Here is a 57,435-nt window from a genome sequence, read left to right on the forward strand (position 1 = left end):
CGCAGCTCGAAGAGCTCGCCGGGGCGGGCGCCCGTGATCAGGGCGGGGACGACCCGGGAATCGGAGCAGGTGATGAACAGCACCTGCGGGGACTGGCCTTCGGCGAGTCTGGCGAACTCCTCAGGGCGCTGTCCGAAGGTACGGGCGTTGTCGATGAGGGGCTGCATATGCGTGAGTTCCTCCTGGCGCGCCGGCACGGGCGCGTCGGACTTGAACGACGTTTTGTGTGGGGGGAGTTACAGAGAGGGAACGCCGGTCAGCAGCGGAAGACCTGAAGCGCTGCCGGGGTGTGGGCTCTTGAGGTTCTGGCGGCACGGCCGTACGGCGCGCCGGGTGCGTCCGGCGCCTCGGCACCGGCCGCACGGCCGGCTATCAGCGCGGGCTGCTGGCCCCGGCCGCAGGCCGAGCCGCGCTGCCGGTCGCGGAGGTGCGGGGTGCTCATGGGCGCGCCCGAGCGGTTGGGGGCGCGGACCGAGTGCTTCTCCTCGTGCGCCGGCGGTACGGAGGACGGAATTCCGGACTCGGCGTTGGCCTGCGCCTGACGGACCGTGTGCGCGGGTGCGAAGGTTCCCGTCGGGGCGAAGAGCTGGAGCGCGAGCAGGATCACGGCGAGGAGGGTGAAGCGGGTCCGGGTCGTCGTACCTCGGAACATGCGCCCCCCTTCCGTCGCGTCGCGCTTCTAGTACAGACCAAGTCATGGTCAATGAATGGTCAAGAAGCACTTTAACCCTGCAAAGGCCTTTGCAGGGTTAACAGCGCGTTACGAACGCAAGAGAGAGTGAAAAGTGCCGGTCGCGTGGCGCGATCCCGCTCTTGACTATGAGTCGACGAGACCCTTCGCGTCGCGGGCCAGTGCGGTGAGCCGGGAGATCGCGCGGAAGTACTTCTTGCGGTAGCCGCCGTTCAGCATCTCCTCGCTGAACAGCTTGTCGAAGGGCAGGCCCGAGGCCAGAACGGGAACCTCGCGGTCGTAGAGCCGGTCCGCCAGCACCACGAGCCGCAGCGCGGTCGACTGGTCCGGCACCGGCCGGACGTCGGTCAGGCACACCGCCCGCAGTTCGTCGGTCAGCGCGCCGTACCGGCTCGGGTGCACCTTGGCGAGGTGCTCCAGCAGGTGCGGGAAGTCGTCGAGCGAGGCGCCCGCGGTGGCGTAGGCCGCCTTCGTCACCTCTTCGTCGGTGAACGGCTTCGGCGCCTCGGGCAGACCGCGGTGGCGGTAGTCCTCGCCGTCGATGCGCAGGGCGCGGAAGTGGGCGGACAGGCCCTGGATCTCGCGCAGGAAGTCGGCGGCGGCGAACCGGCCCTCGCCCAGCTTGCCCGGCAGCGTGTTGGAGGTGGCGGCCAGCGCCACGCCCGCCTCGACCAGCTTGCCGAGCAGCGTCGACACGAGGACCGTGTCGCCCGGGTCGTCCAGTTCGAACTCGTCGATGCACAGCAGGCGGTGGTCGGAGAGCGTCCGCACGGTCTGCTGGAAGCCGAGGGCACCGACCAGGTTCGTCAGCTCCACGAACGTGCCGAACGCCTTGAGGGAGGGCTCGGCGGGGGTGGCGTGCCACAGGGAGGCGAGCAGATGGGTCTTGCCGACGCCGTAGCCGCCGTCCAGGTAGACCCCGCGCGGGCCGGCCGGCACCTTGGGCGCCTTGGCCCTGCCGAAGCCGAAGAAGCCGCGCCGGCCGGCGCCGGAGGCGTGCGCGCCGCCGAGCCCGGCCGCGAAGCCCTCGAGTATCTGCACGGCATCGGTCTGGCTGGGCTGGTTCGGGTCCAGTATGTACGTCGAGAAGCGGACCGAGTCGAAGCGCGGTGGCGGCACCATCTCGGCGACCAGCCGGTCCGCGGGGACGTGCGGCTCGCGGGCGCACAGGGAGAGGGGGCCCGCGTCGGTCAGAGGGCTGGATCCGGGGGCGGTGGTGGAGGACGACACGGTTATCCATGCTAAGCGCCGTGTCACACTGCACGACATGCGACGCCTGTTCCCTGTGACCGACGAAACAGCAGCCCGGGCCTTCGGAGGGACGAGCGAGGGCGAGGGGGTGAGACGGGTGGCCGGGGCCGGTGCGGGCGAGGTGCCCGGAGCGCACGCCGGCAGCGCGCTCGTCGACCGTGAGTGGAGCCTCGCCGAGCTGGCCGCCGCCTACGCCTACCCGGAGCCCGTGCCGGGGGCCCCGCGGCCGTGGCTGCGGGCCAACATGGTCTCCTCGCTCGACGGTGCCGCTCAGCACGAGGGGCGTTCCCAGCCCATCTCCAGCGCCGCCGACATGCGCATCTTCGGCACGCTGCGGGCTCTCGCGGACGTGATCGTGGTGGGCGCGGAAACGGTACGGCAGGAGGGGTACCGCCCGGCACGCGCGCGTGCCGAGTTCGCCGACGCCCGCAAGGCCGCCGGACAGGGCCCGGCGCCGGTGATCGCGGTCGTCAGCGCGAGCCTGGAGCTGGACTTCTCGCTCCCGCTGTTCACCTCGCCCCTGGTGCCCACGCTGATCCTGACCGGGGCCGCGGTCGCCCCCGACCGGGTCGCCGCCGCCGAGAAGGCCGGCGCCAGGGTGCTGGTCGCCGGTGAGGGCACGGGCGTCGAGCCCGCGCGCGCCGTCGGTGCCCTGGCCGGCCTCGGTCACACCCGGCTGCTCACCGAGGGCGGTCCCCGGCTGCTCGGCCAGCTGATCGCCGACGAGGTGCTGGACGAGCTGTGCCTGACCCTCTCGCCCATGCTCACCGCGGGCGACGCGCAGCGCATCGCCGGGGGGCCGTCGGTCGCCGTGCCGCACCGGTTCGCACTCGCGTCCCTCCTTGAGGAGGCCGGATTCCTGTTCGGTCGTTACCGTCGGTCCTGAATCGGCGGAATATACCGTTCCGTTTAACTTCCGGCGGGCAGACTTAGTCCGGCACAACCCGTGCGATCACGGGGCAGGATGGTTTCCGCAGGGGCCTTGCCGGGGCCCACGGAGGAGAAGAGGCGTTCGGTGTTCACAAGCGTTCTGATGATCGAGAAGGCCTTGACGTCCGCCGACGTGGAGTTCGTCACCACCTTGCACGGAGACGAGGCGGTCGCGTTCCACGTGCTCCTCCAGCCGCGCGGCGACCAGGCGGACCGCCTGCTGCGCGCCATCGACGACATCGCGCTCGGCGAACTGGACGAGGCGGTGCGGGAGGGCGAGACCCCCGAGGGGGAGGACGCCAGGAGTGTCGGACAGCGGGCGCTGGACGTTTCCGTACAGGCCCTGCGGGCGGCCGGGAGCGACGCGGAGGGCCGGCTGGTCGAGGACCACCCGCTGGACGCGCTGAAGTCCCTCGTCGCCGACGTCGACGCCGACGAGGTGATCGTCCTGACCGACCCCCACTACGTGGAGGAGTTCTTCCACCGGGACTGGGCCTCCCGGGCCCGGCACAAGGTGGGGGTACCGGTGCTGAAGCTGTTCTCGCACAGCACGGCGTAGTGACCTGGGCTGTCAGAGAGAGCACGGGGCTCGGCATAGGCTAGGCCTGCTTCAGCCCGCACCGTGATCCTGGGAGAACCACATGGCACCCGGCCTTCCTACCGCCATGGACCGACCGCACTTCATCGGCATCGGCGGCGCCGGGATGTCGGGGATCGCCAAGATCCTCGCGCAGCGCGGGGCCGAGGTCGCCGGCAGTGACGCCAAGGAGTCGGCGACCGCCGAGGCCCTGCGGGCGCTCGGGATCACCGTGCACATCGGGCACGCCGCGGAGCACCTCGCCGACGGCGCGAGCTGTGTCGTGGTGTCGTCGGCGATCCGCCAGGACAACCCCGAGCTGGCCCGCGCGGCCGGGCTGGGTATCCCGGTGGTGCACCGCTCCGACGCGCTCGCCGCCCTGATGGAGGGGCTGCGCCCGATCGCCGTGGCCGGTACCCACGGGAAGACGACGACCACCTCGATGCTGGCCGTCTCCCTCACCGAGCTCGGTCTGAAGCCGTCGTACGCCATCGGCGGCGACCTCGACGCACCGGGCTCCAACGCGCTGCACGGCGAGGGTGACATCTTCGTCGCCGAGGCCGACGAATCCGACCGCAGCTTCCACAAGTACGCGCCCGAGGTCGCCATCGTCCTCAACGTCGAGCTGGACCACCACGCCAACTACGCCTCGATGGACGAGATCTACGAGTCCTTCGAGACCTTCGCCGCGAAGATCGTCCCCGGCGGCACGCTGGTGATCTCCGCCGACCACGAGGGCGCGCGGGAGCTGACGCGGCGGCTGGCCGGGACGGTGAAGACGGTGACCTACGGCGAGGCCGAGGACGCCGACGTGCGGGTGACCGCCGTCGTACCGCAGGGGCTGAAGAGCCGGGTCACCGCGCTGCTGGACGGGCAGGAGCTGACCTTCACGGTCTCCGTGCCGGGGCGGCACTACGCCCTCAACGCCGTCGCCGCGCTCACCGCCGGCGCCGCGCTCGGCATCCCGGCCGCCGAGCTGGCGCCCGCGCTGGCCGCCTACACCGGGGTCAAGCGGCGCCTGCAGCTCAAGGGCGAGGCCGCCGGGACGCAGGTGATCGACTCCTACGCCCACCACCCCACCGAGATGACCGCCGACCTGGAGGCCATGCGCGCCGCCGCCGGCGACTCCCGCATCCTCGTCGTCTTCCAGCCGCACCTGTTCTCCCGCACGCAGGAGCTGGGCAAGGAGATGGGCCAGGCCCTCGCCCTCGCCGACGCGTCGGTCGTGCTGGACATCTACCCGGCCCGCGAGGACCCGATCCCGGGCGTGACCAGCGAGCTGATCATCGAGGCCGCGCGCGCCGCCGGTGCCGACGTCACCGCCGTGCACGACAAGGTCGAGAGCCCCGCGGTGATCGCGGGAATGGCGAAGCCCGGCGATCTGGTTCTCACCATGGGCGCGGGCGACGTGACCGACCTGGGCCCGCTGATCCTGGACCGCCTGTCGCAGTAAAGGAGCTGAGGCTCATGTCGTACGACGTCGAGAAGCCGGACGAGCAGTGGCGCGCGGAGTTGAACCCGGCCGAGTACGCCGTGCTGCGGAAGGCCGCCACCGAGCCGGCCTTCACCGGTGAGTACACGGACACCAAGACCGAGGGTGTCTACTCCTGTCGCGCCTGCGGTGCCGAGCTGTTCACCTCGGACACGAAGTTCGCGTCGCACTGCGGCTGGCCGTCCTTCTACGACCCGAAGGACACCGACGCGGTGGAACTGGTCGACGACCGCTCCCACGGAATGGTCCGCACCGAGGTGCGCTGTGCCCGCTGCGGCTCCCACCTCGGGCACGTCTTCGAGGGCGAGGGGTATCCGACCCCGACCGACCAGCGGTACTGCATCAACTCCATCTCCCTGCGGCTGACGCCCGCCGAGGACTGACCTGCCCGGCGGCTGCGCCAGGGTTTCGATCAATCGGCGCCCTGAATCTTGAAAAAGACGTGCCCGATGGGGCGCGTCCGGTCGAAGATGAACGCCGTCGGGCAGGGGAGCGGGAGAGGCGGCGGAGCGTGGGTACGGACGGCCACCACGATCCGGGCACCGGCCTGCCCGCTCCGCGGCGCCCGGGCCGGCCGGGGACCGCTCCCGTGGGGCGGCGGGGCGCCGCTGTCCGCAGGGCGGTGCGCGGGTCCTGGGGGAGGGTCGGTGGCCGGTGCGCGCGCTCGCCGATCGATGGCCCGGTCCACTGCCTCGGCTCGACGGTTCCCGTCCAGCGCGTCTGCCGCGACGCACCGCCGCGCCCTGTCCCGGAGCCCCGGTTCGTCCTCCGGACCGTCACGCGGGTGGCGCCCCCGAGCGCTTCGTCCCGCCCGTGGCGACCGCCGCGCAGGGGCACCGGGCGCACGGGGCCGTCGAGGGCGGTGGCACGGACGAGGCTGGTGCCCGAGTCGCTCCGGTTTGAGATTCTGTGAGGGTGTTGGGTGTGGCGCGCTGGATCCAGTCCCGTCGCAGGCCCCAGCCCGCCGGCGGCGACCGCCACCGCGAAGACGGTGGCGGTCGCGAGGGAGCCGCGCCGTCCGCGCCGTCCGCGCCGTCCGCGCAGGCTGCGCAGGCCGCGGAGGGTGTGGCGGTCGGCGACGGCGTGGAGACCGGTGTGCGGCTGGGCATGTTGCGGGAGGCGCTCGCAGGGGTCGGTACGACCTCCGACGAGGCCACGACCTGCGCCGAGCTGACCCGGGTCGCCGTACGGCTGGCCGGCGGCACGGCCGCCGTGATGCGCCGGACCGGTCAGACCGTCTCCGGGTACGAGGCGGTCACCGGGGACGCCGACGCGCTGCCCGAGGCCGGCTGGGCCGCCGCGGTGGCCCGTGAGGCGGGCGTACCGGCGCTCGCCGCGCAGCCGGAGCCATGGCTGGAACACGCGGGCGGCACCGGGACCGCGATCGCCCTGTGCGCGCCGCTGACCAGCGGAGAGGACGCGTACGGCGTCCTGGTGTGGGCGCGTCCCGGGCCGCCGCCCCTGCGTCCTGCGGAGGCCGAGCTGCTCAGCCTGCTCGCCGAGCGCGCCGCCTCCCACATCCGCCACGCGCGCGACTACGCGAGCGTCAACCGCACCGCCGGCGACGTGCAACGCGCCCTGCTCTCCGAGCCCGGCCGCCCGCACCCCAACCTCGACATCGCCATCCGCTATCTGCCGGCCGGCGGCGGCGTCCTGGTCGGCGGCGACTGGTGCGAGACCGTACGGCTGCACTTCGGGCGGACCCTGCTGGTCGTCGGTGACGTCATGGGACACGGCCTGGAGGCCGCCGTCGACATGAACGCCTACCGCTCCTCCCTGCGCTACATCGCCGCCGCCGATCTGCCTCCGCACCGGGTGCTGCGGCAGATGGACGACATCGCCTCCCGGGAGGCGGAGCTGCGGCCCGCCACATGTCTGCTCGCCCGGGTCGACCCGGGGCGCCGGCAGATCACGCTGGCCAGCGCCGGGCATCTGCCGCCCGTGCTCATCACCTCCGGCGGCGAGGCCTCGATCGTGTCCGTCCCGGTCGGACCACCGCTGGGGACCGGGCTCGGCGGGTACGAGTCCACCACCCAGCAGCTGGAACCGGGGCAGACGCTCGTGCTGTTCACCGACGGGCTGGTGGAACGCCGGGGTGAGGACATCGACCGCTCGCTGGCCCGGCTGTCCGCCGTCCGTTTCCCTGCCGGCGCCGGGCTCGACGACGTTCTGGACACCATCCTCGGCCGACTGGACGCACGGCACGCGGAGGACGACGTCGCCGCGCTCGCCGCGCGGCCTCACAGCCGACAGGGGGGTTCGGCCGACGCGGTCTCGCCGTAGGGGTGCGGGCCGTCCGGCGGGTCCCGGTCCGTCGTGGTGTCGCGCGCCGGTGGCCCGACCGGTCACGCGCCGCCAAATCGCTGAAACACTCGCGGTCTAGACTCTTCCCGCAACGGCCTGCGCATCGACGACCGTGGCCGGAAGCGGGCGGAAATCCGCCAAACCCGGAGGGCACTCGGCGTTTTGATACGGATAGATTCAGTCACGAAGCGGTATCCGGACGGCACGGTCGCGGTCGACCGGCTGTCGCTGGAGATTCCGGACCGCGCGATCACCGTCCTCGTGGGGCCCTCCGGCTGCGGCAAGACGACGACCCTGCGGATGATCAACCGGATGGTGGACCCCACCGAGGGCAGCATCCTCCTCGACGGCACGGACATACGGCAGCAGCCGGTCAACACCCTGCGCCGTTCGATGGGTTACGTCATCCAGAACGCCGGCCTCTTCCAGCACCGCACCATCCTCGACAACATCGCCACCGTGCCCCGCCTCCTCGGCCGGACCAAACACAAGGCCCGGGAACGGGCGGCCGAGCTGATGGAGCGGGTGGGGCTCGACACCTCGCTCGCCAAGCGGTACCCGTACCAGCTCTCCGGCGGCCAGCAGCAACGCGTCGGAGTCGCCCGGGCGCTCGCCGCCGATCCGCCGGTGCTGCTGATGGACGAGCCGTTCTCCGCCGTCGACCCCGTGGTACGCAAGGGGCTCCAGGACGAACTGCTGCGTATCCAGGAGGAGTTGGGCAAGACCATCGTCTTCGTCACGCACGACATCGACGAGGCGATCAAACTCGGCACGATGGTCGCGGTGCTGCGCACCGGCGGGCGGCTCGCCCAGTTCGCACCGCCCGCCGAACTGCTCAGCGCGCCCGCCGACTCCTTCGTGGAGGACTTCCTCGGCGCCGACCGCGGCATCCGCCGCCTGTCCTTCTTCCCGTCCACCGGCCTGGAGTTGCAGACGTCGCCGGTCGTCGCGCTCGACGCCGACGCCGCACAGCTCGCCTCCCTCGCCGACGCCCCCTACCTCCTCGTCACCGACCCCGACGGCAGGCCGCTGGGCTGGAGCGAGCCGGACCGGCTCACCGCCGGTGCCATCGACCCGGAGCAGCTCATCGACCAGGGACGCCCGTTCGTGCCCGGCACCGACTCGCTGCGCACCGCGCTCGACGGGGCGGTGCTCTCCCCGACCGGCTGGGCCGTCGCGGTGGACGGCGACGGACGCGCCGTCGGCGTCGTGTCCCAGCAGGTCATCGGCGAGGCCATCCGCGCCGCGCACAGCCGGGTGGCACACCAGGCAGGGGTGAAGGCCGCACGATGAACGGCTTCTTCGACCTCCCGAGCGACCTCCAGCACAGCTACCTCGGCCTCGTCGGCCTGCATCTGCGCGAGGCGCTGATCCCGGTGCTGGCCGGCCTGATCGTCTCGCTGCCCGTCGCCCAGCTGTGCGTGCGCTTCCGCTGGATCTACCCGCCCGTCCTCGGCGTCACCACCGTCCTCTACGCCATCCCGTCCCTGGCCTTCTTCGTCGTGCTCATCGACTACTTCGGGCAGAGCGAGACGACGGTGATGATCCCGCTGGCGCTCTACAGTCTGGTGGTGCTTGTCCCCGCGATCGTGGACGGCGTCCGCTCGGTACCGCAGGAGACCCTGGCCGCCGCCGAGGCCATGGGCCTGGGACCGGTACGCCGCTACTTCCAGGTGCAGTTGCCCATCGCCGTACCCGCGATCATCGCGGGCCTCAGGGTGGCGACCGTGTCGAGCATCTCCCTCGTCAGCGTCGGCATGCTCATCGGCAACCAGGGCGCCCTCGGCAACATGCTCTACGACGCCCAGACCTACCACCGGCCCGCCCTGGCCGTGAACTCCGTCCTGACCATCGCCGTGCTCGGCATCCTCGCCGACGCCGTGCTGGTCCTGGTCCGCAACCTGCTCACCCCCTGGATGCCGCGGAAGGGAACCGCCCGGTGAACGTCCTCGACTTCGCCCGCGCCTTCTTCGGTGACAGCGCCCACTGGCACGGCTACGACGGCATTCCCACCCGGTTCGCCGAGCACCTCAGGTTCTCGCTGGAAGCCCTGCTGATCGCCGCCGCGATCGGACTGCCCGGCGGGCTGCTCACCGGACACTACGGACGCGGCGGCAACGCCCTCGCCCTGATCGCCACGGCGGGCCGGGCCCTGCCCAGCTTCGGTCTCCTGGTCCTGATGTTCCTTTGGATCGGCTTCGGTCTGCTGCCGGTGATGATCCCGCTGGTCGTGCTCGCCGTACCGCCGATCCTGGTCACCACCTACGAGGCGATCCGTTCCGTCGACCCCTCGCCGGTGGACGCCGCCCGGGGCATGGGCATGTCCGAGGCGCGGGTGCTGTTCCAGGTGGAGTTGCCGGTCGCGCTGCCGCTGATCCTCAGCGGCCTGCGCACGGCGGCCATCCAGATCGTCTCCACCGCCACCATCGCCGCGTACGTCAGCCTCGGCGGCCTCGGCCGGTACATCATCGACGGCCTCTACCAGAAGAACTACGAGAAGGTCGTCGGCGGCGCCACGCTGGTCGCCGGACTCGCCCTGGCCACCCTCGTGGTGTTCTGGGCCGTGTCCCGGCTCACGGTGTCACCAGGGGTGCGCCGGAGCGGCTGACGCCCACGGCCCGGTGCGGGCGGGCCGGCGTCAGACCGTCACCCTGCGCACAACCGGCCGCGGATCGAGGCCGATCGGTGATCCGTGGCCCTTGACTGACCGTGAACCGGCTGGATTGGATCGGTGCGTGACTTCCACCAACCGCATCAGCAGGTCCATCCGGAGGAACCGAGGCGCGGCGGTGGTCGCCCTCGCGGCGGCGACGGCTCTGCTGGCGGGCTGTTCCTCCCACGGCACGTCCGGCAACCCCCTGTCGGACGACAGCAAGGCGAGTGGCGACACCGTGGTCGTCGGCTCCAACAACTTCCCCGAGAGCACCCTGCTCGCCGACATCTACGGCGAAGCCCTCAAGGCCAAGGGCGTCAAGGTCTCGTACAAGCCGAACATCGGCAGCCGCGAGACCACCTACGGCCTGATCAAGAACGGCTCCATCTCGGTGCTGCCCGAGTACAACGGCGCGCTGCTGGCCTACCTCGACGCCAAGGCGAAGCCGAAGACGGCCGAGGCCACCACGACGGCCATCGAGGCCAAGCTGGGCTCCAGGCTGACCCTGCTTCAGCCCGCGGCGGCACAGTCCAAGGACTCGGTCACGGTCAACGCGGCCACCGCGAAGAAGTACGGCCTCACCGGGAAGTCGTCCATCGCCGACCTGAAGGGCGTCGCGAAGGATCTGGTGATCGGCGCCTCGCCGGAGTTCCAGACCCGGCAGCAGGGCCTCGTGGGCCTGAAGTCCGTCTACGGGCTCGAGTTCAAGTCGTTCCGGGCACTGGACGCGGGCGGCCCGCTCACCCAGGCGGCGCTGAAGAAGGACGCCGTACAGGCCGCGGACCTCTTCACCACCGACCCGACCGTCTCCAAGGAGAAGTTCGTCGTCCTGCAGGACCCGAAGAACCTCTTCGGCTTCGAGAACGTCCAGCCGCTCGTCCGCAAGAACGCCCTGCCCAAGAAGGGCGTCGACGCGCTCGACGCGGTCTCGGCCAAACTCGACACCGCGACCCTGCTGGACCTCGACACCCAGGTGCAGGCCCAGAACAAGGACCCGCTGGACGTGGCCAGGGCCTGGCTGCGGTCCGCCGGCCTCACCTGACGCCCGGTCCTTCGTCTGCCTGTGGGATTTCCTCAGGAACGGTGGCGCTGATGGAAGAAATCCGCAAGCGCGCCGCTCCTGGTGGAGCCCGCCTCCCCTGACCTCTCACGCTGGCCCGGGGCCGGTTGCCGGTCCCGTAGCGAGCGTGAGAGGAACTCCATGATCACGGAACGCGTGGCCGCCGCCACTCCCTGCCGCAGGCGCTGGCCCGGCCTGGCCGCCCTGCTGCTCGGCGAGGCGATGAACCTGCTGGACGCCACCGTCGTACAGGTGGCTGCACCGGCCGTCCATGCCGACCTGGGCGGGCCGGTCTCGGACGTGCAGTGGTTCGGCGCCGCCTACACCCTGCCGTTCGCCGTGCTGCTGATCACCGGCGGGCGGCTCGGGGACATCGCCGGCCGGCGCCGGATGTTCGTCCTCGGCGTCACGCTGTTCACTGCGGCGTCCGTCGCCTGCGCCCTGGCGCCGTCGCCGGGGCTGCTCATCGCCTTCCGGGCCGTGCAGGGCGCCGCGGCGGCGCTGATCATTCCGCAGACCATCGGCCTGATCAAGGCGATGTTCTCCGGGGAGGAGACGGCGAAGGCGCTGGGCAGCATCGGACCGGTGATGGGCCTCGCCGCCGTCTGCGGCCCCGTCGTCGGCGGTGTGCTGACGCACGCCGACCTGTTCGGCTCGTCCTGGCGGTCCGCGTTCCTCGTGAACGTGCCGGTGGCCGCGGTGGTGCTGGGCCTCGCCCGGAACCTGCCGGAGAACCGCGCCCCGCACCGCCCGGCCCTCGACTGGCCCGGCACCGCCCTGGCGGCGCTCGGCACGGGACTCCTGGTGTACCCGCTGATCGGCGGCGACCTCCGCCAACTCGCCCTGCGCGACTGGCTGTCGCTCGGCACCGGACTGCTCGTGCTCACCGGTTTCGCCCGGCACCAACGGCGCGCGGCCCGTCCCCTGGTGGAGCCCAGCCTGTTCACCCACCGCGGCTTCCCGGCCGCTCTCGTCACCTCCACCGCCTTCTTCGCGGTGACCAACGGGCTGACCGTCGTGGTCGTCCTCCAGCTCCAAATGGACGCCGGCACAGGTGTCCTGGCGTCCGGGCTGAGCCTGCTGCCGTGGTCCGCGGGACTCGCCCTCGCCTCCTGGTGGGCGGGCTCGCGGCTGGTACGGCGGTACGGACACCGGGTCATGCCGTACGGGCTCGGGGTGCTGCTGGCCGGACTGCTCGCCGCCGTGGCCGCGTACCGGACGACCGCGCCGGGGCACTACCCGGTCGCGCTGCTGCCCGCCCTCGCCCTCGTCGGCCTCGGCGCCGGCCTGTTCACACCCGCCTTCTTCACCCTCGCCCTGCGACCCCTGCGCCCGCACGAGGTCGGCTCGGCGGCCGGGCTGCTCAACGCGGTGCAGCAGCTGGGGGCGACGCTGGGGGTGGCGGTGCTGGGAAGTGTGTACCTGGCCGGGAAGGGCCTTGGCGCATCACAGGCGGCTTGCTGGGCGGCGGTGGTCCTGCTGGCCGTGGCCTGGGCGGCGAGCGGCAGGGTCGGGACGGAGGAGGGGGCCACAGCTACGGTGCGACGCTGACGCGGCCGGCTGCAGCTCCCCAGGAGCGCGGGGACCGCGCGGCCTCCCTCCCCCCCCACGCACCCGCAGCCGCGTACGGTCTCACCCGGCAGGACCTCCGCGTCGTAGCCGAGCCAGATCCGTCAGTACGGGACTCGCCGCCTTGAGCGTGCGCAGCACCGGGCTGGTTTCCAGCGCGTCGATCTCCGGCAGCGCCCCCAGCCGGCGGGTGAGGTAGCGGTGCAGGTCGGCCGGGTCGCGGCACAGGGCCTGGGCGACCAGGTTGGTGCGGCCGGTCGTCGCGGCCACGAAGGCCAGTTCGTCATGGCCGGCCAGCGCGACGGCGACCTTCTCCTGGTCCGCCGGCCGCACCGACAGCCACAGCAGGGCCCGGGTCCGCACCCCGAAGAGTCCGGCGTCCACCTCCACGTCGAAGAACAGCGCGCCCGCCGCGCGCAGTTCGGCCAGCCGCCGGGCCACGGTCGCGGGCGACCATCCGGTCACCCGGGCCAGCTCCCCCGGCCCGGCCCGGCCGTCCCGCTCCAGCGCGGCCAGCAACGCGCCGTCCTGCGGCCCCGGCTGCCGTACGGCCTCCGCGCTCTCCCGGTGCTCCAAGGCCGCCTGCTGCCGCTCGTCCAGGGCCCGGGCGCTGCGCCGCCAGTTGGCGGGGCCGCCCAGGTAGGTGTGCAGCAGACAGTGCGCGGAGACGGCGGTGATGCCGCCGGTGCGCGGGACGTCGTGCAGCAGGAGGGAGCCGGGGGAGGCGTCCTCGGCCGGGGCGTGGATCACCGCCGTGATCTCCGTGCCCCCTGAAGTCAGCTTCACCCAGGACGTGTCCGGCCGCCGCACCAGGGCCGTGGCGATGTCCTGCGCCGAGCGTGCCGTCGCCGTCAGCCGGACCAGCCACTGCGTGCGGCCCGCCCGGTCCGGGTCGGCGAGGCCCACCACGCGCAGCCCGGCCTCCGTGCGCAGCCGGCGGTAGCGGCGGGCCACGGTCTGCGCCGAGACCCCGAGCACCTCGGCGATGGTGCTGAACGGCGCCCGGCCGTCCAGGTGCAGGGCGTGGATGAGGGCACGGTCGAGATCGTCGAGCATGCCCCCATCCTGCCCTCGGCGACAACGCCCGTACGGCTCAGAGGTCGAACTCGTGCGGCGGCAGGTCCAGCGTGTAGCACGCCTCGCGCACCACGGCCTGCTCCGTCTTGTCGAAGTCGCCGTCCGCGCCGCCGATCACGATGCCGATCTGGATCACGGCCCGCGCCTCGGCCGGCTTCTTCTTCGCCTTGGCGATCTCCTGCAGCACGCTCACCTTGCCGAAGGCGAAGTCGGTCGTCAGCTTGCTCAGGTTCTCCTCGAAGCGGCGCCTGAGGTCGTCCGCCGGGAAGTTCTGCAGCACCTCGTTCGTCGCGATGAGCTGGGCCACCCGCTGCCGCTCCGAGGGATCCACCGTCCCGTCGGCGGCGGCCACGAGCGCGCACATCGCCATGCTCGCGTCGCGGAACGCGCCGCTCTTCAGGTCGTTCTTCTTCGCCACCAACTGGGTCTGCATCTGCGACGCGGACTCCTTGACGCGGTCCCACAGGGCCATGCGCACTCCTCATGTCAACAGCCGGGCGCCGCCACGGCACACCGGCGCAACTTCTACAACACCGTAGAAACTCACGAGGCGGCCGGGAAGTTCCTGCCGACCTAGACTGAGTCCCCGCACACGGACCGAACACGGGACGACACCGAGGAAGCAGAGGAAGGCGACAGTGGCGACAGCGCCCGGCACCGGCCACCAGGACCCCTCCGCCGAGGTGCTCACCGAGGCGGCCGCCGCCTTCGGACTGCTCGCCTCACCGGCCCGGCTGCACATCGTGTGGGCGCTGATCCAGGGCGAGAGCGACGTCACCGGGCTCGCCGAGCGGGTCGGCGGTGCGCTGCCCGCCGTCAGTCAGCACCTGACCAAGCTGAAGCTCGCCGGACTCGTCCGCTCCCGTCGCGAGGGCCGCCGCCAGGTGTACTTCGTGGACGCCGCCGGACAGGCGGCCGTCGTCGACGTCGTACGCCTGCTCGTCGGCCGGCTCACCGAACGGGACGCGGCCGCCGCGGTCCCGGCCCGCCGCCTCCGCGGCCTCTGACCCGGTGTCCGGAACGTCCCTCCAGGTGCTGCGGCGCCTGGACACCGGCCCGCGCGGACTCACCGACGCCGAGGCCGCGGCCCGGCTCGCCGCCCACGGCGACAACACCCCGCCCCGCCCGCACACCCCGTCGTGGCCCCGGCGCTGTCTGCGCGGCCTGCGCGAGCCGTTCACCGCCGTCCTGCTCACCCTGGGCCTGGTCTCGGCGTTCGTCGCCTCCCGGGGCACCGCCGCGGTGATCCTCGCCCTGGCCGCCGTCAGCTGCGCACTGCGCGCGGCGGGCGAGCGCCGCGCCGACCGCTCGCTCACCTCCTTGCGCGAACTGGTCGTCGGCACGGCCACCGTGCTGCGCCGCACCGACGACACCGCCGCACCGCGCGCCCACGAGGTACCGGTGACCGACCTGGTCCCCGGCGACGTCGTACGGCTCGGCCCCGGCGACCTCGTCCCCGCCGACGTACGACTGCTCCGTGCCCGAGGGCTGACCGTGCGCCAGGACGCGCTCACCGGCGAGTCCGCGCCCGTGCCCAAGGCCGCCGCCGACCTGCCGGAGCCGCACAGCGAGTCCACGCAGTGCTTCCAGGGCAGCGCGGTCGTCGCGGGCAGCGCGACCGCGGTCGTCGTGGCGACCGGGGCACGTACCCGGTTCGGCGCCGCCCAGCGGGCGCCCGAGCCGCGCGAGCCCAGCGCCTTCGACCGGTCCGTGCGCGGCATCGCCTGGGTGCTGGTCCGGTTCATGCTGCTCACCCCGCCGCTGGTGCTCATGGCGGGCGCGGCGCTGTGCGGCCGGGGCCTGCAGACGCTGCCGTTCGCCGTCTCGGTGGCCGTGGGACTGACCCCCGAGATGCTCCCGGTGATCGTCACCACGTGCCTCGCGCGAAGTGCCGCCCTGCTGGCCCGGACCCGCCGGGTCGTCGTACGACGGCTGCCCGCGCTGCACGACCTCGGCGCGATCGACGTGCTGTGCGTGGACAAGACCGGCACCCTCACCCAGGACCGGCCCGTCGCCGCCCGCTCCCTCGGACCCGACGGCCGAGACGACCCGGAGGTGCTGCGCTGGGCGGCCGTCGGTGCCTGGTGGACCCTGCAACTCGCCGAACTGCCCGCCCCGGACGCCCTCGACGAGGCCCTGCTCGACGTCGCGGGAGCCGTGGGCGAGGAGTACGACGGACTCGCCGCCCTGCCGGCCGCGCCCGGCCGGCGCCTCGCGACCGCCGTCCTCGCCGCCCGCCCCGGCCACCACCTGCTGATCACCACGGGAGCCGCCGAGGACGTCCTGGAACGCTGCGACCTGCCGGTCGGCGAGCGGCAGCGGCTGCTGGCGCTGGCCGCACGCGAGGCGCAGACCGGACAGCGCGTACTGGCCGTCGCCACCGCCGAACGGCCCGCCCGCACCCGCCCGTACACGCCCGCCGACGAGCGCGGGCTCACCTTCCGCGGCCTGGTCACCTTCCACGACGAACCCACCCCCGGCGCCGCCGACTCCCTGCGCGCCCTCACCGCCCTCGGCATCCGGATCCACGTCCTCACCGGCGACCATCCCGCCACGGCGGCCCGCGTCTGCCGGGAACTGGGTCTGGAGGTCGGCGAGGTACACAGCGCCAGGGGCGGCGGGGGAGTGCTTCGCGTCGACGAGGTGCGGGGCGGTCCTGGCGGGGCTTCGGGCGGCGTACGCGAAGTCCGGGACGGCGCCGGCCGGTTCGCGGTCGAGGAAGCCGGGGGGTTCCCGGCCGGGGCCACCACGGTTGTGGCCCGCTGTACTCCCGAGGACAAGGCCCGGGCCGTCGCGGGGCTGCGTGCTGCCGGACACACCGTCGGCTTTCTCGGGGACGGCGTCAACGACGTACCCGCGCTGCTCGCCGCCGACGTCGGCATCGCGCCGCGCGGAGCCGTCGCGGTGGCCCGGGAGAGCGCCGACGTCGTGCTCGCCGAGAAGGACCTCACCGCCATCGGACACGCCGTCACGGCCGGCCGGCACAGCAGCGCCAACATCGCCGCCTATCTGCGCGTGACCCTCTCCTCCAACCTCGGCAACGTCCTCGCCATGCTCGCCGCCGGACTGACCCTGCCCTTCCTGCCGATGCTCCCGGTCCAGGTGCTCGCGCAGAACCTGTGTTTCGACACCGCCCAGCTCGCCTTCGCCCACGACCGCCCCGCCCCGCACGAGCTGCGCCGGCCCACCGTGCTGCGGCCACCCGCCTTCCTGCGGTTCATCACCGGCTTCGGCGTGCTCAACGCCGTCGCCGACCTCGCCACCTTCGGCGTCCTCGCCCTCGCCCTGAACGGCCCCGACGCCCTGGACGACCAAGCCGTGTTCCACTCCGCCTGGTTCACCGAGAACCTGCTCACCCAGGCACTGGTGATGCTCCTCCTGCGGGACGGCCGGCGCCTCGCCTGCGGCGGCCGGCCCGGTCCGGTCGGCCGGGCCGCCGCGCTCCTCGCCGCCGTCGGACTCGCCGTACCGCCCAGTCCGCTGGGCGCCGCGCTCGGCATGACCGCCCTGCCCGCCGCGTACCACCTGCTGCTCGCCGCCGTTCTCGGCCTGTACGCCCTGGCGCTCACCGCGGCGAGGATCCGCCACGCGCGGCGCCGGCGGTGAGTTCCGGTCCCCGAAGAAGGGGCTGATCACCGCCGTCGTGCTCCCCCCGCTTCGGGGCAAGTCCATGCGCAGGGCGACGAAGGACGAGAACGGCGCGCCGGGCTCCGCCGGCACGCCCAGTTGGCCGGCGGAGTCCTTGATGCGGTGCTGGCCGGCCGGCGGATACAGCCTCGTGCCTCTCACGGCGCCCGGCCGAAGGCTGAACCGGCCGAACGCCGCCGCACGGCCAGGTGACCCCGCCTGAGCCCCTTCGCACCGACAGGGGGCCGTGCCCTCCGCCCCCTCCGTTCCGTCAGACCGCCGTACTCTCCGCCGCCTCCGCCACCGCGCCCGCCCTCGCCTGCTTCTGCTTTCGGCGTGTGCGGCGGCTGACGCGCGGCTGCTGGTCGGGGAGCCAGCCGAAGGTGAGGCAGCTGCCGGTGATGCCGAGCAGGAGGCCGACGAAGAAGCCGCCGAGGTTGGAGGTGACCCAGGTGCCGAGGGAGACCAGGACGCCGGTGAGGGAGTAGAACAGCCGCTGCGCGGGGTTGAAGAGGATCAGCAGACCCAGGAGCGCCATCAGCGTCGGCAGCAGGTAGCCGGCCAGCCCCTGCACGCCGATGTGCATCACGACCTTCAGCGAGGCCTTCTCGGTGAACAGGATCTCCCCGCCGGCCAGGGCGAGCAGCAGCCCGCCCCAGAACGGCCGACGGGCCCGCCAGCCACGGAAGGCCGCCCGCGCTCCCTGACGTGGACGGTCGGTCACCCGGATCAGCAACCCGAGCCGCTGAAGCGCAGATTGAGACCGGGAAGCTTGAACACCCCGGCGGTCGTCGCGTAGTTCGTCTGCCGCAGTTTCCCGATGTGCACGGTGTCGGCCTGCTGGCTGAAGACGCCGATCGGCCCCTTCGCGTTCGCCTTGTTCAGCGTGCTGGCGTCGTTGCCGATCTCGATGTTCTTGAACGCCGCGTTGCCGGACAGTTCGGTGGAGTCGGTGGTGAGGTCGCGCGCGACCACCTTGTCCGCACCGCCTCCCGCCGTGATCAGCAGATTGGTGCCGCCTAGGTCGACGCTCTGGCACAGCTTGGTGAGCGTGGCCTTTTTGATCGCGGAGGTCACCACCAGCACCTGGCCGCCGCTGTCCCCGGCGTTCGGGCTGCCGTCGGCCATGTTGTCGAGGCCGCCGAACTGCTCGAAACCGGTTCCGTCGAGTTCCGTCGCGGTGACCGTGAACGGCATTCCGGAGATCGCGAACTGCACGCCCAGCGCCCCCTGTGCGGTGAGCACCGCGAGACCGGCGGCGACGAGCGTGGCGGGTACCGCCATCACCGCGGCCCGGCGGGCCCGGACCCGGCCCCGTCTCTCGGCGCCTGCGGCGGTCCCGGCCTGTTGGGCTTCGGATGGTGAACCGTTTCCCGGGTTCTCGGGTGTGTTGCCGGCGGACGGGACGTCCGGGGACGAGGCCATGTCTGCTCCCATGGGCATGGATCAATGCGGGCTGGGCTTCAGCGGCGCGGTGTCCTGGCGCGGACAGCGACTGCCGCGTACGCCTCCTCGCACCCCGGCGGAGCAAGGGCTTTCTCGTTACGCGGCGGTAGCCTGCGAGGAAGTTACCGCCGGTTACTTTTAGGGGTCAAGGGAGTTGTGAAAAAAGGGTGTCGGATGTGCGCGGGACGGCGACCGCACGCCACAACTGCCCCTGGGCATCTTGACGTTGACGACCGATCAGGTCTACAAATTCCCCTGTTTCAAGGATCCGTGGCGCCGGATCCGGCGAGCGGTACCGGCCGTGTCCCCGGCCGTCTCAGCCGACCGCTCACCCCAGCCCGGGGAAACCGCTCACATCGGTGCGGCTGCGCACGACCATTCCTCCCTGGTCGTGCCCGGCCGTTCCCGGCTGCCGCCGGCTGTCTGCCGCCGGACCGGCCGAAGGCCTTCCCCCGGGCCTTCGGCCGGTGCCCGGGGCCTTGCGCCGGTGCCCGGGGCCCTTGGGCCGTTGTCCGGGCTGCCGCCGTCGCCGGTCCGTCGCGTACGGAGAAGGCGCCACGGCCCTGCGCCGGCGGCACCCCGCACACCACCCGCGCCACCCTGACCGCGCAGATCTCACGGCGCCACCGCCACCCCCCACCCACCTCACCCGGACCCCACCCAGGAAAGAGGCACCCGCATGCGCACCCGATCCCTCCTCGCCCTTGCCGGCACCGCCACCGCGCTCGCCCTCGCGGTGGCCGCCCCCGCCTCCGCCGACGGCAGCGCCGTCCTCACCACCGGCAGCGCGGGCGGCACCGCCGTGGCGACCGGCGACACCCTCACCGCGCCCCTGGCCTCCGGCACGTCCGCCACGCTCTACTCCAGTGCGACCGGCACCAGCGGCGTCACATGCACGTCCTCCCAGTTCACCGCCACGGTCACCGGCAACCCGACCGCCCCGGGCACAGCCACCGAGTCCGTCACCGGGCACACCTTCGACCCCAGCTCCTGCACCAGCAACGTCACCGGTGTCACCGGCGTGAGCAGCATCACCGTCGACCACCTGCCCTACACGGCGACCGTCGCCTCCGACGGCACCCTCACCGTGTCGCCGCCCAGTGGCTCCACCATCCAGACCACGGTCAAGCTGCGCACCCTGCTGGGCACCATCACCTGCGTCTACCAGGCGCCCGGTCTGACCGGGAAGACCGACAACACCGACAGCGGCATCGGGTTCGTCAACCAGCAGTTCACCAAGTCCTCCGGTTCGTCGCTGTGTTTCGCGAACGGCTACTTCACCGCCAAGTACGCGCCCGTGACGGACGGCGGCGCCCGGGTCTACGTCAACTGAGCTGCCCGTACGCGGAGTTCAGCGGCGTCGTAGCCGCACTGCGAGCGCGGCGCCCCCGGTGAGCACCAGCACCGCGGCGGCGCCGCCCGTCAGTACGGGCGCCGAGGGGCCGGAGCCCGCCCGCGAGCCCTCCGCCACCGGTGTGCCGGCGACGGAGGGAGCCGGACGCGCCGTCGCCGCCTTCGCGGCCCCTGCCCCCTTCGCCCGCTTCTCTGTGAACACCACGTCGGAACACGAGTAGTACGTGTCCGGCGTGCTGCTGTTCTGCCAGACGGTGTACAGGATCTGATGCCCTGTCCGGTCGGCGGGCAGCGTCGCATCGATGTGATACGCCCCGTTCCGCAGCGGCGGATCGGTGACCCGGATGAAGGGCCGCTCCGGCAGATCGGACCACGCAAGCGGTTTCCGCGGGTTGTATCCGGGCTTGGTGAGGTACAGCCGGAACGTCCCCGTGTGTGCGATCGTCGAGGCGTACGTCATCTTCAGCCTGCCGCCGGGCGTCAGCCGGGTCGCCGGCCAGTCGGGCCGGGCCAGGTCCAGGCCCCGGTACGCCGGCAGGTTCCCGCTGCACAGTCTGCCGTCCGGAATCACCTGCCGGTCGCGGCCGTTCACCCCGGCCACGCGCAGGTTGTCCCACGCCGTGAACGGAGCGCCGTTCGCCGTGACCGCGGCCCGGCAGGCCGCCGAGCGGGTGGCGTCGCCGCCCTCGGGGGAACAGGCGTAGACCCGGCTGACCGGGTCCGTGGGGGCTCCATGCGCCTGGGCAGACCCCGCCGCCCACGACAGGAGCAGGAGCGGGGCCGCGGCGGCGGCCGCCACGACGCTCAGGCGGGCGGTCGTCCGGGTCGTCCGAGTCATCCGGGACCTCTCCTCGGCGGCGCGGGAACGGGGGTCTGCGGCGTCCAGTACGGCGGAGCCGGTCCGTGCGTTCAGCCGGACCGGCGCATCAACCGTTCAGCCGGACCGGCGCAGCGACGATCGCGAACCGGCGCATCGGTGATCCGCGAACCGGCGCATCGGTGAGCCAGGGGCGTGAAAGCACCGACCGGTTGGGATGTTTCGCGCCTGCTTCCAGACCCCGTTGAGGAGCCGGCCGTCGGCCTCGTATCGTGGCGATCATGGGTCCGGCACCCGCCGCCCCGCGGCTGCCGAGGACAGTCGGGCAACGAAGGGAAGGAACCGCTCTGGTCTCGTCCGCTCACGGACCGCCGAGGAACCGTCCGCTGCCCGATCCGCCGGTGACACGTGTCGCGCCCATGGCCCACGCCCCGGACTTCCGCTGCACATGGGTGAGTTATCGTGTGCAAGGGGTTAAAACAAACCGCATGTCCCGTTCGTTCGAGTCGCGAGGAGGGGTCCCAGGATGGCGAGGCAGTTACGCGCCGAGCAGACCCGGGCAACGATCATCACGGCCGCTGCCGATCTGTTCGACCGGCACGGCTACGAGTCCACCAGTCTGAGCGACATCGTCGCACACGCGAAGGTCACCAAGGGCGCCCTGTACTTCCACTTCGCCGCCAAGGAGGACCTCGCGCACGCCATACTCGAACTCAACGCCAGGGCCGCGTGGAAGCTCGTCGCCGAGGTCGAGCGTCGCGGCTACTCCTCGCTGGAGGCTCTGATGCGCGCCACGTTCGGGGTCGCCCGGCTCGCCGTGGAGGACCCGGTGCCGCGCGCCGCGCTCCGCCTCGCGACCGCCGACGTCGCCGTACGGCCGCCGCTGCGGCACCCGTTCACGGAGTGGCTGGACTTCGCGACCCGGAAGTTCACCGCGGCCGTCAGAGAGGCCGATGTGCACAGCGATCTCGACGTCGGTATCGTCGCCCACTCGCTCGTCGCCTTCTTCGTCGGCACCCGGGTCGCCGGCCGCTCGCTCGAACCGGTAGGACGGCTTCCGCGCCGGGTCGCCGAGATGTGGCACCTCCTGATCCGGGGCCTGGTCCCGGTGCACCGCCGCCCCCGTTACGTCACCCTCGCCACGCAGCTGGAGCGGGAGATCAGAACCGCCTGACGCCCGCGATACGGTGACGGACATGCCCGACACCCCGTTCGCACCCGTGATCCTCGGCAACGAACCCGGCTCGTTCCCGCACAGCGTGCTGGCCGAACGCCACCCCGCGATCATCCGGCAGGTACGGGACGCCTTCCCGTACGGCCCCGGGCAGCACCGGGCGCTGGACGAGCTGCTGAAGAGCTGCGCCCAGGGGACCGTCGAGCCGCTGACCGCCGATGCCCCGGACCGGGACCGGTGGCAGGAGTGGGGCCTGGCCGGCTGCGCCGGACGCTCCTGGTACGACGTGCCGTGGCTGTGGTCCGAGAGCTACTTCTACCGGCGGCTGCTCGACGCCGTCGGCTGGTTCGGTCCCGGCGCCTGGCAGGGCATCGACCCCTTCCGCCCGTTCAAACGCGCCGAACTCGACGCACCGGAGACCGACGAGGAACTGGCCGCGCTGGATGTCCTGCCCGGCCTGCCCGAGCAGGAGCGGGCGCGCGCCCTGCTGCACGGCTCGCTGTGGGGCAACCGCGCCGACCTGGGCTTCCGGCTCTCCGCCGAGGGCTCCGAGGCCCGGGATCCGGCTCCCGCGCTGGTCGCCGACGACAGCGCGGCCCTGTGGTCACTGCTGCCGCCCGGCGGCACGGCCACGCTCGCCCTGGTCGCCGACAACGCGGGCCGCGAACTCGTCCCGGACCTGCTGCTGATCGCCCATCTCCTGGCCGAGGGCCGGGCGGCGCGGGCGGTCCTGCACGTCAAGCCGCACCCGTACTACGTCTCCGACGCCACGACCGCCGACGTCGTCGACGCGCTGCACCGGCTGCGCAGCGCCTCCGGCGCGGCCGTCGAGTACGCGCGCGTGCTGTGGTCGGCGATGGCCGACGGCCGCCTCACCGTACGCGCCCACCCCTTCTCCTGCGCCCCGCTGCCGTATGCGGAGATGCCGGACGACCTGCGCGCCGAGTTCGCCGCGGCCACGCTGACCGTCTTCAAGGGGGATCTCAACTACCGGCGTCTGGTGGGCGACCGGCTGTGGCCGCCGACCACGCCCTTCCAGGAGACCACCGCCTACTTCCCCGGTCCGGTCGCCGCGCTGCGCACCCTGAAGTCCGATGTGATCACCGGTCTGTCCGCGGCGACCGAGGCCGCGCTGGTGGCGACCGAGGGCCGGCGCTGGCGCACCAGCGGCACGCACGCGCTGATCCAGGTCGACGTCAAGTGACCTGCAGTGGCAATGACGTGATGCCGTTGATGAAGTTGGACACGAGCCGTCCGGCCGGTCCGGCGAGCCGCGGCTCGGGAAGTGCGCTCAGCACCTCCTCGTAGAGCAGCCGTAGCTGAAGCCGCGCGAAGTGGGCGCCCAGGCACACGTGCGGGCCGTCGCCGAAGGACACGTGCGGGTTGGGGGAGCGGGCCGGGTCGAGCCGGGCGGGATCGGTGAAGACCCGCTCGTCCCGGTTGGCCGAAGCGTGGAAGACCACGACCTTGTCACCGGCCCGGATCCGTCGCCCCGCCAGCTCGGTGTCCCGCACGGCGGTCCGGCGGAAGGTCAGCACGGGTGGATGCCAGCGCAGCAGCTCCTCGACCGCGTGCGGAAGTTCCGTCTTGCCCGTCCGCAGCGACTGGTACGCCTCCGGGTGCTCCGCCAGCGCCAGCAGCCCGCCGGGGGCCGCGCCGCGCACGGTGTCGTTGCCGGCGACGGTGAGCAGGAAGAAGAACATCTCCAGCTCGGCGTCGGTGAGTCCGGCGTCGGCCGCGAGGGTGGTCATGACGTCGTCCGCGGGGTGACGCCGTTTGTGTGCGGCCAGGTGACGTGCATAGGCGAACATGTCCTTCAGCATCGCCGGGGAGCGTGGATTGACCGGCTTGCCCGCCTCGTCCAGCACCGGGGGACCGGCCTCGTCCGGGTCCTGGTAGCCGATGACCCGCTGCGTCCAGTGCAGCAGCAGCCGCCGGTCGCTCTCCGGGACGCCCAGCAGATCCGCCAGGTTGAGCAGGGCGTACTCGTCGGTGACGGAGGCCACCAGATCCACCCTGCCGTCCCCTTCCCGCGCCTGCCGAAGCGCCCCGGCGAGCAGGGTGCGCGCCCGCTCCCGGGCGAGCGCCGCGAACCGGTCGACCCGGCCCGGTGTGAACGCCCGGCTCACCAGTCGCCGCAAGCGCCCATGCCACGGGGGATCCTGATTGAGCATCATGCCGCGGATGAACGGCAGGTCCTCCGGGTCCGGGTCGCGGATCTGGGTCGCGCCGAGGTGGGAGGAGTACGTCGCGGCATCCTTCAGCACCCGGACGACGTCCGCGTGCCGGGTCACCGCCCAGAACCCCGGCCCGGCCGGCCAGCCCAGCACCTCCGGCTCCTCCTGCCAGGCGACCGGATGGTGGTCGCGCAGTACGCGGTAGTCGTCATGGGGCACACCGGCGGCGTACCGGCGCGGGTCGAACACATCGGGAACGAACGGCACCTCACCCACCCTCACGCCGCCCCGCCCGGTACCTCGGCACCAGCCCCCCCGGCTGCCGCCTGCTCCCAGCCCCCGTGCCCCTTCCCTCCCGCGTGCCCTTCCCCGCCCGTATGCCCTTCGCCGACCTGGCGCCCCTCGCCGTCCGCGACCCCCACCGGCCCGCCGCCGTCCGCCCGCAGGAAGTCCTCCACCGTGCGCACGAGTTCCAGTGGGCACTCGTCCATCGCGTAGTGCCCGGCGGACGGCAGTGTCACGAGTTCGGCGCGTGGGTACCAGGACATCCAGGTCTGCCGCATCACCTCGGGCGACAGGGCCGGGTCGAGCGCGCCGGCCACGGCCAGGGCGGGAACCCCGCTGCCCGCGACGCCGGCGTGGAAGTCCTGGCCCGCCCACGAGTCCAGCCAGGCCCGGAACGCCTTAGCATCGCTGCGCTCCAGCGAGCGGGCGACCATCCGGTCCAGCCAGACGGCAGGGCGCCGGCCCCCGGTGGTGACGTCGATGATCGCGCGCCGGTTCTCCGGCCGGTGCGCGGCGTCCGTGAAGAGCGCGGCCTGCTCGCCGGCCAGCGGCAGGCCCGAGGCGGGCACCGGGGAGACGCCGACGATCCGCCGCAGCCGGTGCGGGGTGAGCCCGAGCAGCCGCTGTGCCACCGCCCCGCCCATGGAGTGCCCGACCACCGAGAACCGCTCCCAGCCCAGCCGGTCGGCCAGCTCCACCAGGTCGGCGGCCGCCTCGGCCGTCGTGTACGAGCCGGCGGCGTCCCGGGCCTCGCCGTAGCCGCGCAGGTCGACGAGCGCGTAGGTGAAGGCGGCACGGTCGAGATCCGGCAGGACGGCCGCGTAGGCGGACCGGTCGGCGAACCAGCCGTGCACGGCGAACACCTTGTGGGCGCCGTCGCCGTGCACCTCATGGGGCAGCACGAAAGAGGTCATGCGCCTACCGTGGCCTGAGCACGGGGACACGGCAAGGAGGCCGGCCAGGGGGCGTTCCGCGGGCGGTTCACGCGATGGTGTGATCATGTCCCGCGCGGGGGATGGGCGTTGAGGGCCACGGGTAGGGCCCCGGCCATGACGCAGCCGTTCGTACTCCCGCACTTCTACATGCCGTATCCCGCGCGGCTCAACCCGCACCTCGACGAGGCGCGTGCCCACTCCACCGAGTGGGCACGCGGGATGGGCATGCTGGAAGGCTCCGGGATCTGGGAGCAGGCAGACCTGGAGGCGCACGACTACGGGCTGCTGTGTTCCTACACCCACCCCGACTGCGACGGACCGGCCCTCTCGCTGATCACCGACTGGTACGTGTGGGTGTTCTTCTTCGACGACCACTTCCTCGACATGTACAAGCGCACCCAGGACCGCGCGGCCGGCAAGGCCCACCTGGACCGCCTGCCGCTGTTCATGCCGCTCGACCTGGCAACCCCAGTGCCGGAGCCGGAGAATCCCGTCGAGGCGGGCCTGAAGGACCTGTGGGCGCGCACGGTGCCGAAGATGTCCGTGGACTGGCGCCGCCGCTTCTCCGTGGCCACCGAGCACCTGCTCAACGAGTCGATGTGGGAGCTGTCGAACATCAGCGAGGGGCGGATCGCCAACCCCGTCGAGTACATCGAGATGCGCCGCAAGGTGGGCGGCGCCCCGTGGTCGGCCGGACTCGTGGAGTACGCGACCGCCGAGGTGCCGGCCGCCGTCGCCGGCACCCGGCCGCTGCGCGTCCTGATGGAGACCTTCTCCGACGGCGTCCACCTGCGCAACGACCTCTTCTCCTACCAGCGCGAGGTCGAGGAGGAGGGCGAGAACAGCAACGGCGTGCTCGTCCTGCAGACCTTCTTCGGCTGTACGACCCAGGAGGCCGCCGAGACCGTCAACGACATCCTCACCTCGCGCCTGCACCAGTTCGAGCACACCGCGTTCACCGAAGTCCCGGCCGTCGCCCTGGAGAAGGGCCTCACCCCGGCGGAGACCGCCGCGGTCGCCGCCTACGCCAAGGGACTTCAGGACTGGCAGTCGGGCGGCCACGAATGGCACATGCGCTCCAGCCGCTACATGAACAAGGGCGCCCGCCCCGACTCGCCCTGGCAGCTGCCGAGCGGCCCCGGCACCTCGGCCGCCGACGTCGGCGCGCTTCTCGCCTCGGCCGCGCAGGAACGCCTGCGCGCCTACACCCACGTTCCGTTCCAGAAGGTCGGCCCGTCCCTCCTGCCCGAGTTCCCCATGCCGTACCGGCTCGAACTGAGCCCCCACCTGGACGGCGCCCGGCGCAACCTCGTCGCCTGGTCGCACGGCATGGGCATCCTGGAGGAGGGCGTCTGGGACGAGGACAAACTCGCCGCCTTCGACCTCGCGCTGTGCTCCGCGGGCCTGGACCCGGACGCCTCCCCCGAGGCGCTCGACCTCAGCGCCCAGTGGCTCGCATGGGGGACGTACGGTGACGACTACTACCCGCTGGTCCACGGCCACCGCCGAGACCTCGCCGCCGCCCGGTTGACCACGGCCCGGCTCTCACAGTGCATGCCCGTGGCGGGCGAGCCGGCCCTCGTCCCGGCCGACGCGATGGAGCGGGGACTGATCGACCTGTGGGCGCGGACGACGGCCGGCATGACCGCCGACCAGCGGCGCACCCTGAAGGCGGCCGTGGACACGATGACCGAGAGCTGGGTGTGGGAGCTGTCCAACCAGCTGCAGAACCGCATCCCCGACCCGGTCGACTACCTGGAGATGCGGCGCGCCACCTTCGGCTCCGACCTCACCCTGAGCCTGTGCCGGATGGGCCAGGGGCCCGCCGTACCGCCGGAGGTGTACCGCAGCGGGCCGGTGCGCTCACTGGAGAACGCCGCCATCGACTACGCCTGTCTCCTCAACGACATCTTCTCGTACCAGAAGGAGATCGAGTACGAGGGCGAGATCCACAACTGTGTCCTGGTGGTGCAGAACTTCTTCGGCGTCGACTACCCGACCGCGCTCGGTGTCGTCCATGACCTGACCACCCAGCGCATGCGGCAGTTCGAACACGTCATCGCGCACGAACTGCCCCTGCTCTACGACGACTTCGCGCTGTCGGGGCAGGCTCGCGCCGCCATGGACGGTTACGTCCGCGACCTGCAGAACTGGCTCGCCGGGATCCTGAACTGGCACCGCGAGGTCGACCGCTACAAGGCCGAGTGGCTGGGCCGCCGTTCGCACGGTTTCCTGCCCGACCGCGCCCCCGCCGTGCCGGCCCTGTCGCTCGTACCGACCCTGTCGCTGGGCCCGGCCCCGTCGCTCGGCTGACGATCGCGGAATCCTCGCGTACGGAAGCGGGCATTCTGGGAACTTCGGTGAGTCCTCGTGAGTCTTGTGGAGCAAGGGGAACAACAGACCACGAACACACGGGGGTGTTCGACCTTGACCGAGATCGTCGACAGGCTCACCGAGGAGGCGGTGGGCGAGCAGGTTCCGGCGGTGGACGAACTGACGCCGTACATGGTGCCCTTGACCGTCCCGCCGGTCCTGCGTCGCGCCGTGGACGACGTCCTGCGCGAGACCGAGATCGCGGTGCTCCCGACCTGGGTGCGCCTCCACCCGCAACTGCCGCCGACCCTGATGTGGGGGTACGACGGGCATGTGCCGGGCCCGACCACCGAGGTGCGGCGCGGACAGCGCGTCCGCATCGCCTGGACCGACCGTGTACCGAAGGACGGCGAGTATCCGGTCACCTCCGTCGAGGTGCCCGCCCGCGCGCCCGGCACCCCGCCCGCCTCCACCGCGCCGGGCCGCGAGGGCGTCGAGCCGAACAAGGACGTCGCGGCCCCGCCCGCCTGGACCGTGACCCTTGAACGGTGGCGCCCACGGCGGTCACGGTGAGGACCACACGGGCTGAGGACCGAGGGGCCGCGGTGTGAGGGCCGCGGGGTCGCCACTCGGCGGTTCCGGGCTGACGGGACTGTCCGGGGTCGACGGTCCGCGGGGCCCTGGGCCTACGGTCCGTGGGGCCGCAAGGTGCCGGTGCGGAGCTGACGGGACGGCCCGGACCGGCGGCCCCGGCAGGCCGGCGTGCGACGGTCGGGGAGCCGGGGGGCCGCGGCGGCTACGCCGGTCGGGCGAGTCCGGACGCCGCGTGCTCGACCGCGGCTTGCGCCAGGGCCCGGACCATCGGGTGCGGGCGCGAGCCGTCCCCGGCCAGCTCCGGCTGGAACAGGGACGCCAGGAAGAAGGGATGACCCGGGAGTTCGGCGACCCGCACCTGGCCGTCCTCGTCGTGTCCGGAGAACCGCAGCCCGTGGGCGCGCAGCGTGTCGAGGTGGCGGGAGGGGCCATAGGCGCAGAAGTACCGCTCGACCGTGCGCGAAGAACCGATCACGGACTCCGCCAGCGAGCCCGGTTCGATCGTCACCGCCGCCTCGTGGCCCAGCAGCGAGCAGGCCAGCGGCTCGATGAGCAGGTCCGTGGCGTCGGGGTCGTTCTCGGCGTGCGCGACCCCGGTCAGACCGCAGACGTCGCGGGCGAACTCCAGCAGCGTGTGCTGGAAGCCGCCGCACGTGCCGAGAAACGGAATGCCCTCCTCACGGGCGGTGCGCACGGCCGCGAGGACCCCCGCCTCGCTGCGGTACGGGCTGCCCGGCAGCACCCACACGGCGTCGAACCCCCGGACCGCGCCCTCGGCCTCGGCGTCCTCGGAGGAAATCCAGTACGCGTCCAGGACCAGCCGGTCGCGTGCGGCCAGGGCGTCCAGCAGCAGCGGCACGCGCGTGTGGGAAACGACATGGGGGGAGCGGTCGCCGACGAGGGCGATGGTGGCGGTGTTCGTCATGGCTCTCATCCTCAGCTCCCCCATTACTTCACGTCCAACGATGATTACTGGACCATCGATAAGCAAAGCTGATGAGACCCTGGGTCGCATGGACCCGCATCTGCTGCGCACCTACGTCACCGTGGCCCGCCTCGCGTCCTTCTCGGAGGCCGCCCGCGAGCTGGGCTACACCCAGTCCGCCGTCTCCCAGCACATCGCCGCGCTCGAACAGGACCTGGGCGCGCCCCTGCTGACCCGGCGGCCCGTCGTGCCCACCGCGGCCGGGGAGCGGCTGCTGGAACACGCGGGCCCGTTGCTGCTGCGCCTGGACGCGGCCCGTGCCGACGTCGTCCGCATGGCCGCGGCGCCCCAGCAGGGGCTGACCCTCGCCACCACCCCGACCGCGCTCGGCGCCGGTGTCCTCGCCGCCCTGCCACCGGCCGGTGTCACCCTGCGCGTCCTCACCCGCGCGGAGATCCCGGCCGCCGTCGCCACCGGCACCGCCGACCTCGGCCTGGTCGACGGGCTGGCCGCACCGAGCGATCCGCTGCGGCTGCCGGACGTGGCACCGCTGACCACCCACGGCATCGCCGAGGAACCCGTGAGCGTCCTGCTGCCCGCCGGGCACCCCCTCGCCGCCCGGTCTGGCCTGCGCCTCGCCGACCTCGCCGACGCCCGCTGGCTCGACGCGCCCGACGCGGCCCTCCCGCTGGACCACCTGCGCGCCGCGACCGGCGGCGGCGCCTTCCGCCCCGCCCTGCGCTACGAGGGCACCGACCTGCGCACCCTCACCGCCCTCGCCGCCGCCGGACACGGCCTCACCCTGCTGCCCCGCCGGGCCGCCACCGCCGTACCCGGCACGGTCGCCGTCCCGCTCACCGCGCCCCGGGTGGCCCACCGCACCGAACTCGTCCACGGCGGAAGTCCCCGGGGAGCGGCGGCCGAGGTGGTGCGGAAGCTGGTGCGAGCGGCGTGAGGACCGAGGGATTCCCAGGGGTTATGGCTACCCTCCGCCACCCTTCGGCCAGTCTCACTCGTTCGTGTCTCGTCGCGGCCCCCCGCCCCGGGTAGAGCACCAGCCGGAGGCGAGCGAACCATGGATCAGACTGCGTTGCGTCCCAAGCCGATGCCCGGTCAGGACCCGCGGCAGGGCGGCGGCGACCCCGTCCCGGCCCACCGCCCGCACGCCGCCCGCCGGCGTGGACGGCGGCTGCGGACCGTGCTGTTCGGCCTGTGCACCGGCACCGTGCTGGTGCTGTCCGGCGTCGGCATCGGCACGGTCGGCGCCACGGTGATCGGCATGAGCAGGCTCGCGGAGCTGCAGCGCCAGGCCCCGCCGGCCAGGCCGCCGGCCCGGGCCACCCCCGCCGCCACCCCGACCCCCGCTCCGGCCGCCACCCCCGGGGCGACCCTGGGCGTCGAGGCCGTCGACGCCGAGAAGGCCGGCGCACTGGTCGTGGGGGTGCACGTGCCCGGCCCCGGCTATGCGGCCGGCCTGGTCCGCGGGGACGTCCTGCTGCAGTTCGGCTCCGCCCGCGTGGACACCGCCGCCGACCTCGCCCGGGCCGTCGCCCGCGCCCGGCCCGGCAAGCCGGTGCTCCTCACCGTGCGTCACGCCGGCGGCGGCTACCAGCAGTTGACGGTCCTGCCGGGCCTGGTGATCTGAGCGGGGCCGACACGAGCCCCGCCTCACGCTCTCTCGGTCACCCCGGGAATCTCGCTGGTCACCATCCGCACCGCGCGCCATGATGGCCCCATGCCGAGTCCCTTTTGCGCCCAGCGTGCCCCGCGTGGAGCACCGGCGATCGGCTCGCGTGACCCTGTCCGGCCGGGCAGGATGCTGCCCGGGACGCCCTCGCCCGTTTCCTCACCCGCGCCCGGAGGCCCGGATGACCGGTAGTACGCCCGCGCCCTTCACCGCCGCCGACTACAGGGCCCGCATGGAGCGCGCCGCGCGCTGCGCGGCCGACGCCGGCCTCGCGGGGCTGCTCGTGGCACCGGGACCGGACATGGTCTGGCTCACCGGCTACACACCCACCGCCGTCACCGAACGGCTCACCGCGCTGGTCCTCGCCCCCGGCCGGGACCCCGTGCTCGTCGTGCCGACCCTGGAGGCACCGGACGCCGAGCACGCGGCCGGCGCGTCCGCGCTCACCCTGCGCGACTGGACCGACGGCAAGGACCCCTACGCCGTCACCGCCGCGCTCCTCGACGACCACGGCCGGTTCGGCATCAGCGACAACACCTGGGCCATGCACCTGCTGGGCCTGCAGCGGGCCCTGCCCGGCACCTCCTACGCCTCTCTCACCGACGCCCTCCCGATGCTGCGCGCCGTCAAGGACGCCGCGGAACTGGAACTCCTCGCCGCCGCCGGAGCGGCTGCCGACGCAACGTTCGAGGAGATCCGCAACGTTCCCTTCGCCGGCCGCCGCGAGTCCGACGTCGGCCACGACCTCGCCGCGCTGCTGCGCCGCTTCGGTCATGAACAGGTCGACTTCACCATCGTCGGCTCCGGCCCCAACGGCGCCAACCCGCACCACGAGGTCGGCGACCGCGTGATCCGGCACGGCGACATGGTCGTCCTGGACTTCGGCGGCCTGAAGGACGGCTACGGCTCCGACACCACCCGCACGGTCCATGTGGGCGAGCCCACCGAGGAGGAGCGCCGGGTGCACGATGTCGTCCGCGAGGCCCAGGAGGCGGGCTGCCGGGCCGTCCGTCCGGGCGCCGCCTGCCAGGAGGTCGACCGTGCGGCCCGCGCGGTGATCACCGACGCGGGGTACGGCGCGTACTTCATCCACCGCACCGGGCACGGCATCGGCGTCACCACGCACGAGCCGCCGTACATGATCGAGGGCGAGGCGCAGCCCCTCGTGCCCGGCATGTGCTTCTCCGTGGAGCCCGGCATCTACCTGCCCGGCCGTTTCGGGGTGCGCATCGAGGACATCGTCACGGTGACCGAGGACGGCGGGCGCCGCCTCAACAACACCACGCGTGACATGGTCATAGTGGACTGAGGGACCACGGAGCGACCCAGGGGACCGACCCTCGACGACATCCAGGAACGGCGACGCGCGACCCATGACCCAGGCACCGACACCCACCGCGGACACCGTCCGCAGACTGGTCCGTTCGCTGCTCAAGGAGGGCGGCAACGGCACCGGGGGACCCGATGTGCGGCCCGTGACGGAGGGCCGCGCGCACACGTGGTGGGTCGGCACCCGCCATGTACTGCGCCTCGCGCCCGACCGCGAGTCCTCCGCCGGCCGCCGCCGGGAACTGCGCCTGCGCGACCTGGTCCGCCCGCACGTGCCCGTCGCCGTCCCCACCAGCGTCGCGCACGGCGACTGGGCGCCCGGCCTCGCCTACACCCTGGACACCAAGGTGCCCGGCGGTACGGCCGACGAGCACGACGTCTCCGCCGTCGGCGAGGCCGACCTCGCCGGGCTGCTCACCGGGCTGCGCGCGGTGCCCGTACGGCAGGCCGAGGCGCTCGGCGTGTCGCGCACCGCCCCGCGCTCCCTGGAGGCGCTGCGCCGCATGGCCGTGCACGCCGCCGAACGGCTCGCCGCCGCCGACGAGTTCGACGCCGCCCGGCTCCATCAGCTGACCCCGCCCGGCGCGGCCCAGCTCGCCGCTCAGCCCGCCACCGCCGTCCTCACCCACCACGGCCTGACCGGCGAGCACGTGGTGGTCAGCGCCGACGGGCGGGTCCGCGGCATCCTGGACTGGACCCAGGCGGCCTGGGGTGATCCCGCCGAGGACATCGCCGGGCTCGCCGTCGCCGTCGGCTCCCCGGCGGCCGTCCGGGCCGCCACCCTGGCCGGCTACGGTGCCCGCCCCTGCCTGCGCGGCCTGTGGCTCGCCCGCTGCGACACGGTCATCCGACTCGCCGACCATCTGGAAGGCCGTGCGGTGGGTTCCCTGCCCCTGCTTCAAACGCAGCTGCGGCGGGCCTGGGAGCCGATCCTTCTGGAGCGGTTGTCGGACTTCAAGGAGGAGGAAGAGCCGGAGCCGTAGCGCGCCCCCGAAGGGGCACGGGGACCGCGCGACCGGCCACGACGCGGCCGCAGCCGCCCACGGCCTCACGTGGCCCGGCGGGCGGGCTTCTCAGGGCTGCGACAGGACCACGCACGATTCCCCGGGGAGCTGGAGCAACCCGTCCGGTCCCGGCACCCGCACCGGCTCCCAGGCCGCCAGGACCGCAGCGGGGCGGGTGCCCAGGGGGATGGCCGCCGGCTCCTTGCCGAGGTTCACCGCCACGCGGACGTCACCGCGCCGGAAGGCCAGCCAGCGGGCCTGCTCGTCGTACGCCACCTTCGTGTCTGCCAGGTCGGGGTCGGTGAGGTCGGGCTGGTCGCGACGCAGCGCGATCAGCTGCCGGTACCAGGCGAGCACGCGCGCGTGGGGCTCGCGTTCCGGCTCCGACCAGTCGAGGCAGGACCGCTCCCGGGTCGCCGGGTCCTGCGGATCCGGTACGTCCTCTTCGGCCCAGCCGTGCGCCGCGAACTCCCGCCGCCGGCCCCGCCGTACCGCCTCGGCCAGCTCCGGATCGGTGTGGTCGGTGAAGAACTGCCAGGGCGTGCCCGCCGCCCACTCCTCGCCCATGAACAGCATCGGCGTGAACGGCGAGGTCAGCGTCAGCGTCGCCGCGCAGGCCAGCAAGCCGGGGGACAGGCGGGCGGAGAGCCGGTCGCCCTGGGCGCGGTTGCCGACCTGGTCGTGGGTCTGGCTGTAACCGAGCAGCCGGTGCCCGGCCACCCGCGCACGGTCCAGCGGGCGGCCGTGGTGCCGGCCCCGGAACGACGAGTACGTGCCGTCGTGGAAGTAGCCGCCGGCGAGTGTCTTGGCGAGTGCGGCGAACGGGGCACGGGCGAAGTCCGCGTAGTAGCCCTGGCACTCGCCGGTCAGCAGGGTGTGCAGGGCGTGGTGGAAGTCGTCGTTCCACTGCGCGTGCAGTCCGAGACCGTGCTCCGCGCGCGGGGTGATGAACCGCGGGTTGTTCAGGTCCGACTCGGCGATCAGGAACAGCGGCCGGCCCACTTCCTCGGCGAGACCGTCCACGGCCGCCGACAGCTCCTCCAGGAAGTGGCACGCGCGCGTGTCGTACAACGCGTGCACCGCGTCCAGGCGCAGCCCGTCGATCCGGTAGTCCCGCAGCCACGCCAGCGCGCTGCCCACGAGGAACGCGCGCACCTCGTCCGAGCCCGGCGCGTCCAGGTTCACCGCCGAGCCCCACGGCGTGTGGTGCGTGTCGGTGAAGTACGGTCCGAAGGCGGGCAGATGGTTGCCCGACGGGCCCAAGTGGTTGTGCACGACGTCCAGGACGACACCGAGACCGAGTGCGTGCGCCCGGTCGACGAAGCGTTTCAGTGCCTCGGGACCGCCGTACGGCTCGTGCACCGCCCACAGCGACACCCCCTCGTAACCCCAGCCGTGCCGCCCCGGGAAGGGACACAACGGCATCAACTCGACGTGCGTGACGCCCAGTTCCACCAGGTGCTCCAGCCGGGCCGCCGCCGCGTCCAGCGTGCCCTCGGGGGTGTACGTGCCCACGTGCAGCTCGTACAGCACGGCATCCGGCAGCCCGCGCCCCGCCCACCGCGTACGCCACGTGTAGCGCCCGTGGTCCACGACCGCGCTCAGCCCGTCCGGGCCGTCCGGCTGGCGGCGCGAGCGCGGATCGGGCCGCACGGGACCGTCGTCCAGCGCGAACCCGTACCGGGTCCCGTCCCCGGCCTCCGCCTCCCCCGTCCACCAGCCCGCGCGGTCGGGATCACGCGTCAACGCGCGCGTACCCCCCTCCCGATGGAGCGTCACTCGGTCTGCCTGCGGTGCCCACACCTCGAACTGCACGGACGGTTCCCCTTCGTCTGTGATGTCTCGCCTGCTCACCGTGATGTCCCGCGTCCCCATCGTGCCCGCCCGGACGATCAATCCGCTTTTGAATTCACCCTTTCCCGGTGGGTGTCGCGGAAGTACGCGCGGATCGGCGGCGATTCCCCGTTTTCTGGACACCCGGGGTTCCCTGCCCGACAATCACCTGCGTGACGTCGTCCTTCGAGTTCTCCACCTACCCCGCGCGGCCGTCCGACGAGGAGCGCGACAAGGCGCTGCGGGTGCTGCGTGACGGCGTCGCCCTGGGCCGGCTCTCGCACGACACGTTCGTACGCCGCATGGAGCTGGCGCTGGCCGCCCGCCGGGCCGACGAACTGGCCGCCCTCGTCGCCGACCTGCCCCGCGAGAACCGTTTCTCCCGCGCGGTCCTCGGCACCGTGGAGGCCGTCTCCGGGTTCACCGTACGGCTGCGCCGCGCCTGGCAGGCCGAGCGGCTGCCCAAGCTGCTGCTGCCGCGCCCCGCGCACGCCCACCCGCTGCGCATCGGCCGCGACCCCGCGAGCGGACTGCGCCTGAACCACGAGACCGTCTCGCGCGTGCACGCCGAACTCAGCCACCAGGCGGGCCTGTGGGTCCTCAGAGACCTCGGCTCCACCAACGGCACCACCGTCAACGGCCGCCGGGTGATCGGCTCGGTCGTCGTCCGCGAGGGCGACCAGGTCGCCTTCGGCCGGATGGCGTTCCGGCTCGCCACGAGCTGAGCGGCGACGGCCGGCCCTGCGCCGGCGGGGCGCACGCTCACGCGCGCGTGCCCTCCCGATCGGGTGAGCCGGGGTGCGGAACGCGCGCCGGCGTGCCGATGCAAGGTGCATGACGTACATCACCAGAGTCACAGCGACGGCCGGCGCCCTGCTGACGGCCGCCGGACTGCTCGCCGCGGCCCCGGCCCAGGCGGCACCCCGCAGCACGTTCCCCCTCACCGACAACTGGCTCTATCTCACCGTCGCCCGCGGTGAGACCGTCCAGTCCGGCGACAAGCACGGCACACTGCTGCTGTGCGACCCGCTGCCCCTCGGGTACGCACGCGCGGCCGAGGCCTGTGCCGAACTCGCGGCCGTCGAGGGTGACATCGCCCGCATCCCGAAGAAGAAGGTCTTCTGCCCGATGATCTACGCTCCCGTGACCGTGCACGCGCACGGGCAGTGGAACGGACGTCCGGTCGACTACCAGGAGACCTACTCCAGCAAGTGCGTCATGGAGGCACGGACGGGAGCGGTGTTCGCCGTGGAGCACTGAGCCGGGCCGGCGGGAGGCACGACACGGGCGGCGCGGGCGGCCTCACAGCACCCGCTCACGGGCCTGCTGTGCCGCCACGAGCACCGTCCGGGACTGGTGCTCCACCTGGTGCTCCAACGGCACCCAGCGGGCCCGGAAACGCGCCGCGAAGGCATCGCACCAGACGGTGACGAGCTGTTCCAGCCGCGGCGCCGCCCGGTCGTCCGTCTCCCGCAGCACCCGCAGCAGCATCGCCGCCGCCCGCAGCGGCAGCCGCCGCCCGAAGGCGTCCACGCTGCCGACGTACGCCATCGTCGTACCGGCCGGCGGGGTGTGGATCCAGTCCTCGGCCAGGCCGGGGATCAGCTCCAGCGCCCAGCGCGCCGCCCGCAGCAGCGGGCCGTCCACTCCCTCGAGGCGGGGCAGCGCGTCGCCGAGCACGCGCTCCACCTCCAGCGAGTCCCGCAGCAGCCGCTGCGCCAGACGCCGTATCGCCGCCGCCGGAGCCGGGTGCGGCGCCGGATCGTCCACCAGGTCGCTCGCCCACATCGGCACCTCCACCACGGCCGTCAGACCGCCGTACCGGTGCGCGTGGTACCAGGTACTGTGCCGTGCGTCGTCCGGCATGCTCGGGTAGGCGACGCCCGTGTCCGGGCCGGGCATGACATGCACCCCGGGGCCGGAGGCCGGCCATCCGGCGGCGTCCGAGGCGCCCGTCTCCACCGGGATGTGCAGTTGCGCCGCCGACTTGGCGAACGGCTCGGCGAGCCCCGGTACGTCCCTGGTCAGCTGCACCCAGCTGCCGCCCAGATCGGTGCCGTGCAAGGTCACCTGGAGGTAGGGCCGCAGCTCGTCGATCACCCCGGTCAGCGCCCGGGTCTCGGGCGGCAGCCGGTCCGGCGGCAGCACGGACGGCGACCACTCCGGCTGCTCGGCGCCCGTCGGCCGGTAGAAGCCGAGGTGGTAGTCGAGCAGGCTGCGCGGCGCCGGTGTCACATGCAGGCTCGCGCCGTCCGGGTCCGCGCACAGCAGGAAGTGCCAGGACGTCTCCGCCCGCAGCTCCCGCTCGGCCAGCACTCTTTCGGCAAGCACCCGCAGGGTGGAGCCCCCGGTCGGCTCGTTGGCGTGGGCGCCGGCGACCACCAGCACCGCCCGCCGGGCATGCCCCACCGACAGCAGGTGCAGGGGTCTTCCCGCGCGCGAGACGCCCACCTGCCTGAGCGAGCACAGCCCGGGTTCCCGAGCGGCCAACGCCTGTGCGGAGGCGATCAGTTCGGGAACGCTGGGATAGCGCAGCTCCGGCAGAAGACTCACCCCCGACTTGTTCCGCCCGGCTTCGCCCTCCAAGTCCCGCACGCGAAGGATGACCTGTCAAGCATGCGGCGGGGAAGGCTACCGGGGGCGCCCGGACTCAGGCCGGGGGCGCGGCGCGGGCGGCGCGTGCCGTGCGCTCACTGCTGGTGCAGGCCGCGCCCCGCGAGCGTCAGGAACGCCTCGCCCACCGCCTCCGACAGCGTCGGGTGCGCGTGCACGTGCCGGGCCACGTCCGAGGGCTCGGCGTCCCAGCCGACGATCAGCTGGCTCTCGGCGATCATCTCCGACACGTTCGGGCCGACCAGGTGCACGCCCAGCACCTGTCCGCCGCCGGCCTCGGCGACGACCTTCACCATGCCGCCCCGGCCGTGCACCATGCCCTTGGCGACGGCGGTCAGCGGCATCGTGTTGACGTCCACCTCGCGCCCACGCGCGCGTGCCTCGTTCTCGCTCAGCCCCACCGAGGCGGTCTGCGGCGAGGAGTACGTCACCCGGGGGACGGCGGCGTAGTCCACCGGGGCCGACGGCAGCCCCGCCAGCGTCTCGGCCACCAGCAGGGCCTCCGCGAACGAGGCGTGGGCGAGGCCGAGGGAGGGCGGCGGGAGCAGGTCCCCGACGACATGGATGCCCGGCACGGCCGTCTCCAGCCGGTTCCAGTCCGCCGGTACGACGAACCCCCGCCCGTCCGTCGCCAGGCCGGCCGCGTCCAGGCCCAGCCCCTCGGTGACCGGTGCCCGCCCGACGGCCACCAGCAGCCGCTCCGCCTCCACCGTGCGCATCTCGCCCCGCGCGGTGCGCACGCGCGCGCGTACGCCGCTCTCCAGCACCTCCGGGTCCAGCAGCCGGGCGCCCGCCCGCACATCTATCCCGCGCTTCTTCAGACCGCGCGTCAGATGCCGGCTCACATCGGCGTCCTCCAGCGGCACGATCCGCTCCGCGGCCTCCACCAGGGTGACCTCCGCGCCCATGGACCGGTGGAAGGAGGCGTACTCCACGCCGATCGCGCCGCCACCCAGCACCAGGACGGACGCCGGCAGCCCCGGCGCGAACAACGCGTCGTCACTGGTCACCACGCGCCGCCCGTCCGGCACGAGCCCCGGGAGCGTGCGCGGTCGCGAGCCGGTCGCGAGCACGATCCCACGGCGCGCGGTGAAGTCGTGCACACCGGGCGCGGATTGCGGCTGCGCGCCGTGTGCGCCTCCGTCCCGCACGCCCCCCACACGCACCGTGCGCGCCCCTGTCAGCCGCGCGCTGCCCTGCACCACCCGCACGCCGGCGTGCGCCAGATGCGCCTCGACCCCCTTGTGGTTGCGCGCCACGATGTCGTCCCGCGTGGCCACCAGCGCGGCCCAGTCGACCGAGTCCAGCGTGGCCTTCACGCCCCACCGCTCGCGCGCCTCGGCGATGCCGTCGACCAGCTCGGCGGCGTGCAGCATCGCCTTGCTCGGTATGCAGCCCCGGTGCAGACAGGTTCCGCCGACCTTGTCGCGTTCGACGAGGACGACGTCCAGTCCGAGGGCGGCGGCGCGCAGGGCGGTGGCGTACCCGCCCGTTCCGCCGCCGACGACGAGGACATCCGCTGTGTTCGTGGCCCGTGTGCTCATGTCCCCACCCTCCGCCCGCCCCTTGCCATGAGTCCAAGGCAATGTTGTTGTGGGAGCCATGCAGGGTTCTTATGGATCGGGAAGGGCGGCGCGGAGTTGAGCCTGCGGCAGATGGAGTACTTCGTGACGGTCGTCCACGAGGCGTCCTTCACCCGCGCGGCGGAGGCCCTGCACGTCACACAGCCCGCGCTCTCGCACCAGATCAAGGCCCTGGAGAAGTCGGTCGGCGGCGCCCTGCTGGAGCGCATGGCCCGCGGCGTGCGCCTCACCCCCATGGGACGGGCGTTCCTGCCGCACGCCGAACTCGCCGTCCGCAGCGCCGCACAGGCCCGCCGCGCGGCACGTGCCACCGCCGGCGCCGAGGGCGGTGAACTGCACATCGCCACCCTGCACTCCCTCGCCGTGGGCGTTCTGCCCGACGTCTTCGCCCGCTGGCGCACGGCCCGCCCCCGGGTCCTGCTGCGCCTGCACGAGTACGCCACCGCCGAGGCCCTCGAGGAGGCCGTGCAGCGGGGCACCGCCGACCTCGCGTTCGGGCCGGAGCCCGCCGACCCGCCCGGCACCGTCGTACCGGTCGGCGAGGAGGAACTCGTCCTGGTGGTCCCGTTCGACGACCGGCTCGCCGGCCGTACGACGGTGACGCTGCCGGAACTCGCCGACCGCGCGTGGATCCGCTGCGCCATGGAGCCCGTCGTGCACGGCGCGCGCTTCCTCGACTGGGCGTGCGGGCAGGCCGGGTTCGGGCCGCGGACCGCCGTGTGGACCGAGCACACCTCGACAGCCGTGCGCATGGCCGCGGCCGGCGTCGGGGTGTGCGCCGCGCCCGCCCACATCGTGCGCGGGGCCGTCGGTGAGGACTGCACGGTCCTCAGCCCCGACCCTGCCTGGAAGCGTCCGCTGGCGGTCTACGCGCGCGTGCCGCCCACCGGAGCCGCCGAGGCCTTCGTGGACCTCCTGCGCACTTCCTGGGCCGCTCTCGGAGACCTGCCGGAACAGCCGTACGAGGACTGCCGGCTGCCCGCCGCGCCGGTCCGCTGAGCCGCCTCATCCCTCCGCGACCCGCTCCAGCAGCACCACCGGCAGCCGGTCGAAAAGGTCCGCCACGCGCGCGTGCCCCGTGAACTCCCGCCCCTCGGCCAGCACGTCCGCCCACCGACCGGGAGGCAACGTCAGCCGGGTGTCCCGCCAGCCGCCCGCCTCCGCGAGCCGCAGCGACAGCCGGGTGACCGCCGTGACCGCCTCGCCGGAGCGTGCGAACGCCACACAGTGCTCGGCCGCCGCACCCTCGGCGGTCAGCGGTTCGTAGGACGCGGCCCGGCCGAAGGCGTCGGGACGCCGGGCGCGCAGCCGCAGGGCCGCCGCCGTCAGCGCGTCCTTCTCGCCGGGCGTCCGGGGCGGGAACGGCACCGGGCGCCGGTTGTCCGGGTCCACCAGCGCCCGGTACTCGCCCTCGGTGCCCTGGTACACGTCCGGCACTCCCGGCATCGTCAGATGGACCAGGGCGGTGCCGAGCACATTGGCCCGGACATGCGGGTCCAGCGCCTTGCGGAGCGCGGCCACGCGCTCGCCGGGCGCCCCGCACGGCCCGGCGGCGACGAACGCGGCCACCGCCTCCTCGTACGGCGGCTCCTGCTCCGTCCAGCTGGTGTACATGCCGGCCTCGCGCACATGCTTCAGCAGCGCCCGCCGCACCCGCTCCTCCTCGGCGGCCCCCAGTCCGAACACCGTCTGCCAGGCCGCCCAGGCCAGCTGCCCGTCCGGTACGCTCACGCCCTCTTCGGGCTGGTTCAACTCCGCCAGCAGCTCCGCCCACCGGCCGGGGCACTCGGTGAGCACGGCCAGCGCGGCGCGCACGTCCGCACTGCGCTTGGTGTCGTGCGTGGAGAGCACCGTGCCGGTGACCGGCCAGTCCCGCTGCACGCGCGCGCAGTACGCGTGGAAGTCCTCGGGGGACACCCCCGGCCGGCCCGGATCGCCGCCCACCTCGGTCGCCGACAGCAGGGGCACATAGCGGTAGAACGCCGTGTCCTCGACCGACTTGGCGCGCAGCGCCGACGCGGTCTGCGCGAACCGGGTACGGAACTCCACCCGGTCGGAGTGGTCCGGCGCCGACGGGTCTCCGGGCGGCTCGACGAGCAGCCGGCGCACGATCCCGACGGCCTCCGCCTCCTCGGGCACCACGAAGGCGAGCCGGGCCTCCTCGGCGGCCTCCTCGGTGACGACGGCGGCCGCGTCCCCGGAGGCGTACGGCCGGTACACCCGCATCCGGACCAGCAGCTCCTCCACGGCCGTGCGCAGCGCCCAGGAAGCCCGGTCCCGCAGCGCGAGGTCGGGCGAGGAGGCGCACAGCCGGGTGGCGACCCGCGTGAGCCGGTCGGTCTCGGCGGCCAGCTCGTGCGTGAGCACCTTGTAGGCCGCCCGCCGTACCGTCGCCTCCCAGTTGCCGCCCCGGTCCGTCTGCGGGGCCGCGAAGGCCCGGTAGCGGCCGAGCAGTTCGTACGCCCCCGTCTGGTCCGTGAACAGGCCGTCGACCTGGCGCAGGGCGTCGTACCCGGTGGTGCCCGCGACGGGCCAGGACGCCGGCAGCCGCTCGCCGTCGGCGAGGATCTTCTCGACCACCGTCCAGCGCCCGCCGGTCGCCTCGTGCAGCCGCGCGAGGTAGCCGTCGGGGTCGGCGAGGCCGTCGGGATGGTCGACGCGCAGCCCGTCGATCACTCCCTCGCGCAGCAGCTGGAGGACCTTGGCGTGGGTGGCGTCGAACACCTCCGGATCCTCCACACGCAGCCCGATCAGCTCCGAGATGCTGAAGAACCGCCGGTAGTTCAGCTCGGTGCGGGCCAGCCGCCACCACACCGGGCGGTACCACTGGGCGTCCAGCAGCTCCGGCAGCGGCAGCTCACCGGTGCCCGCGCGCAGCGGGAAGGCGTGCTCGTGGTAGCGCAGCACGTCGCCTTCGACGACGAGATGCTCCAGCTGGGAGCCGACCGGACCGCCGAGCACGGGCAGCAGCACCCGGCCGCCCTGCGCCTGCCAGTCGATGTCGAACCAGCGCGCGTACGGCGAGCCGGGGCCCTCGCGCAGTACCTCCCACAGGGCGTGGTTGTGGCGGGGCGCCATGGCCATGTGGTTCGGCACGATGTCGGCCACCAGGCCGAGCCCGTGCTCCCGCGCGGTGCGCGCCAGCGACCGCAGGCCCTCCTCGCCGCCCAGTTCCTCGCGCACGCGCGCGTGGTCCACCACGTCATACCCGTGCGGGGATCCGGGCACGGCCTCCAGGACGGGGGACAGGTGCAGGTGCGAGACGCCGAGCGACGCCAGGTACGGTACGGCCGCCGTGGCGGCGGCGAACGGGAACGCGGGCTGGAGCTGCAGCCGGTAGGTGGCCGTGGGCACCGCCGGTCCGGGTCGCGCAGAAGTCATGAGAACCTACGTACCCAGCCCGCCGGCTTTCGTGTCACCGGCCCCCGCACGGACGCACGCGCGTGTACCGGACGGCAGCCCCGCCGGCAGGCTGCCGTCCCGGGCTCGTCCGGTCCGCTACGCCGGCCGCTGCAGCACCGTCAGGCTGCGGTCGGGCAAGGTGATCCGGTCGCCCGCCCCGACCTTCGTACCGGACCCCGGCGGTACCCCGTCCGGCTGGGCGGTGTCGACGATCACCTGCCACTGCCGGCCGTGGTCGACCGGCACCAGGAAGTCCAGCGGCGCCGGGGAGGCGTTGAACATCAGCAGGAACGAGTCGTCGGTGATGCGCTCCCCGCGCGGGCCCGGCTCGGAGATCGCGTTGCCGTTCAGGAACACCGTCAGCGCGGACGCCCGCGCCGAGTTCCAGTCCCGCTGGGTCATCTCGGCACCCTCCGGGGTGAACCAGGCGATGTCGGAGAGCTCGTCGTGGGTGCCCTCCACGGGACGGCCGTGGAAGAAACGGCGCCGGCGCAGCACCGGGTGGTCCCGGCGCAGCCACACCATCGCACGGACGAACTCCAGCAGGTCGCTCTCCAGGGACTCCGGCCACTGCAGCCAGGAGATCTCGTTGTCCTGGCAGTAGGCGTTGTTGTTGCCGCGCTGGGTGCGGGCGAACTCGTCGCCGTGGCTGATCATCGGCACGCCCTGGGACAGCATCAGCGTCGCGAGGAAGTTCCGCATCTGCCGGGCGCGCAGCCGGAGCACCTCCGGGTCGTCGGTCTCGCCCTCCGCCCCGCAGTTCCAGGACCGGTTGTGGCTCTCGCCGTCGCGGTTGTCCTCGCCGTTGGCCGCGTTGTGCTTGTCGTTGTACGCGACGAGGTCGTGCAGCGTGAAGCCGTCGTGGCAGGTGACGAAGTTGATCGAGGCCAGCGGACGGCGGCCGTCGTCCTGGTAGAGGTCCGAGGAGCCGGTCAGCCGGGAGGCGAACTCCGCCAGCGCCCGCGGCTCGCCCCGCCACAGGTCCCGTACCGTATCCCGGTACTTGCCGTTCCACTCGGTCCACAGCGGCGGGAAGTTGCCGACCTGGTAGCCGCCCTCGCCCACGTCCCACGGCTCGGCGATCAGCTTCACCTGGGAGACCACCGGGTCCTGCTGCACCAGGTCGAAGAACGACGACAGCCGGTCCACCTCGTGGAACTGCCGGGCGAGCGTGGCCGCGAGGTCGAAGCGGAAGCCGTCGACGTGCATCTCGGTGACCCAGTACCGCAGCGAGTCCATGATCAGCTGGAGCACGTGCGGGGAGCGCATGAGCAGCGAGTTCCCGGTGCCCGTGGTGTCCGTGTAGTAGCGCGGATCGTCCGCGAGCCGGTAGTACGACGGGTTGTCGAGGCCCTTGAAGGACAGCGTCGGGCCCAGATGGTTGCCCTCGGCGGTGTGGTTGTAGACGACGTCCAGGATGACCTCGATCCCGGCCTCGTGCAGCGCCCGGACCGCCGACTTGAACTCCAGGACCTGCTGGCCGCGGTCGCCCCAGGAGGCGTACGCGTTGTGCGGGGCGAAGAAGCCGATGGTGTTGTAGCCCCAGTAGTTGCCCAGCCCCAGGTCGACCAGCCGGTGGTCGTTCACGAACTGGTGGACGGGCATCAGCTCGAGCGCCGTCACCCCGAGCCTGGTCAGGTGGTCGATGACGGCCGGATGAGCGAGCGCCGCGTACGTGCCACGCAGCTCCTCCGGCAGCCCCGGGTGACGCATGGTCAGACCCTTGACATGGGCCTCGTAGATCACCGTGTGGTGGTACTCGGTGCGCGGCGGCCGGTCGTCGCCCCAGTCGAAGTACGGGTTGATCACCACCGAGGCCATGGTGTGCGGAGCCGAGTCCAGGTCGTTGCGGCTGTCCGGGGCGCCGAAGTGGTAGCCGTACACCTCCTCGCCCCAGCGGATCGCGCCGCTGACCGCCTTCGCGTACGGGTCGAGCAGCAGCTTCGCGGAGTTGCAGCGCAGCCCGCGCCCGGGGTCGTACGGGCCGTGCACCCGGAACCCGTACCGCTGTCCCGGCATCACGCCCGGCACATACGCGTGCCGCACGAACGCGTCGCTCTCGCGCAGTTCCACCGCCGTCTCCGAGCCGTCGTCGTGCAGCAGACACAGCTCTACTCGGTCCGCGGCCTCCGTGAAGACCGCGAAGTTGGTTCCGGCGCCGTCATAGGTGGCGCCGAGCGGATACGCCTCTCCAGGCCAGACCTGCATGGATACGACTCTCCCAGGTGTGCTGCCGCCCTGGGGCCGCGTTGGCCCCCGAGTCTCCCGAAAGTGACGGAACCTTCCGTGTCTTGCGTCCCTCTTACCCATCGACCAGCGCACGCGACGGCGCTCGTACCCGCCGTGTGCCGAACCAGTGGGGCAACACGTACCCCCCGTGGGACCACGGGGAGCAGGGGGCCATGTGCGTGAGACAGTGCACCGCCATCTGGGAAAGTTAGTGGCAGGAGTGGCCCTCGCGACGGCGGGGACCGCCGCGGCGGTCGCGATCGCCCTGCCGGGCACGGCGGGGGCGGACGCGTCGGGAGGAGCGCGCGGCGGCGGTACGCAGGCCGGTCAGGGCCCGGACGGGGTCCGGCCCGCCGTCGTGGAACAGGCGCCGGCCGAGGGCGGCAAGGGCACCGGGCGCGACCCGCTGACCGGCGACGAGATCCGGCGGGCCGAGCGGATCGCCCTGACCGGGCAGCTGGCGCACACGGGCGAGAACGCGGCCGGCGGCCGGGGGCCGCAGCGCCTGAGCGCCGACCTCGCCGAACCCGAGGCCGGCGAGGCGGACGACCCCCGCGCGCCGCGCCGGGCCGACATCACCTTCTACGACTACCGGGACGACACCCTCGTCACCAAGACCGTCGACCTGGACACCGGCAAGGTGGAGCGGACCGGCACCCAGCGCGGCGTCCAGCCGCCGCCGAGCCGGGCCGAGAACGCCGAGGCGGCCCGGCTCCTGATCGCCGCCCCGCTCGGCGCGGGCCTGAAAGCCGACTACAAGGACGCCACCGGCCGGGAACTCACCTCCCCGGACCAGCTGCTGCTCAGCGGCGGCATCTACCGGGCGGTTCCGGGCGCCCGGCCCGCCGCCCTCGACCGGTGCGGCGTACACCGGTGCGTCCGGTTGTTCACCAAGGTCAGGAACGGACCCTGGATCGACACCAGGTCCATGGTGATCGATCTGAGCGCGCACAAGGTCACCGCCCTCGACCACGGCTGACCGGCTCTTCCCGACCTCTCCCTGCATCTCCTGCGAGGGAGCCACCGCATCTCCTGCAAGGGAGTCACCTCGTCATGCCCGAGTACCGATTCCGCCGTCCGCGCAGGGCCGCGGCCGTCGGACTGGCCGTGGCCGCGCTGACCGCCGGCGCCACGACCGCCGCCGGACCGGCCACCGCCCGGCCGAGAACCGCCGCAGCCGCGCCCGCCGCCGACTGCAGCGCCGCCTACCGCCTCGAACAGAAGCTCTCCACCGGCACGACCTGGCGCATGTGCTGGCACTACGACAGCAAGGCCGGCCTCGTCCTGGAGAAGATCAGCTACCAGCCCAGGGACGAACCGAAGCCGATCAGGGTCCTGAACAGCGCCCGACTCGGCCAGATCCACGTCCCCTACGACGACGGCGGGCACGAGTACAGCGACCTGACGGACGAGGACTTCGCCGCCGCGCTGATGAACCTGTCGCCCGCCGAGTGCCCCGGCGGCACCATCAAGTCCGTCAAGGTCCCCGACGCGGTCGACCCGGCCCACCCGGACGTCAAGGGCCTGTGCGCCACCACGCGTTCCCGCGGCCACGCCTACCGCCTGCACGACACCGGCTCGGACAAGGTCTACCAGGCCCAGGGCAAGGACTTCCTCGTCTACACCGTCAACCAGGTCGGCTGGTACGAGTACATCACCGAGTGGCGCTTCCAGGACGACGGAACGATCGCCATGAACGTCGGTGCGACCGGCAGCCTGTCCTGGGAGGACTACGACGCCGGCGACGGACGCGGCTGGCCCGTCGGCAAGGGCGCCAAGGCCTATGCCACCAGCCACAGCCACAACGTCTTCTGGCGGCTGGACTTCGGCCTCGACGGCTCGTCGAAGACGAAGGTCGAACAGTACGACTCGGCCGTCAGCCCCGGCACCGGCGGGCAGCACGGCCCGACCACGAAGACCACCCGCACGGAGGTCACCAGGGAACTCACCGGCGACCTGAAGGACTACCGCTGGTGGCGGGTGGTCAGCGCGACGGGGAAGAACAAGGACGGGCACGCCCGCTCGTACGAGATCGTCCCCGGACCCACCACCAAGTACCCCGGCCGCAGCTTCACCCGGCACGACCTGTACGTCACCGAGTACAACCCGTGCGAGCTGTTCGCCAGCGACAACCCCCGGACATGCGGCCACGGGCACCCCGCGGCGGTCGACAAGTGGGTCGGCGGACAGCCCCTGACGCACCCGGTGATCTGGATGAACGTCGGCTTCCACCACATCGCGCGCGACGAGGACCAGCAGCCCATGCCGGTGCACTGGCAGGGCTTCACCATCGCCCCGCGGGACGTCACGGCTATGAATCCGCTCACTCCCCGTGACCTGGCAGGACAGAACGGCCATTGGAACTGGCGTGGTTGACGAAAGCAGTTGAGAAGCCGACCTGTCCATCCGGCTGCACCGCCGACCCCTCGCGGAGTACCCTTCCTTGATCGTTGAGACGGGAAAGGCCCGGGGGAGCGGAAGGCGGTGCACGGGTGGGCTCGGGAGGGCTGGAGCTGCCCCCTGGTGACGAGGGTCACGAGGGGCACTCCACAGACGTCCCGCCCGGCGCGGTGTCCCTGGCCCGCCCGATGGACGCGGGATCCATCGGGCCGGAGCTGGACTGGGACGCCGACGCCTGGCGCGAGGTGCGTACCCGCGCCCAGCGGGCCGGCCGGGCCTACATCTGGCTGAACCTCGTCGAACAACGCCTGCGCGCGGTCGTGGCCGCCGTGCTGCGGCCCATCTACGAACCCGTCCACGGGGACGACTGGGTGGTCGCCGCGGCCGGCCCGGCCGGACAGGAGTGGGTCCAGCGCGCGGTCGCCGTGCGGGAGGTCAGCCGCCGCAAGGGCTACCTGCTCGACCCGGCCGACGACAACGTGCTCAGCTTCCTCACCCTGCCGCAGCTGCGCGAGCTGATGGTGCAGCACTGGCCGTGCTTCGAGCCCTACTTCGACGAGCGCCGCGACCTCGAACTCGCCCTGGACGAACTGGAGGTCACCCGCAACGTCGTCTCCCGCAACAGGGCGCTGTCGGAGGCGGTCCTGAACCAGGCGGAGCGCGCCTCGGCCCGGCTGCTGGAGATGCTCGGCGCCGGCGGTGACGTGCCCTCCGCACGCCGGCTGCCGGTGGACGCGGTCGAGGACCTGGTCGGCGACCGGTACGCGGACGTCGTGGCCGTCCATGCCGACCGGGTGCGGCTGATGCGCCAGTTCCCGGCCGAGGACCTCTTCGGCGGCGCACGCCGCCTCGACGCGATCGGCATCGGCCTCAACCTGCTGGTGCAGAACTTCTCCGGACGCCGTCTGCTCCGGCTCGCCGAGTCCGGCTGCCGGGTACGGCTGCTCTTCCTCAACCCGGCCTCCAGTTCGGTCAAGCGCCGCGAGCGCGAGCTCGGGATGAAACGGGGCGAACTGAGCCGGTCCGTCGAGATGAACATCCTGCACATGCGCCGGGTCCGCTCCCGGCTGCGCGACCCGGGCGCCTTCGAGATCCAGGTCTACGACGAGACACCGCGCTTCACCGCCTACCTGGTGGACGGCGACGGCGCCGACGGCATCGCGGTGGTGCAGTCCTATCTGCGCGGAGCGCGCGGGATGGAGTCGCCGGTACTGGTGCTGCGCAACGGCAGCAGACTGGTCAAGTCGGACGAGGTTGGCGAAGCCGGTCTTTTCCCGACATACCGCGAGGAGTTCGATCTCGCCTGGGCGGATTCGCGCCCGGTGTCCTGAACTGTCCGTGACGGCAAGCGGAACGCGGTCCTCGGATTGTCAGTGCCGCGTGCGATGGTGGAGGCCACTGGGGGAAAGCACCACCAAGAAGGGGGGACGCCCATGGGCTGGCACCGGGAGCTGCTGATCGGCTTCGACCTGGAGACGACCGGGACCGATCCGCGCGAGGCGCGCATCGTCACCGGCGCGGTGATCGAGGTCAGGGCCGGTGAGCCCGTGGGGCGCAGGGAATGGCTGGCCGATCCGGGCGTGGAGATCCCTGCCGACGCGGTGGCGGTGCACGGCATCAGCAACGAGCGGGCGGCGGCCGAGGGCCACCCGGCCGACCGGGTGGCCGACTCCATCGCCGACGTCCTGGTGGGGTACTGGAAGACGGGCGTCCCGGTCGTCGCCTACAACGCCGCGTTCGATCTCACCCTGCTCTCCGCGGAACTGCGCCGCCACGCCCTGCCGTCCCTCTCCGACCGCCTGGGCGGCCCCGCCCCCGCCCCGGTCATCGACCCCTACACCATCGACCGCTGGGTCGATCGCTACCGCCGCGGCAAGCGGAACCTGGAAGCGGTGTGTGCCGAGTACGGCATATCCCTCGACGCGGCCCACACGGCCCCCGCCGACGCCCTCGCCGCAGCGCGGCTCGCGTCCGCGATAGCCGACCGCCACCCGAAGATCGCCGCACTCGGCGCCGCCGAACTCCACCAGCGGCAGATCCAGTGGTACGCGCAGTGGGCGGCGGACTTCCAGGCGTTTCTGCGCCGCAGGGGTGAGCCGGACGCGGTGGTTGACGGCACGTGGCCCCAGCGGGAGCTGACCGAGAACCAGCCGGCGTAGTCGCCGGCGGCGAGCACTGTCAGAACGGGTACCAGCGCACCGTCTCGTCCCCGTCCCGCAACGACCCCACCCGTCGCCGAAACTCGGCCAGCGCCCTCGGACTGCTCGGCGCGTGCTGGGCCACCCACGCGCAGCTGGCGGTCTCCCGGGCGCCGCGCAGCACCGTACAGCCCTCCCACTCCCGCACGTTCCACCCGTATGCCTCGGTGAAGGAGTCGTACGCCTCGGCGGGCAGCCCGTACCGGTCGCGGGAGAGCGCCATGACCACCAGGTCGTGCTCGCGCAGGTCGGCGGAGAAGGTCTCCAGGTCGACCAGGACCGGCCCGTCCGGCCCGACGTGCACATTGCGGGGCAGCGCGTCACCGTGGATCGGGCCCGGCGGCAGATGGGGCGTCAGTGCCGCCGCGGCCGCCGCGAAGCCGTCCCGGCGCGCACGCAGGTACGCCGCGTCGTCGGCGTCGATCGCGTCGCCCGCCAGCCGCAGCCACCGCTCCACGCCACCCAGCAACTCGCGCGGCGGCAACGCGAAAGGAGGAGAGGGAAGTGCGTGCACGATCCGCAGCAGCCGCGCCAGATCCCCCGGCTCGGCGGGACGTACGGGCTCGGGCAGCCGGTGCCACACGGTCACCGGATGGCCCTCCACCAGCCGCGGCTCCGGCTCGGCCGCCCGTACCGCCGGCACGCCCGCCTCGGCCAGCCAGCGGGCGATGTCCAGCTCACGCCGCGCCCGCTCCAGCAGCTCGGCGTCGCGGCCCACCTTCACCACCAGGTCGCCGGCGGCGAACACCGCGTTCTCACCGAGGGCGAGGAGGGCTGCGTCCCGGGCCGGGCCCGGCAGCACTCCCGCCGTGGCCAGTACGTCCCGTGCCCGTGCCTCGTCCATCGTGCCGCCTCCGTGCCGTCCAGCTGGGGTGCGTGTGCCGTACCCGGCCAGTCTCGCATTCGTCCAGGTCGAACGGTGTGCGCGGTCCCTTGACGAGGTATCGGGCCTTCACGACCATGAACACGCCAATCGCATCAGGCGAAGGGGCTGATTCCGTGACATCGGTGGCCGACGTGCGACGGCCGGGCGGTCGCCGCGCAGCCGGGCAGGGCACCTGGTTCCTCGTGCTGCCCGCCCTGATCCCGATCCTCCTGTTCAGCGTGGGGCCGCTGCTCTACGGCGTCCTGCTGGCGTTCACCGACGCCCAGTCCGGCCGCACCCAGGCCACCCGGTGGATCGGCACCCTCAACTTCCGGGACCTGCCGCACGACACGCTCTTCTGGGAGTCGTTCCGCATCGGCCTGGCCTGGGCGGCCGGCGTCACCGTGCCCCAGTTCCTGCTGGCGCTCGGCCTCGCCCTGCTCCTCGAGGAGGACTTACGGCTGCGCTGGCCGGCCCGCGCGCTCGCCATCGTGCCGTGGGCGATGCCCGAGGTCGTCGTCGGCATCATGTGGCGGCTCGTCTACAACCCGGACGCCGGCATCCTCAACGAGACCCTGCGCGACCTTGGCCTCGGTGACGGCCACGACTGGCTCGGCGACCTGGCCACCGCCCTGCCCGCGGTGATCGTCGTCGGCGTCTGGGCCGGCCTGCCGCAGACCACGGTCGCCCTGCTCGCCGGAGTGCAGAACGTCCCGCGCGAACTCCACGAGGCCGCCGCGGTCGACGGCGCCGGTGCCTGGCGCCGCTTCCGCGCGGTCACCTGGCCCGTGCTCAGACCGGTGGCCCTCGCCATCACCGCGCTCAACCTCATCTGGAACCTCAACTCCTTCGCCCTGGTCTACGTCCTCACCAGCGGCGGCCCCGGCGGCAGGACCCGGCTGCCCTCGCTGTTCGCCTACGAAGAGGCCTTCCGCTACGGCCAGTTCGGCTACGCGGCGGCCATGGGCTGTGTGCTCGTCGCCGTCGTCTCGGTCCTGCTCGCGGTGTTCCTGGCCGGCCGGCTGCGCGGAGGTGTGGACGCATGAGGACCCGCCGCGCGGCACGCGCCGGACAGTACGCCGCCCTGCTCGGCTATCTGCTCTTCCTGGCCTTCCCGCTCCTGTGGCTGCTGTCCACGGCCCTGAAGCCCCCGCGCGAACTGGGCAGTCTGCACCCGACGTGGCTCCCGCGCCATCCGACCCTCGCCAATGTCCGGCAGGCCTTCCGGGAGCAGCCGCTCGCGCACGCCGCCCTCAACTCCCTGCTGGTGGCGCTCGCGACCGCCGTCGCCGCCGTCCTGCTCGCGACGCCGATGGCGTATGTCATGGCCCGGCACCGCACCCGGCTCGCCCGGGCCGCCACGGGGTGGGTGGTGGTCAGTCAGGCGTTCCCCTTCGTGCTGGTGATCATCCCGCTGTTCCTGGTGCTGAAGCATCTGCGCCTCGTCGACTCCCTGGCCGGGCTGGTGGTGGTGTACGTCGTGTGGGCGCTGCCGTTCGCGCTGTGGATGCTCGTCGGTCATGTCCGGGCGGTGCCCCCCGAACTGGAGGAGGCGGCGGCCGTCGACGGCGCCGGGCGGCTGCGCACCCTCGTGTCGGTGACGGCGCCGCTGCTCGCGCCCGGCCTCGCGGCGACGGGGCTGTTCGCGTTCGTCACCGCGTGGAACGAGTTCTTCTTCGCGCTGGTGCTGCTCAAGAGCCCCGGGAAACAGACCCTGCCGGTCGTCCTCACCCATTTCATCGGGGCGGAGGGCGTGGCCGACCTGGGCCCGCTGGCCGCCGCCGCGTTCCTCGCCACGCTTCCCTCCCTGGCCGTCTTCGCCCTGGTCCAGCGGCGGATCACGGCCGGCCTGCTCGCCGGGGCGGTGAAGAGCTGATGACCACCCGCATGCCCCGCACGACCCGCGTGACCGTCGCACTCCTCGGCGTCCTGCTGCTCCTCGCGGGCTGCTCGTCACCGGCCCACCGCGACGGCGGGTCGATCACCCTGCGCTTCCAGTCCCTCGCCTGGCAGCAGGAGTCCGTCGCCGCCAGCAAGGCCCTGGTCAGGGAGTGGAACGCGACACATCCCGATGTCAAGGTCGCGTACCTACAAGGGAGTTGGGACAGCGTCCACGACCAGCTGCTCACCTCCTTCGAGGGCGGCGAGGCGCCGGACGTCATCCACGACGCCTCCGACGACCTGGCCGACTTCGCCTACGGCGGCTACCTCGCCGACCTGACCCATCTGCTGCCTGCCCGGCTCAGGTCCGGCATACCGCAGGCGAGTTGGGACACGGCCACCTTCGGCCGCGGCATCTACGGCGTGCCCTTCCTCCAGGAGCCCCGGGTGCTGATCGCCAACGCCGCCTGGCTGCGCTCGGCGAAGGTACGCATCCCGACCCCCGAACGCCCCTGGACCTGGGCGGAGTTCCGGCAGGTGACGAAGAAGCTCAGCGGGCCCGGCAGGTACGGGGTGGCCTGGCCGCTGAAGGAACCCGTCTCCGCCACGCTCAACCTCTCCCTGTCGGCGGGCGGCCGGCTCTTCCACCGGGGCGCGGACGGCAGGGTGAGCGTGCGCTTCGCCCCCGGCGACGCGGTCGTGCCGAGCACGGTCCACGACCAGGTCGCCGTCGACCACAGCGCCCCCGCCTCGACGCTGGGCAGCGGCGGCTCGGACACCCTGCCCGGCTTCTTCGGCGGCCGGTACGCGATGGTCCCGCTGGGCTTCTCCTACCGCCAGCAGATCGTGCAGCAGGCACCGAAGGGCTTCCGCTGGGAGGTGCTGCCCGCTCCCGCGGGCGCCGCCGGGCTCACCCAGGGGGTCAGTCCGCAGACCCTGTCCGTCTCCGCCGGCTGCCCGCACAAGAAGGAGGCCGCCGCGTTCATCGACTTCCTCCTGCGGCCCGAGAACATGGTCCGCCTCGCGCTCGGCGACTGGATGCTGCCCACCGGCACCCAGGCACTGAAGGACCCGGCCCTGCACGCCGCGGAGAACGGCTGGGCGACCGGCACGGCCCTGGCCGGCCGTCTCCGCCCGGCGCCCGCCCAGTCCGTCCGCGGCTACCCCGAGTGGAAGGACAAGGTCGCCACCCCGGCCTTCCAGGAGTACTACAGCGGCGCGATCGGCCTCGCCGAGCTGCGCAGACGCCTCGTCGAGGACGGCAACCCGGTGCTGGCCCGCTACCAGCGCTGAGCGGCAGGACCACGAGCGGGAAATACTTTGAACGAGACGTCTCGTCTCGTCTACGGTGTGTGTCATGACCGCTCCCGCACACATCGCCATGTTCTCCATCGCCGCGCACGGCCACGTGAACCCCAGCCTGGAGGTGATCCGCGAACTCGTCGCCCGGGGCCACCGGGTCACGTACGCCATCCCGCCGGTGTTCGCCGAGAAGGTGGCCGCCACCGGGGCCCGGCCCGTGCCGTACACCTCGACGCTGCCCGGACCCGATGCCGACCCGGAGGCCTGGGGGACGACGCTGCTGGACAACGTGGAGCCGTTCCTCGCGGACGCGATCCAGGCGCTCCCGCAGCTCATCGAGGCCTACGCCGGTGACGAGCCCGACCTGGTCCTGCACGACATCGCCTCCTACCCGGCCCGCGTCCTGGCCCACCGCTGGGGCGTCCCGGCGGTCTCCCTCTCGCCGAACCTCGTCGCCTGGGAGGGGTACGAGGAGGAGGTGGCCGAGCCGATGTGGGCCGAGCCGGGGAAGACGCCGCGCGGACAGGCGTACTACGCCCGGTTCGAGGCGTGGCTGCGGGAGAACGGGATCACCCAGCACCCGGACCCGTTCGCCGGTCGCCCGGCCCGGTCGATCGTCCTCATGCCGAAGGCGCTGCAACCGCACGCCGACCGGGTCGACGAGCGCGTCCACAGCTTCGTCGGCGCCTGTCAGGGCGACCGCTCCGACCAGGGGAGCTGGCAGCGGCCGGCCGGCGCCGAGAAGGTCGTGCTGGTGTCGCTGGGCTCGGCCTTCACCAGGCAGCCCGCGTTCTACCGCGAGTGCGTGCGTGCCTTCGGCGACCTGCCCGGCTGGCACCTGGTCCTCCAGGCCGGCCGGCATGTCGGCCCCGCCGAGCTGGGCGACGTACCGGACAACGTCGAAGTGCACAGCTGGGTACCGCAGTTGGCGATCCTCCGGCAGGCCGACCTGTTCGTCACGCACGCGGGCGCGGGCGGCAGCCAGGAGGGGCTGGCCACCGCCACGCCGATGATCGCCGTACCGCAGGCCGTCGACCAGTTCGGCAACGCCGACATGCTTCAGGGGCTCGGTGTCGCCCGGCGGCTGGACACCGAGGAGGCCACCGGTGAGCGTCTGCGCGAGGCCGCGCTCGCCCTGGTGGACGACCCGGAAGTGGCCCGCCGGCTGAAGAAGATCCAGGCGGAGACGGCCGAGGAGGGCGGCACGCTACGCGCGGCGGACCTCATCGAAGCCGAACTGCCGCGGCGTGCGGGGGAGTAGGCCGTCCGGCCCGCGTTTCACCGGAGCCCTGCGCTGTGGCGGGGCGGGGTTCGGCCGCCCGAGCGGCGGCCGCCCCCCGGGCCGACGGACCTGCAGCTCCTGAGGGGCGCGGGAACTGTGCGACCAGCCCCCACGCCCCGCACCCGCGCACCCTCTCAACCACCCCGCCGGGCGGGCGCCGGTTTGGACCCCGGCGTCAGACCGGCAGCCGCTCGGCCTCCCCGTGCGCCGTCGGCACGGCAGCCGCCGGCGGGGCCTCGTCGTGGGTGAGGTCGGGCAGGCGGCGCAGCCACTTCGGCAGGTACCAGTTGCGCTCGCCGAGCAGCGCCATCACCGCCGGCAGCAGCACCCCGCGGATGACCGTCGCGTCGATGAGGACCGCCGCGGCCAGACCCACACCCATCTGTTTCATGGACTGCATCGACAGCGTGCCGAAGATCGCGAACACGGCGACCATGATGACCGCGGCGCTGGTGACGACACCGGCCGTGGTGACCACCCCGTGCCGGATCGCGTCCTTCGTCGTACGGCCGCGCATGCGGGCCTCGCGGATCCGGGAGACCACGAACACGTGGTAGTCCATCGACAGCCCGAACAGGATCACGAAGAGGAACAGCGGCAGCCAGGTCACGATCGCGCCGACCCCCTGCGCGCCCACCAGCGAGGCACCCCAGCCGTGCTGGAAGACGGCGACGAGGATGCCGTACGCGGCGCCCACCGACAGCAGGTTCAGCGCGATCGACGTGATCGCGACGGTCAGCGAGCGGAACGACAGCAGCATCAGCAGGAAGGCGAAGACGACGACGAACGCGAAGACCGGGACGACGGAGCCGAGGAGCTGGTCGTTGAAGTCGTGGTTGCCGGCGACCTGTCCGGTGATCGGCGCCCGCACGCCGCCGACCTTGCCGAGGGTGGCGGGCCGTACCTCGTCGCGCAGCGTGTCCAGGCTCTTGACCGCCCGGTCCATGTCCGAGCCGCCGACCAGCGGCACGGAGACCAGGGCCACGTTCTGCGCGACGTGCAGCTTGATGTCGACCGGGCCGCGCGAGGCGCCCGAGGCGATGGCCTGCTTCTTGAAGTCGGCCAGCGCCTGCCGTACGCCGGGGGCGTTGATGTCCTTGGCCTCGACGACGACCTGGGCCGGCTCGCTGCCGCCCGGGAAGGCCTCGTTGATGCGGTCGTACGTCTGCACGATCGGCAGGGACTTGCCGAACTCCTGGTCCAGGGTGAGCTGTTGCGTCTTCATGCCGAGCGCGGGCGCCGCGATCGCCAGCAGCACGCCGGCCGCCACGACGACGGAGACCAGCGGCTTGGCCAGCACACCGCGCAGGACGGCCGTCCAGAACCGGCTGCCCTCGTCTGCGGCCCGCCTGCCGCGCCGGCGGCGGGTGAGGAACGGGATCCGCCCCTTCTCGACCCGCTCGCCGAGCAGCGACAGCAGCGCCGGCAGCACCGTCACCGAGCCGACCATGGCGACCGCGACCACCATCAGCGAGGCCAGGCCCATCGCCTCGAACGTGGCGAGGCCCGTGAACAGCATGCCCGCCATCGCCACGCACACCGTGACCCCGGAGACGATGATCGCCCGGCCGCTGGTGGCGGCGGCGATCCTGAGGGCGGTGCCCGCGTCCCGCCCGGCCTGCCGCTCCTCGCGCTCACGGCGCAGGTAGAACAGGCAGTAGTCGACGCCGACGGCCATACCGACCAGCAGCATCACGGAGTTGGCGGTGTCGCTCATCGGCTGCAGATGGCTCACCAGGCCCATCAGGCCCATCGTCGCCATGATCGCCGTGATCGCGAGGGCCACCGGCAGCAGGGCCGCCACCAGCGCGCCGAAGGCGATCAGCAGGATGCCCAGCGCCACCGGCACCGCCGAGTACTCGGCCTGCTGGAAGTCGTCCCCGAAGGCGTCCTTGTACTGCTTCTGCATGCTGGCGCCGCCGATCTCCTCGATCCGCAGCGAGTCATGCGCCTTCTGCACCCCGGCGACGGCGTCCAGCACCGGCGCGACCCGGTCGACGGCCGTCTTGGCGTCGCCGCGCATGTCGAACTGCACCAGCGCGCCGCGCCCGTCCCGGGAGATGGTGTGGGTGTCGTAGGGCGAGGTCACCGCCGTGACCCTCCCGGTGCCCTCGACGGCCTTGACCACGTCGGCGACGGCGGCCCGGAACTCGGCCGAAGCCGCCGTCACCGTACCGTTCTTGGCCTGGATCAGGACGGTCTCCGCGGCCGGCTGCTTGATCCCCGCGTCGTCGATGATCTCGGCGGCGGTGTGTGTCTCGCCCCTGAGCTGGTCGGCCTCGTCCACGTCGACGCGGCCCGCCGCCGAGCCGAGTCCCATCGCCAGCACGACGAACAGCACCCATATGCCGACGGCCGCCCAGCGGTGCCGGGCGCTCCAGCCGCCGGCGCGGGCGGCCAGCCCCCGCACCCGCACATCCCTGTTCCCCATCGCGGGCCTTCCCCCTCGTGTGCGGTGGCGGCCCCCTGCCGCCACCTCTGCGCTTGTTCCTGTTCGACCGTATGGGCCGGACGAACGCCCCTCGTCGTGCTGCCCGGTGAACTCGGCGGCCCGCCGCTCACCGCTGGGGAGGACAG

General features: G+C 72.8%; 48 protein-coding genes and 2 pseudogenes. 32 read left to right on the forward strand and 18 right to left on the reverse strand.

Annotation, left to right across the window (positions count from 1 at the left end; genetic code table 11):
* From ACZ7GZ_RS02370 to zapE, 3 genes are all read right to left on the reverse strand, one after another.
* Positions 1-167 (reverse strand): carbonic anhydrase (locus tag ACZ7GZ_RS02370; RefSeq protein ID WP_471020764.1); only part of this gene is annotated, 167 nt, incomplete at its 3' end.
* Positions 168-256: 89 nt separating this feature from the next.
* On the reverse strand, positions 257-652 hold the full coding sequence (locus tag ACZ7GZ_RS02375; RefSeq protein ID WP_471020207.1) for a hypothetical protein: 396 nt from the start codon (positions 650-652) through the stop codon (positions 257-259).
* Positions 653-817: 165 nt separating this feature from the next.
* Positions 818-1,921 (reverse strand): cell division protein ZapE, encoded by a 1,104-nt coding sequence (gene zapE / locus ACZ7GZ_RS02380; protein WP_471020209.1) that lies wholly within the window; start codon positions 1,919-1,921, stop codon positions 818-820.
* A gap of 37 nt (positions 1,922-1,958) precedes the next feature.
* Here zapE and ACZ7GZ_RS02385 point away from each other — a divergent pair, with 37 nt between their 5' ends.
* The 10 genes from ACZ7GZ_RS02385 (at position 1,959) to ACZ7GZ_RS02430 (ending at position 12,509) form a co-directional block, all read left to right on the forward strand.
* Positions 1,959-2,828 carry a pyrimidine reductase family protein gene (locus ACZ7GZ_RS02385; protein ID WP_471020212.1) on the forward strand — a complete coding sequence of 290 codons (870 nt, stop codon included), beginning with the start codon at positions 1,959-1,961 and terminating at the stop codon, positions 2,826-2,828.
* A 129-nt stretch (positions 2,829-2,957) separates the two neighbouring features.
* On the forward strand, positions 2,958-3,431 hold the full coding sequence (locus tag ACZ7GZ_RS02390) for an indole-3-glycerol phosphate synthase (protein WP_471020215.1): 474 nt from the start codon (positions 2,958-2,960) through the stop codon (positions 3,429-3,431).
* A gap of 82 nt (positions 3,432-3,513) precedes the next feature.
* Positions 3,514-4,902, forward strand: coding sequence for a UDP-N-acetylmuramate--L-alanine ligase (gene murC / locus ACZ7GZ_RS02395; protein ID WP_471020217.1), 1,389 nt, complete (start codon positions 3,514-3,516; stop codon positions 4,900-4,902).
* A 14-nt stretch (positions 4,903-4,916) separates the two neighbouring features.
* On the forward strand, positions 4,917-5,324 hold the full coding sequence (msrB, locus tag ACZ7GZ_RS02400) for a peptide-methionine (R)-S-oxide reductase MsrB (protein ID WP_471020220.1): 408 nt from the start codon (positions 4,917-4,919) through the stop codon (positions 5,322-5,324).
* A gap of 541 nt (positions 5,325-5,865) precedes the next feature.
* Positions 5,866-7,224, forward strand: coding sequence for a PP2C family protein-serine/threonine phosphatase (locus ACZ7GZ_RS02405; protein ID WP_471020222.1), 1,359 nt, complete (start codon positions 5,866-5,868; stop codon positions 7,222-7,224).
* A 183-nt stretch (positions 7,225-7,407) separates the two neighbouring features.
* A complete protein-coding gene (locus ACZ7GZ_RS02410) occupies positions 7,408-8,538 on the forward strand; it encodes an ABC transporter ATP-binding protein (RefSeq protein WP_471020225.1) in 1,131 nt (376 codons plus the stop codon).
* Entirely contained in the window at positions 8,535-9,188 is a 654-nt protein-coding gene (locus tag ACZ7GZ_RS02415; RefSeq protein ID WP_471020227.1) for an ABC transporter permease, read from the forward strand. Before ACZ7GZ_RS02410 ends, ACZ7GZ_RS02415 begins: the two co-directional genes overlap by 4 nt.
* On the forward strand, positions 9,185-9,853 hold the full coding sequence (locus ACZ7GZ_RS02420) for an ABC transporter permease (RefSeq protein ID WP_471020230.1): 669 nt from the start codon (positions 9,185-9,187) through the stop codon (positions 9,851-9,853). The genes ACZ7GZ_RS02415 and ACZ7GZ_RS02420 overlap by 4 nt, the downstream gene beginning before the upstream one ends.
* Positions 9,854-9,980: 127 nt before the next feature.
* The gene (locus ACZ7GZ_RS02425; RefSeq protein ID WP_471020233.1) at positions 9,981-10,940 is read left to right on the forward strand and encodes an ABC transporter substrate-binding protein; all 960 of its coding nucleotides are present in this window, start codon (positions 9,981-9,983) and stop codon (positions 10,938-10,940) included.
* Between the two features lie 159 nt (positions 10,941-11,099).
* Positions 11,100-12,509, forward strand: coding sequence for an MFS transporter (locus ACZ7GZ_RS02430; protein WP_471020236.1), 1,410 nt, complete (start codon positions 11,100-11,102; stop codon positions 12,507-12,509).
* Positions 12,510-12,590: 81 nt separating this feature from the next.
* On the opposite strand, the gene ACZ7GZ_RS02435 is transcribed toward ACZ7GZ_RS02430, so the two are convergent.
* On the reverse strand, positions 12,591-13,583 hold the full coding sequence (locus tag ACZ7GZ_RS02435; protein WP_471020239.1) for an Lrp/AsnC family transcriptional regulator: 993 nt from the start codon (positions 13,581-13,583) through the stop codon (positions 12,591-12,593).
* A gap of 37 nt (positions 13,584-13,620) precedes the next feature.
* Entirely contained in the window at positions 13,621-14,076 is a 456-nt protein-coding gene (locus ACZ7GZ_RS02440) for a tellurite resistance TerB family protein (protein WP_451007245.1), read from the reverse strand.
* Positions 14,077-14,242: 166 nt separating this feature from the next.
* On the opposite strand from ACZ7GZ_RS02440, the gene ACZ7GZ_RS02445 reads away from it, so the two are divergent.
* Positions 14,243-14,611: an ArsR/SmtB family transcription factor gene (locus ACZ7GZ_RS02445; RefSeq protein WP_471020241.1), complete on the forward strand. Its 369-nt coding sequence runs from the start codon at positions 14,243-14,245 to the stop codon at positions 14,609-14,611.
* 4 nt (positions 14,612-14,615) lie between these two features.
* Positions 14,616-17,210: an HAD-IC family P-type ATPase gene (locus ACZ7GZ_RS02450; protein ID WP_471020244.1), complete on the forward strand. Its 2,595-nt coding sequence runs from the start codon at positions 14,616-14,618 to the stop codon at positions 17,208-17,210.
* A 292-nt stretch (positions 17,211-17,502) separates the two neighbouring features.
* Here the strand turns inward: ACZ7GZ_RS02450 and ACZ7GZ_RS02455 are convergent, their stop codons facing one another.
* The gene (locus ACZ7GZ_RS02455; RefSeq protein WP_471020245.1) at positions 17,503-17,955 is read right to left on the reverse strand and encodes a DUF6114 domain-containing protein; all 453 of its coding nucleotides are present in this window, start codon (positions 17,953-17,955) and stop codon (positions 17,503-17,505) included.
* A 5-nt stretch (positions 17,956-17,960) separates the two neighbouring features.
* Positions 17,961-18,656, reverse strand: a complete 696-nt coding sequence (locus ACZ7GZ_RS02460) for a DUF6230 family protein (protein WP_471020247.1) — start codon at positions 18,654-18,656, stop codon at positions 17,961-17,963.
* Between the two features lie 700 nt (positions 18,657-19,356).
* On the opposite strand from ACZ7GZ_RS02460, the gene ACZ7GZ_RS02465 reads away from it, so the two are divergent.
* A complete protein-coding gene (locus tag ACZ7GZ_RS02465) occupies positions 19,357-20,010 on the forward strand; it encodes a Tat pathway signal sequence domain protein (protein ID WP_471020248.1) in 654 nt (217 codons plus the stop codon).
* Between the two features lie 18 nt (positions 20,011-20,028).
* On the opposite strand, the gene ACZ7GZ_RS02470 is transcribed toward ACZ7GZ_RS02465, so the two are convergent.
* Positions 20,029-20,868, reverse strand: coding sequence for a lytic polysaccharide monooxygenase auxiliary activity family 9 protein (locus tag ACZ7GZ_RS02470; RefSeq protein ID WP_471020250.1), 840 nt, complete (start codon positions 20,866-20,868; stop codon positions 20,029-20,031).
* Positions 20,869-21,373: 505 nt separating this feature from the next.
* Between ACZ7GZ_RS02470 and ACZ7GZ_RS02475 the strand changes: the two genes are divergently transcribed.
* Positions 21,374-22,021, forward strand: a complete 648-nt coding sequence (locus tag ACZ7GZ_RS02475; protein ID WP_471020253.1) for a ScbR family autoregulator-binding transcription factor — start codon at positions 21,374-21,376, stop codon at positions 22,019-22,021.
* A 22-nt stretch (positions 22,022-22,043) separates the two neighbouring features.
* Entirely contained in the window at positions 22,044-23,225 is a 1,182-nt protein-coding gene (locus ACZ7GZ_RS02480) for a damage-control phosphatase ARMT1 family protein (protein ID WP_471020255.1), read from the forward strand.
* Here ACZ7GZ_RS02480 and ACZ7GZ_RS02485 read toward each other — a convergent pair.
* Both ACZ7GZ_RS02485 and ACZ7GZ_RS02490 read right to left on the reverse strand, forming a co-directional pair.
* Positions 23,218-24,474, reverse strand: coding sequence for a cytochrome P450 (locus ACZ7GZ_RS02485; protein ID WP_471020765.1), 1,257 nt, complete (start codon positions 24,472-24,474; stop codon positions 23,218-23,220). The genes ACZ7GZ_RS02480 and ACZ7GZ_RS02485 overlap by 8 nt on opposite strands.
* Before the next feature lie 2 nt (positions 24,475-24,476).
* On the reverse strand, positions 24,477-25,397 hold the full coding sequence (locus ACZ7GZ_RS02490; protein WP_471020256.1) for an alpha/beta fold hydrolase: 921 nt from the start codon (positions 25,395-25,397) through the stop codon (positions 24,477-24,479).
* A 135-nt stretch (positions 25,398-25,532) separates the two neighbouring features.
* Here ACZ7GZ_RS02490 and cyc2 point away from each other — a divergent pair, with 135 nt between their 5' ends.
* Both cyc2 and ACZ7GZ_RS02500 read left to right on the forward strand, forming a co-directional pair.
* Entirely contained in the window at positions 25,533-27,731 is a 2,199-nt protein-coding gene (gene cyc2, locus ACZ7GZ_RS02495) for a germacradienol/geosmin synthase Cyc2 (RefSeq protein WP_471020258.1), read from the forward strand.
* Positions 27,732-27,845: 114 nt separating this feature from the next.
* Positions 27,846-28,271, forward strand: a pseudogene (locus tag ACZ7GZ_RS02500) (cupredoxin domain-containing protein); the annotation flags it as partial.
* A gap of 256 nt (positions 28,272-28,527) precedes the next feature.
* Here the strand turns inward: ACZ7GZ_RS02500 and ACZ7GZ_RS02505 are convergent.
* Positions 28,528-29,250, reverse strand: coding sequence for a CTP synthase C-terminal region-related (seleno)protein (locus ACZ7GZ_RS02505; RefSeq protein WP_471020261.1), 723 nt, complete (start codon positions 29,248-29,250; stop codon positions 28,528-28,530).
* An 88-nt stretch (positions 29,251-29,338) separates the two neighbouring features.
* Here ACZ7GZ_RS02505 and ACZ7GZ_RS02510 point away from each other — a divergent pair, with 88 nt between their 5' ends.
* The 4 genes from ACZ7GZ_RS02510 (at position 29,339) to ACZ7GZ_RS02525 (ending at position 33,249) form a co-directional block, all read left to right on the forward strand.
* Positions 29,339-30,205, forward strand: a complete 867-nt coding sequence (locus tag ACZ7GZ_RS02510) for a LysR family transcriptional regulator (protein ID WP_471020262.1) — start codon at positions 29,339-29,341, stop codon at positions 30,203-30,205.
* A 120-nt stretch (positions 30,206-30,325) separates the two neighbouring features.
* The gene (locus tag ACZ7GZ_RS02515) at positions 30,326-30,895 is read left to right on the forward strand and encodes a PDZ domain-containing protein (RefSeq protein ID WP_471020264.1); all 570 of its coding nucleotides are present in this window, start codon (positions 30,326-30,328) and stop codon (positions 30,893-30,895) included.
* A gap of 223 nt (positions 30,896-31,118) precedes the next feature.
* Complete coding sequence (locus ACZ7GZ_RS02520; RefSeq protein ID WP_471020266.1) at positions 31,119-32,246, forward strand: aminopeptidase P family protein; 1,128 nt, start codon at positions 31,119-31,121, stop codon at positions 32,244-32,246.
* 64 nt (positions 32,247-32,310) lie between these two features.
* Positions 32,311-33,249, forward strand: coding sequence for a phosphotransferase family protein (locus tag ACZ7GZ_RS02525; protein WP_471020268.1), 939 nt, complete (start codon positions 32,311-32,313; stop codon positions 33,247-33,249).
* Positions 33,250-33,339: 90 nt separating this feature from the next.
* Here ACZ7GZ_RS02525 and treZ read toward each other — a convergent pair whose 3' ends face one another.
* Entirely contained in the window at positions 33,340-35,085 is a 1,746-nt protein-coding gene (gene treZ, locus ACZ7GZ_RS02530; protein ID WP_471020271.1) for a malto-oligosyltrehalose trehalohydrolase, read from the reverse strand.
* Positions 35,086-35,276: 191 nt separating this feature from the next.
* Here treZ and ACZ7GZ_RS02535 point away from each other — a divergent pair, with 191 nt between their 5' ends.
* Both ACZ7GZ_RS02535 and ACZ7GZ_RS02540 read left to right on the forward strand, forming a co-directional pair.
* Entirely contained in the window at positions 35,277-35,828 is a 552-nt protein-coding gene (locus ACZ7GZ_RS02535) for a DUF1707 and FHA domain-containing protein (RefSeq protein ID WP_471020272.1), read from the forward strand.
* 109 nt (positions 35,829-35,937) lie between these two features.
* Positions 35,938-36,363, forward strand: a complete 426-nt coding sequence (locus tag ACZ7GZ_RS02540) for an SSI family serine proteinase inhibitor (RefSeq protein ID WP_471020273.1) — start codon at positions 35,938-35,940, stop codon at positions 36,361-36,363.
* A 42-nt stretch (positions 36,364-36,405) separates the two neighbouring features.
* On the opposite strand, the gene ACZ7GZ_RS02545 is transcribed toward ACZ7GZ_RS02540, so the two are convergent.
* Both ACZ7GZ_RS02545 and lpdA read right to left on the reverse strand, forming a co-directional pair.
* Positions 36,406-37,656 (reverse strand): M14 family zinc carboxypeptidase, encoded by a 1,251-nt coding sequence (locus ACZ7GZ_RS02545; protein ID WP_471020276.1) that lies wholly within the window; start codon positions 37,654-37,656, stop codon positions 36,406-36,408.
* 137 nt (positions 37,657-37,793) lie between these two features.
* Positions 37,794-39,260, reverse strand: a complete 1,467-nt coding sequence (lpdA, locus tag ACZ7GZ_RS02550) for a dihydrolipoyl dehydrogenase (protein WP_471020277.1) — start codon at positions 39,258-39,260, stop codon at positions 37,794-37,796.
* 96 nt (positions 39,261-39,356) lie between these two features.
* On the opposite strand from lpdA, the gene ACZ7GZ_RS02555 reads away from it, so the two are divergent.
* Positions 39,357-40,298: a LysR family transcriptional regulator gene (locus ACZ7GZ_RS02555; protein ID WP_471020278.1), complete on the forward strand. Its 942-nt coding sequence runs from the start codon at positions 39,357-39,359 to the stop codon at positions 40,296-40,298.
* 6 nt (positions 40,299-40,304) lie between these two features.
* On the opposite strand, the gene treY is transcribed toward ACZ7GZ_RS02555, so the two are convergent.
* Both treY and glgX read right to left on the reverse strand, forming a co-directional pair.
* Complete coding sequence (gene treY, locus ACZ7GZ_RS02560) at positions 40,305-42,680, reverse strand: malto-oligosyltrehalose synthase (RefSeq protein ID WP_471020279.1); 2,376 nt, start codon at positions 42,678-42,680, stop codon at positions 40,305-40,307.
* A gap of 117 nt (positions 42,681-42,797) precedes the next feature.
* Positions 42,798-44,909: a glycogen debranching protein GlgX gene (gene glgX, locus ACZ7GZ_RS02565; protein ID WP_471020281.1), complete on the reverse strand. Its 2,112-nt coding sequence runs from the start codon at positions 44,907-44,909 to the stop codon at positions 42,798-42,800.
* Between the two features lie 196 nt (positions 44,910-45,105).
* Between glgX and ACZ7GZ_RS02570 the strand changes: the two genes are divergently transcribed.
* From ACZ7GZ_RS02570 to ACZ7GZ_RS02585, 4 genes are all read left to right on the forward strand, one after another.
* The gene (locus ACZ7GZ_RS02570; RefSeq protein WP_471020284.1) at positions 45,106-45,909 is read left to right on the forward strand and encodes a Tat pathway signal sequence domain protein; all 804 of its coding nucleotides are present in this window, start codon (positions 45,106-45,108) and stop codon (positions 45,907-45,909) included.
* A 74-nt stretch (positions 45,910-45,983) separates the two neighbouring features.
* Complete coding sequence (locus ACZ7GZ_RS02575; RefSeq protein ID WP_471020287.1) at positions 45,984-47,306, forward strand: copper amine oxidase; 1,323 nt, start codon at positions 45,984-45,986, stop codon at positions 47,304-47,306.
* 116 nt (positions 47,307-47,422) lie between these two features.
* Positions 47,423-48,661 (forward strand): SAV2148 family HEPN domain-containing protein, encoded by a 1,239-nt coding sequence (locus ACZ7GZ_RS02580; protein ID WP_471020289.1) that lies wholly within the window; start codon positions 47,423-47,425, stop codon positions 48,659-48,661.
* 102 nt (positions 48,662-48,763) lie between these two features.
* Positions 48,764-49,489, forward strand: coding sequence for an exonuclease domain-containing protein (locus ACZ7GZ_RS02585; RefSeq protein WP_471020291.1), 726 nt, complete (start codon positions 48,764-48,766; stop codon positions 49,487-49,489).
* A 19-nt stretch (positions 49,490-49,508) separates the two neighbouring features.
* Here ACZ7GZ_RS02585 and ACZ7GZ_RS02590 read toward each other — a convergent pair whose 3' ends face one another.
* Positions 49,509-50,372 (reverse strand): phosphotransferase enzyme family protein, encoded by an 864-nt coding sequence (locus tag ACZ7GZ_RS02590; protein WP_471020293.1) that lies wholly within the window; start codon positions 50,370-50,372, stop codon positions 49,509-49,511.
* Between the two features lie 116 nt (positions 50,373-50,488).
* Here ACZ7GZ_RS02590 and ACZ7GZ_RS02595 point away from each other — a divergent pair, with 116 nt between their 5' ends.
* The 4 genes and pseudogenes from ACZ7GZ_RS02595 (at position 50,489) to ACZ7GZ_RS02610 (ending at position 54,837) form a co-directional block, all read left to right on the forward strand.
* Positions 50,489-51,439 (forward strand): carbohydrate ABC transporter permease, encoded by a 951-nt coding sequence (locus tag ACZ7GZ_RS02595; RefSeq protein WP_471020296.1) that lies wholly within the window; start codon positions 50,489-50,491, stop codon positions 51,437-51,439.
* Positions 51,436-52,269: a carbohydrate ABC transporter permease gene (locus ACZ7GZ_RS02600; protein WP_471020299.1), complete on the forward strand. Its 834-nt coding sequence runs from the start codon at positions 51,436-51,438 to the stop codon at positions 52,267-52,269. Before ACZ7GZ_RS02595 ends, ACZ7GZ_RS02600 begins: the two co-directional genes overlap by 4 nt.
* Positions 52,269-53,567 (forward strand): ABC transporter substrate-binding protein, encoded by a 1,299-nt coding sequence (locus ACZ7GZ_RS02605; protein ID WP_471020302.1) that lies wholly within the window; start codon positions 52,269-52,271, stop codon positions 53,565-53,567. Before ACZ7GZ_RS02600 ends, ACZ7GZ_RS02605 begins: the two co-directional genes overlap by 1 nt.
* 27 nt (positions 53,568-53,594) lie before the next feature.
* Positions 53,595-54,837: pseudogene (locus tag ACZ7GZ_RS02610) on the forward strand (glycosyltransferase).
* 196 nt (positions 54,838-55,033) lie between these two features.
* Here the strand turns inward: ACZ7GZ_RS02610 and ACZ7GZ_RS02615 are convergent.
* Positions 55,034-57,289 carry an MMPL family transporter gene (locus ACZ7GZ_RS02615; RefSeq protein WP_471020306.1) on the reverse strand — a complete coding sequence of 752 codons (2,256 nt, stop codon included), beginning with the start codon at positions 57,287-57,289 and terminating at the stop codon, positions 55,034-55,036.
* Positions 57,290-57,435 lie beyond the last annotated feature (146 nt).

The sequence above is a fragment of the Streptomyces sp. NPDC037288 genome, from assembly GCF_055603265.1.

Coding starts and splice junctions, on each gene's coding strand:
- ACZ7GZ_RS02375 (WP_471020207.1), bottom strand. CDS start 652: ATGTTCCGAGGTACGACGACCCGGACCCGCTTCACCCTCCTCGCCGTG.
- ACZ7GZ_RS02385 (WP_471020212.1), top strand. CDS start 1,959: ATGCGACGCCTGTTCCCTGTGACCGACGAAACAGCAGCCCGGGCCTTC.
- murC (WP_471020217.1), top strand. CDS start 3,514: ATGGCACCCGGCCTTCCTACCGCCATGGACCGACCGCACTTCATCGGC.
- msrB (WP_471020220.1), top strand. CDS start 4,917: ATGTCGTACGACGTCGAGAAGCCGGACGAGCAGTGGCGCGCGGAGTTG.
- ACZ7GZ_RS02415 (WP_471020227.1), top strand. CDS start 8,535: ATGAACGGCTTCTTCGACCTCCCGAGCGACCTCCAGCACAGCTACCTC.
- ACZ7GZ_RS02430 (WP_471020236.1), top strand. CDS start 11,100: ATGATCACGGAACGCGTGGCCGCCGCCACTCCCTGCCGCAGGCGCTGG.
- ACZ7GZ_RS02435 (WP_471020239.1), bottom strand. CDS start 13,583: ATGCTCGACGATCTCGACCGTGCCCTCATCCACGCCCTGCACCTGGAC.
- ACZ7GZ_RS02440 (WP_451007245.1), bottom strand. CDS start 14,076: ATGGCCCTGTGGGACCGCGTCAAGGAGTCCGCGTCGCAGATGCAGACC.
- ACZ7GZ_RS02460 (WP_471020247.1), bottom strand. CDS start 18,656: ATGGCCTCGTCCCCGGACGTCCCGTCCGCCGGCAACACACCCGAGAAC.
- ACZ7GZ_RS02465 (WP_471020248.1), top strand. CDS start 19,357: ATGCGCACCCGATCCCTCCTCGCCCTTGCCGGCACCGCCACCGCGCTC.
- ACZ7GZ_RS02470 (WP_471020250.1), bottom strand. CDS start 20,868: ATGACTCGGACGACCCGGACGACCGCCCGCCTGAGCGTCGTGGCGGCC.
- ACZ7GZ_RS02475 (WP_471020253.1), top strand. CDS start 21,374: ATGGCGAGGCAGTTACGCGCCGAGCAGACCCGGGCAACGATCATCACG.
- ACZ7GZ_RS02480 (WP_471020255.1), top strand. CDS start 22,044: ATGCCCGACACCCCGTTCGCACCCGTGATCCTCGGCAACGAACCCGGC.
- ACZ7GZ_RS02490 (WP_471020256.1), bottom strand. CDS start 25,397: ATGACCTCTTTCGTGCTGCCCCATGAGGTGCACGGCGACGGCGCCCAC.
- cyc2 (WP_471020258.1), top strand. CDS start 25,533: ATGACGCAGCCGTTCGTACTCCCGCACTTCTACATGCCGTATCCCGCG.
- ACZ7GZ_RS02505 (WP_471020261.1), bottom strand. CDS start 29,250: ATGACGAACACCGCCACCATCGCCCTCGTCGGCGACCGCTCCCCCCAT.
- ACZ7GZ_RS02510 (WP_471020262.1), top strand. CDS start 29,339: ATGGACCCGCATCTGCTGCGCACCTACGTCACCGTGGCCCGCCTCGCG.
- ACZ7GZ_RS02515 (WP_471020264.1), top strand. CDS start 30,326: ATGGATCAGACTGCGTTGCGTCCCAAGCCGATGCCCGGTCAGGACCCG.
- ACZ7GZ_RS02520 (WP_471020266.1), top strand. CDS start 31,119: ATGACCGGTAGTACGCCCGCGCCCTTCACCGCCGCCGACTACAGGGCC.
- ACZ7GZ_RS02525 (WP_471020268.1), top strand. CDS start 32,311: ATGACCCAGGCACCGACACCCACCGCGGACACCGTCCGCAGACTGGTC.
- ACZ7GZ_RS02540 (WP_471020273.1), top strand. CDS start 35,938: ATGACGTACATCACCAGAGTCACAGCGACGGCCGGCGCCCTGCTGACG.
- lpdA (WP_471020277.1), bottom strand. CDS start 39,260: ATGAGCACACGGGCCACGAACACAGCGGATGTCCTCGTCGTCGGCGGC.
- treY (WP_471020279.1), bottom strand. CDS start 42,680: ATGACTTCTGCGCGACCCGGACCGGCGGTGCCCACGGCCACCTACCGG.
- glgX (WP_471020281.1), bottom strand. CDS start 44,909: ATGCAGGTCTGGCCTGGAGAGGCGTATCCGCTCGGCGCCACCTATGAC.
- ACZ7GZ_RS02575 (WP_471020287.1), top strand. CDS start 45,984: ATGCCCGAGTACCGATTCCGCCGTCCGCGCAGGGCCGCGGCCGTCGGA.
- ACZ7GZ_RS02585 (WP_471020291.1), top strand. CDS start 48,764: ATGGGCTGGCACCGGGAGCTGCTGATCGGCTTCGACCTGGAGACGACC.
- ACZ7GZ_RS02590 (WP_471020293.1), bottom strand. CDS start 50,372: ATGGACGAGGCACGGGCACGGGACGTACTGGCCACGGCGGGAGTGCTG.
- ACZ7GZ_RS02595 (WP_471020296.1), top strand. CDS start 50,489: ATGAACACGCCAATCGCATCAGGCGAAGGGGCTGATTCCGTGACATCG.
- ACZ7GZ_RS02600 (WP_471020299.1), top strand. CDS start 51,436: ATGAGGACCCGCCGCGCGGCACGCGCCGGACAGTACGCCGCCCTGCTC.
- ACZ7GZ_RS02605 (WP_471020302.1), top strand. CDS start 52,269: ATGACCACCCGCATGCCCCGCACGACCCGCGTGACCGTCGCACTCCTC.
- ACZ7GZ_RS02615 (WP_471020306.1), bottom strand. CDS start 57,289: ATGGGGAACAGGGATGTGCGGGTGCGGGGGCTGGCCGCCCGCGCCGGC.